The sequence below is a fragment of the Nocardia sp. NPDC003726 genome (genome assembly GCF_053586955.1).
Genome location: NZ_JBSFNF010000005.1, coordinates 1 through 55,946 on the forward strand (window position 1 = coordinate 1; position 55,946 = coordinate 55,946).

General features: G+C 69.2%; 57 protein-coding genes and 1 tRNA gene (1 of these 58 running past the window's edge). 20 read left to right on the top strand and 38 right to left on the bottom strand.

Features of this window, described 5'->3' with window-relative positions; all coding sequences use genetic code 11:
• Positions 1-161 precede the first annotated feature (161 nt).
• The 3 genes from ACWDMM_RS08180 to ACWDMM_RS08190 form a co-directional block, all read right to left on the bottom strand.
• Entirely contained in the window at positions 162-1,076 is a 915-nt protein-coding gene (locus ACWDMM_RS08180; RefSeq protein ID WP_357110426.1) for a D-alanyl-D-alanine carboxypeptidase family protein, read from the bottom strand.
• Positions 1,077-1,419: 343 nt separating this feature from the next.
• Positions 1,420-1,596: a hypothetical protein gene (locus ACWDMM_RS08185; protein ID WP_449936671.1), complete on the bottom strand. Its 177-nt coding sequence runs from the start codon at positions 1,594-1,596 to the stop codon at positions 1,420-1,422.
• Positions 1,597-1,644: 48 nt separating this feature from the next.
• Complete coding sequence (locus ACWDMM_RS08190; protein ID WP_449936673.1) at positions 1,645-2,619, bottom strand: helix-turn-helix transcriptional regulator; 975 nt, start codon at positions 2,617-2,619, stop codon at positions 1,645-1,647.
• A gap of 92 nt (positions 2,620-2,711) precedes the next feature.
• Here ACWDMM_RS08190 and ACWDMM_RS08195 point away from each other — a divergent pair, with 92 nt between their 5' ends.
• The 6 genes from ACWDMM_RS08195 to ACWDMM_RS08220 all read left to right on the top strand — a co-directional run bounded on the left by ACWDMM_RS08195 (position 2,712) and on the right by ACWDMM_RS08220 (position 6,820).
• Entirely contained in the window at positions 2,712-3,134 is a 423-nt protein-coding gene (locus tag ACWDMM_RS08195; RefSeq protein WP_195082378.1) for a VOC family protein, read from the top strand.
• 97 nt (positions 3,135-3,231) lie between these two features.
• The gene (locus ACWDMM_RS08200; RefSeq protein WP_195082377.1) at positions 3,232-3,906 is read left to right on the top strand and encodes a hypothetical protein; all 675 of its coding nucleotides are present in this window, start codon (positions 3,232-3,234) and stop codon (positions 3,904-3,906) included.
• Between the two features lie 203 nt (positions 3,907-4,109).
• Positions 4,110-4,256, top strand: a complete 147-nt coding sequence (locus tag ACWDMM_RS08205; RefSeq protein ID WP_195082376.1) for a hypothetical protein — start codon at positions 4,110-4,112, stop codon at positions 4,254-4,256.
• A 39-nt stretch (positions 4,257-4,295) separates the two neighbouring features.
• Complete coding sequence (locus tag ACWDMM_RS08210; RefSeq protein ID WP_195082375.1) at positions 4,296-5,273, top strand: NAD-dependent epimerase/dehydratase family protein; 978 nt, start codon at positions 4,296-4,298, stop codon at positions 5,271-5,273.
• A 125-nt stretch (positions 5,274-5,398) separates the two neighbouring features.
• Complete coding sequence (locus ACWDMM_RS08215; protein WP_357206672.1) at positions 5,399-5,728, top strand: hypothetical protein; 330 nt, start codon at positions 5,399-5,401, stop codon at positions 5,726-5,728.
• Between the two features lie 225 nt (positions 5,729-5,953).
• Complete coding sequence (locus ACWDMM_RS08220) at positions 5,954-6,820, top strand: TIGR03619 family F420-dependent LLM class oxidoreductase (protein ID WP_435406627.1); 867 nt, start codon at positions 5,954-5,956, stop codon at positions 6,818-6,820.
• 107 nt (positions 6,821-6,927) lie between these two features.
• Here the strand turns inward: ACWDMM_RS08220 and ACWDMM_RS08225 are convergent, their stop codons facing one another.
• Positions 6,928-7,401, bottom strand: coding sequence for an RICIN domain-containing protein (locus ACWDMM_RS08225; protein WP_195082372.1), 474 nt, complete (start codon positions 7,399-7,401; stop codon positions 6,928-6,930).
• Between the two features lie 215 nt (positions 7,402-7,616).
• Between ACWDMM_RS08225 and ACWDMM_RS08230 the strand changes: the two genes are divergently transcribed.
• From ACWDMM_RS08230 to ACWDMM_RS08240, 3 genes are all read left to right on the top strand, one after another.
• A complete protein-coding gene (locus tag ACWDMM_RS08230) occupies positions 7,617-7,973 on the top strand; it encodes a hypothetical protein (RefSeq protein WP_195082371.1) in 357 nt (118 codons plus the stop codon).
• 161 nt (positions 7,974-8,134) lie between these two features.
• Complete coding sequence (locus ACWDMM_RS08235) at positions 8,135-9,592, top strand: flavin-containing monooxygenase (protein ID WP_195082370.1); 1,458 nt, start codon at positions 8,135-8,137, stop codon at positions 9,590-9,592.
• Positions 9,593-9,639: 47 nt separating this feature from the next.
• On the top strand, positions 9,640-11,382 hold the full coding sequence (locus ACWDMM_RS08240) for an FAD-dependent oxidoreductase (protein ID WP_449936678.1): 1,743 nt from the start codon (positions 9,640-9,642) through the stop codon (positions 11,380-11,382).
• A 121-nt stretch (positions 11,383-11,503) separates the two neighbouring features.
• On the opposite strand, the gene ACWDMM_RS08245 is transcribed toward ACWDMM_RS08240, so the two are convergent.
• On the bottom strand, positions 11,504-12,442 hold the full coding sequence (locus ACWDMM_RS08245) for a DUF1206 domain-containing protein (RefSeq protein WP_449936681.1): 939 nt from the start codon (positions 12,440-12,442) through the stop codon (positions 11,504-11,506).
• Positions 12,443-12,496: 54 nt separating this feature from the next.
• The gene (gene hpnE / locus ACWDMM_RS08250) at positions 12,497-13,918 is read right to left on the bottom strand and encodes a hydroxysqualene dehydroxylase HpnE (protein ID WP_449936683.1); all 1,422 of its coding nucleotides are present in this window, start codon (positions 13,916-13,918) and stop codon (positions 12,497-12,499) included.
• A gap of 210 nt (positions 13,919-14,128) precedes the next feature.
• On the opposite strand from hpnE, the gene ACWDMM_RS08255 reads away from it, so the two are divergent.
• Entirely contained in the window at positions 14,129-15,661 is a 1,533-nt protein-coding gene (locus ACWDMM_RS08255) for an acyl-CoA synthetase (protein WP_449936685.1), read from the top strand.
• Between the two features lie 12 nt (positions 15,662-15,673).
• On the opposite strand, the gene ACWDMM_RS08260 is transcribed toward ACWDMM_RS08255, so the two are convergent.
• Both ACWDMM_RS08260 and ACWDMM_RS08265 read right to left on the bottom strand, forming a co-directional pair.
• Positions 15,674-16,615: an alpha/beta fold hydrolase gene (locus ACWDMM_RS08260; RefSeq protein ID WP_357110399.1), complete on the bottom strand. Its 942-nt coding sequence runs from the start codon at positions 16,613-16,615 to the stop codon at positions 15,674-15,676.
• Positions 16,616-16,799: 184 nt separating this feature from the next.
• Complete coding sequence (locus tag ACWDMM_RS08265; protein ID WP_449936687.1) at positions 16,800-17,660, bottom strand: TetR family transcriptional regulator; 861 nt, start codon at positions 17,658-17,660, stop codon at positions 16,800-16,802.
• Between the two features lie 160 nt (positions 17,661-17,820).
• Between ACWDMM_RS08265 and ACWDMM_RS08270 the strand changes: the two genes are divergently transcribed.
• Positions 17,821-19,035: an acyl-CoA dehydrogenase family protein gene (locus tag ACWDMM_RS08270; RefSeq protein WP_195082365.1), complete on the top strand. Its 1,215-nt coding sequence runs from the start codon at positions 17,821-17,823 to the stop codon at positions 19,033-19,035.
• 132 nt (positions 19,036-19,167) lie between these two features.
• Here ACWDMM_RS08270 and mbp1 read toward each other — a convergent pair whose 3' ends face one another.
• From mbp1 to ACWDMM_RS08285, 3 genes are all read right to left on the bottom strand, one after another.
• Positions 19,168-19,413 (bottom strand): microaggregate-binding protein 1, encoded by a 246-nt coding sequence (mbp1, locus tag ACWDMM_RS08275; protein WP_067802064.1) that lies wholly within the window; start codon positions 19,411-19,413, stop codon positions 19,168-19,170.
• 122 nt (positions 19,414-19,535) lie between these two features.
• The gene (locus tag ACWDMM_RS08280; RefSeq protein ID WP_195082364.1) at positions 19,536-20,459 is read right to left on the bottom strand and encodes a hypothetical protein; all 924 of its coding nucleotides are present in this window, start codon (positions 20,457-20,459) and stop codon (positions 19,536-19,538) included.
• Entirely contained in the window at positions 20,456-20,674 is a 219-nt protein-coding gene (locus ACWDMM_RS08285) for a hypothetical protein (protein ID WP_449936689.1), read from the bottom strand. The genes ACWDMM_RS08280 and ACWDMM_RS08285 overlap by 4 nt, the downstream gene beginning before the upstream one ends.
• 211 nt (positions 20,675-20,885) lie before the next feature.
• Between ACWDMM_RS08285 and ACWDMM_RS08290 the strand changes: the two genes are divergently transcribed.
• The gene (locus ACWDMM_RS08290) at positions 20,886-22,304 is read left to right on the top strand and encodes a linalool dehydratase/isomerase domain-containing protein (protein WP_357110389.1); all 1,419 of its coding nucleotides are present in this window, start codon (positions 20,886-20,888) and stop codon (positions 22,302-22,304) included.
• Positions 22,305-22,952, top strand: a complete 648-nt coding sequence (locus ACWDMM_RS08295; RefSeq protein WP_449936691.1) for a DUF5134 domain-containing protein — start codon at positions 22,305-22,307, stop codon at positions 22,950-22,952.
• Between the two features lie 12 nt (positions 22,953-22,964).
• Here the strand turns inward: ACWDMM_RS08295 and ACWDMM_RS08300 are convergent, their stop codons facing one another.
• The 6 genes from ACWDMM_RS08300 to ACWDMM_RS08325 form a co-directional block, all read right to left on the bottom strand.
• Positions 22,965-24,182, bottom strand: a complete 1,218-nt coding sequence (locus ACWDMM_RS08300) for an NADH:flavin oxidoreductase (RefSeq protein ID WP_357110383.1) — start codon at positions 24,180-24,182, stop codon at positions 22,965-22,967.
• Positions 24,179-24,760: a TetR/AcrR family transcriptional regulator gene (locus ACWDMM_RS08305; protein ID WP_195082360.1), complete on the bottom strand. Its 582-nt coding sequence runs from the start codon at positions 24,758-24,760 to the stop codon at positions 24,179-24,181. Before ACWDMM_RS08305 ends, ACWDMM_RS08300 begins: the two co-directional genes overlap by 4 nt.
• Positions 24,761-24,985: 225 nt before the next feature.
• Positions 24,986-25,059, bottom strand: a tRNA-Ile gene (locus ACWDMM_RS08310).
• A 192-nt stretch (positions 25,060-25,251) separates the two neighbouring features.
• Positions 25,252-26,259: an esterase/lipase family protein gene (locus tag ACWDMM_RS08315; protein ID WP_195082359.1), complete on the bottom strand. Its 1,008-nt coding sequence runs from the start codon at positions 26,257-26,259 to the stop codon at positions 25,252-25,254.
• 60 nt (positions 26,260-26,319) lie between these two features.
• Positions 26,320-26,973, bottom strand: coding sequence for a PadR family transcriptional regulator (locus ACWDMM_RS08320; protein ID WP_195082358.1), 654 nt, complete (start codon positions 26,971-26,973; stop codon positions 26,320-26,322).
• 102 nt (positions 26,974-27,075) lie between these two features.
• Positions 27,076-27,654: a TetR/AcrR family transcriptional regulator gene (locus tag ACWDMM_RS08325; protein WP_195082357.1), complete on the bottom strand. Its 579-nt coding sequence runs from the start codon at positions 27,652-27,654 to the stop codon at positions 27,076-27,078.
• Positions 27,655-27,728: 74 nt separating this feature from the next.
• Between ACWDMM_RS08325 and ACWDMM_RS08330 the strand changes: the two genes are divergently transcribed.
• Positions 27,729-28,571 (top strand): SDR family oxidoreductase, encoded by an 843-nt coding sequence (locus ACWDMM_RS08330; RefSeq protein WP_357110378.1) that lies wholly within the window; start codon positions 27,729-27,731, stop codon positions 28,569-28,571.
• A 205-nt stretch (positions 28,572-28,776) separates the two neighbouring features.
• Here ACWDMM_RS08330 and ACWDMM_RS08335 read toward each other — a convergent pair whose 3' ends face one another.
• The 14 genes from ACWDMM_RS08335 to ACWDMM_RS08400 form a co-directional block, all read right to left on the bottom strand.
• Positions 28,777-31,170, bottom strand: coding sequence for a primosomal protein N' family DNA-binding protein (locus ACWDMM_RS08335; RefSeq protein WP_449936925.1), 2,394 nt, complete (start codon positions 31,168-31,170; stop codon positions 28,777-28,779).
• A gap of 88 nt (positions 31,171-31,258) precedes the next feature.
• A complete protein-coding gene (gene metK, locus ACWDMM_RS08340) occupies positions 31,259-32,470 on the bottom strand; it encodes a methionine adenosyltransferase (RefSeq protein WP_084486213.1) in 1,212 nt (403 codons plus the stop codon).
• Between the two features lie 229 nt (positions 32,471-32,699).
• On the bottom strand, positions 32,700-33,923 hold the full coding sequence (gene coaBC / locus ACWDMM_RS08345) for a bifunctional phosphopantothenoylcysteine decarboxylase/phosphopantothenate--cysteine ligase CoaBC (RefSeq protein ID WP_195082355.1): 1,224 nt from the start codon (positions 33,921-33,923) through the stop codon (positions 32,700-32,702).
• Positions 33,924-33,967: 44 nt separating this feature from the next.
• Positions 33,968-34,249, bottom strand: coding sequence for a DNA-directed RNA polymerase subunit omega (rpoZ, locus tag ACWDMM_RS08350; RefSeq protein WP_040780043.1), 282 nt, complete (start codon positions 34,247-34,249; stop codon positions 33,968-33,970).
• Between the two features lie 176 nt (positions 34,250-34,425).
• Positions 34,426-35,010: a guanylate kinase gene (gene gmk, locus ACWDMM_RS08355; RefSeq protein ID WP_067802087.1), complete on the bottom strand. Its 585-nt coding sequence runs from the start codon at positions 35,008-35,010 to the stop codon at positions 34,426-34,428.
• A gap of 8 nt (positions 35,011-35,018) precedes the next feature.
• On the bottom strand, positions 35,019-35,339 hold the full coding sequence (mihF, locus tag ACWDMM_RS08360) for an integration host factor, actinobacterial type (RefSeq protein WP_028476708.1): 321 nt from the start codon (positions 35,337-35,339) through the stop codon (positions 35,019-35,021).
• A gap of 569 nt (positions 35,340-35,908) precedes the next feature.
• Positions 35,909-36,733, bottom strand: a complete 825-nt coding sequence (gene pyrF / locus ACWDMM_RS08365; protein ID WP_195082354.1) for an orotidine-5'-phosphate decarboxylase — start codon at positions 36,731-36,733, stop codon at positions 35,909-35,911.
• 25 nt (positions 36,734-36,758) lie between these two features.
• A complete protein-coding gene (gene carB / locus ACWDMM_RS08370) occupies positions 36,759-40,067 on the bottom strand; it encodes a carbamoyl-phosphate synthase large subunit (protein WP_195082353.1) in 3,309 nt (1,102 codons plus the stop codon).
• The gene (carA, locus tag ACWDMM_RS08375) at positions 40,067-41,206 is read right to left on the bottom strand and encodes a glutamine-hydrolyzing carbamoyl-phosphate synthase small subunit (RefSeq protein WP_195082352.1); all 1,140 of its coding nucleotides are present in this window, start codon (positions 41,204-41,206) and stop codon (positions 40,067-40,069) included. Before carA ends, carB begins: the two co-directional genes overlap by 1 nt.
• Complete coding sequence (locus tag ACWDMM_RS08380; RefSeq protein ID WP_357110369.1) at positions 41,203-41,724, bottom strand: PH-like domain-containing protein; 522 nt, start codon at positions 41,722-41,724, stop codon at positions 41,203-41,205. The genes carA and ACWDMM_RS08380 overlap by 4 nt, the downstream gene beginning before the upstream one ends.
• 38 nt (positions 41,725-41,762) lie before the next feature.
• Positions 41,763-43,067: a dihydroorotase gene (locus ACWDMM_RS08385; protein WP_195082350.1), complete on the bottom strand. Its 1,305-nt coding sequence runs from the start codon at positions 43,065-43,067 to the stop codon at positions 41,763-41,765.
• On the bottom strand, positions 43,064-44,029 hold the full coding sequence (locus ACWDMM_RS08390; protein ID WP_449936699.1) for an aspartate carbamoyltransferase catalytic subunit: 966 nt from the start codon (positions 44,027-44,029) through the stop codon (positions 43,064-43,066). The genes ACWDMM_RS08385 and ACWDMM_RS08390 overlap by 4 nt, the downstream gene beginning before the upstream one ends.
• A gap of 40 nt (positions 44,030-44,069) precedes the next feature.
• Positions 44,070-44,702, bottom strand: coding sequence for a bifunctional pyr operon transcriptional regulator/uracil phosphoribosyltransferase PyrR (gene pyrR, locus ACWDMM_RS08395; protein WP_323124412.1), 633 nt, complete (start codon positions 44,700-44,702; stop codon positions 44,070-44,072).
• 135 nt (positions 44,703-44,837) lie between these two features.
• Complete coding sequence (locus ACWDMM_RS08400) at positions 44,838-45,695, bottom strand: SAM-dependent methyltransferase (protein WP_357110364.1); 858 nt, start codon at positions 45,693-45,695, stop codon at positions 44,838-44,840.
• Between the two features lie 133 nt (positions 45,696-45,828).
• On the opposite strand from ACWDMM_RS08400, the gene ACWDMM_RS08405 reads away from it, so the two are divergent.
• Genes ACWDMM_RS08405 through ACWDMM_RS08415 form a run of 3 tightly spaced genes read left to right on the top strand, consistent with a single transcriptional unit; the run spans position 45,829 to position 47,718 of the window.
• Positions 45,829-46,455 (top strand): alpha-ketoglutarate-dependent dioxygenase AlkB, encoded by a 627-nt coding sequence (locus tag ACWDMM_RS08405; RefSeq protein ID WP_449936702.1) that lies wholly within the window; start codon positions 45,829-45,831, stop codon positions 46,453-46,455.
• 56 nt (positions 46,456-46,511) lie between these two features.
• Positions 46,512-46,961, top strand: coding sequence for an SgcJ/EcaC family oxidoreductase (locus tag ACWDMM_RS08410; RefSeq protein WP_195082347.1), 450 nt, complete (start codon positions 46,512-46,514; stop codon positions 46,959-46,961).
• A 43-nt stretch (positions 46,962-47,004) separates the two neighbouring features.
• On the top strand, positions 47,005-47,718 hold the full coding sequence (locus tag ACWDMM_RS08415) for an HD domain-containing protein (protein WP_195082346.1): 714 nt from the start codon (positions 47,005-47,007) through the stop codon (positions 47,716-47,718).
• Between the two features lie 64 nt (positions 47,719-47,782).
• Here ACWDMM_RS08415 and ACWDMM_RS08420 read toward each other — a convergent pair whose 3' ends face one another.
• Entirely contained in the window at positions 47,783-48,358 is a 576-nt protein-coding gene (locus ACWDMM_RS08420; protein ID WP_195082345.1) for a TetR/AcrR family transcriptional regulator, read from the bottom strand.
• Between the two features lie 85 nt (positions 48,359-48,443).
• On the opposite strand from ACWDMM_RS08420, the gene ACWDMM_RS08425 reads away from it, so the two are divergent.
• Together ACWDMM_RS08425 and ACWDMM_RS08430 are read left to right on the top strand one after the other, a co-directional pair.
• Positions 48,444-49,430 (top strand): quinone oxidoreductase family protein, encoded by a 987-nt coding sequence (locus tag ACWDMM_RS08425; RefSeq protein WP_357110355.1) that lies wholly within the window; start codon positions 48,444-48,446, stop codon positions 49,428-49,430.
• A gap of 36 nt (positions 49,431-49,466) precedes the next feature.
• Positions 49,467-50,633 carry a serpin family protein gene (locus ACWDMM_RS08430; protein WP_195082344.1) on the top strand — a complete coding sequence of 389 codons (1,167 nt, stop codon included), beginning with the start codon at positions 49,467-49,469 and terminating at the stop codon, positions 50,631-50,633.
• Between the two features lie 3 nt (positions 50,634-50,636).
• Here the strand turns inward: ACWDMM_RS08430 and ACWDMM_RS08435 are convergent, their stop codons facing one another.
• The 4 genes from ACWDMM_RS08435 to ACWDMM_RS08450 form a co-directional block, all read right to left on the bottom strand.
• Positions 50,637-51,863 carry an FAD-dependent oxidoreductase gene (locus tag ACWDMM_RS08435; protein ID WP_195082343.1) on the bottom strand — a complete coding sequence of 409 codons (1,227 nt, stop codon included), beginning with the start codon at positions 51,861-51,863 and terminating at the stop codon, positions 50,637-50,639.
• 104 nt (positions 51,864-51,967) lie between these two features.
• Positions 51,968-52,495: a DUF4334 domain-containing protein gene (locus tag ACWDMM_RS08440; RefSeq protein ID WP_195082342.1), complete on the bottom strand. Its 528-nt coding sequence runs from the start codon at positions 52,493-52,495 to the stop codon at positions 51,968-51,970.
• A 99-nt stretch (positions 52,496-52,594) separates the two neighbouring features.
• The gene (locus tag ACWDMM_RS08445; protein WP_195082341.1) at positions 52,595-53,101 is read right to left on the bottom strand and encodes a DMT family transporter; all 507 of its coding nucleotides are present in this window, start codon (positions 53,099-53,101) and stop codon (positions 52,595-52,597) included.
• A gap of 62 nt (positions 53,102-53,163) precedes the next feature.
• A complete protein-coding gene (locus ACWDMM_RS08450; protein WP_357110350.1) occupies positions 53,164-53,652 on the bottom strand; it encodes a DMT family transporter in 489 nt (162 codons plus the stop codon).
• 215 nt (positions 53,653-53,867) lie between these two features.
• Between ACWDMM_RS08450 and ACWDMM_RS08455 the strand changes: the two genes are divergently transcribed.
• Positions 53,868-55,118: an ArsB/NhaD family transporter gene (locus ACWDMM_RS08455; protein WP_357110435.1), complete on the top strand. Its 1,251-nt coding sequence runs from the start codon at positions 53,868-53,870 to the stop codon at positions 55,116-55,118.
• A gap of 245 nt (positions 55,119-55,363) precedes the next feature.
• On the opposite strand, the gene ACWDMM_RS08460 is transcribed toward ACWDMM_RS08455, so the two are convergent.
• Together ACWDMM_RS08460 and nusB are read right to left on the bottom strand one after the other, a co-directional pair.
• The gene (locus ACWDMM_RS08460) at positions 55,364-55,627 is read right to left on the bottom strand and encodes a YciI family protein (protein WP_323124415.1); all 264 of its coding nucleotides are present in this window, start codon (positions 55,625-55,627) and stop codon (positions 55,364-55,366) included.
• A protein-coding gene (gene nusB / locus ACWDMM_RS08465) for a transcription antitermination factor NusB (RefSeq protein WP_449936707.1) crosses the window boundary here: on the bottom strand, positions 55,624-55,946 show its 3' portion. The gene runs 187 nt beyond the window's last position; 323 of the gene's 510 nt are visible here — the last part of the coding sequence; its start codon lies off the right edge, out of view; it ends in the stop codon at positions 55,624-55,626. Before nusB ends, ACWDMM_RS08460 begins: the two co-directional genes overlap by 4 nt.

Here is a 55,946-nt window from a genome sequence, read left to right on the forward strand (position 1 = left end):
AAGCGGCGTGCCGGATCGTCGTCCTGGAAAACCAACTCACCCAAGCCCGCGAACTCAACGCCGAACTCACCCGACGAAACCCGCCCGAGCCCGACAACGACAGCTGAACTCCGATCAGCCGCCGCAGCGGGCACCCAGTTCGGCCCACACCGTCTTGCCGCTCAACTGATCGGCAGTGCGCTCAGGATCGGGTTGTAGGCCCAGTTCAACATGCGTTCGGCGTCGTCCTTCGCGGCGCGGTCGCTGTCGGGTGAGCTGTGCAGGACCACACCGATCAGCGGGATCCCTGCCCTGACCGTCTCGAACAGCAGGCACGTTCCGGCGGCGTCGGTGTACCCGGTCTTGATGCCGATGGTGCCGGGATAGTCGCGTAGCAGCGAGTTCGTGGTCTGCCAGAGGTGCGCGCGGTTGTCCGGGCCCGCGGGCACGTGATAGCTCTGCGCGCTGACGACCTCTCGGAACACCGGCAGGCTCATCGCGCGCAGCCCGAGGGTCACCAGGTCCGCCGGGGTGGAGTAGGTGGAGTGGTCGGTGGGGGCGGGCAGGCCGCTGGGGTCGGTGAAATGTGTTCCCGCCAAGCCCATCTGACGCGCGGTGTCGTTCATTTTGGCGATGAAGCCTTCTTGGCCGGGCCCATAGGCCTCGGCAAGGGCATAGGCGGCGTCGCAGCCCGACGGCAGCATCATCGCGTACAGCAGCTGTCGCGCCGTGAGCACCTCGCCGGGGACCAGGCCCGCGTTGCTTCCGTCATACTCGGCGTCGTAGGCGATGACTTCCTGCGGCACGGTAATGGCCCGATCGAGGTCGCCGGCGTTGATCACGACCAGTGCCGTCATCACCTTCGTGATGCTGGCTATCGGAACCGGGGCATTCGGCTGTCGCGACCACAGCACCGTGCCGGTGATTCCGTCCGCCAGCGCTGCTCCCGACGCCTGCACCGCCTCCGGCCCGGACGTCAGCCAAGGCAACTGGATATGGGTGTCGCTCGCCGCGGGGGCAGCCGCGACGCTATGACCGGCTATCACGACCAGCGCACCGGCAACAGCGATTCGCAACAGTTCAGCAAATTTCCACATCGCCATATTGTGCCGGGAAGATGTGATGATCAATGGGATTTCACCGACGAGTTACCGCGCCCTTCGCTGCACAGCATCCCCGTGGCTACTACAAATACCGAGCTGAACGTTTCCCGCATGCTGCCGCTCGAGCAGCGGCGCGGCCGTGCCGTTCTGGCCGAGATCCGGCATCGGCGGTCAGACTCCCCGCTCGAACCCCAGCTGCTCGGTCATCCCCTAGCGCGACGCCGTCTCCAGCCAGGCACGAACCTCGCTTCTATGGACGAGCGCCACGACGGCCCGGCCGATCCGTACCCACCACCGACGAACCCGTCTCGAGCATTCGGCGCAATCAGGCCGGCGGTCACCACGGCTGTTCGCCGACCGGGATCAAGGTCGCGGTCAGCACACCGAACGGTTCGCCGCCGCCGTCGTCGGGTTCGGCGGCGACGAGCGCGAACGCACCGACGACTTCCAGCACGCGGAACACCCACCGACTGCCGGGAACCAGTCGCACTCGATCACCGATATGCACGCCCACACAGAGCAGACTATTCTCCTCACCAGCCCGGGGAATAGCCATACACGGTCATCTCCGCGTGTGCGTCCCGTTCGCCGCGTCGGTGTAGCGGCGCGCCAGGCGCGCGAAAGCGGCCGTGAGTTCGGGCGGCCCGATGACTTCGATGTCCGCGTCGAACCGACCGAGACTGCCGGCGAGCGCGAGCCATGACCACGAGCCGAGGACGACCCGGCAACGGTCGGGACCGAGCGACTCGACCACCCCGTCATGGAGGAAGGGCGCGATGTCGGCGGCGGGGCGGTGCAGGATCACCGCCCCACGGCACGGCCAGTCGCCGGTCCCCTCCGCGCCGCGGAACGTGCCGGTCACGAAGGTCGCCACATCACCGGCCGGGAGTGCGCGCGCAGTGAAGCGGGGGCCGGTGGGGGTGCGCGGGGCGATCCGGTCGGCTCGGAACGTCCGCCAGTCGTCCCGGTCCAGGTCCCAGGCCACGAGATACCAACGTCCCGCCCAGGTGACGAGGTGATGCGGCTGCACTCGGCGCGGCGGGCGCGCGGCGGCGTCCGGTGGGGCGGCGTAGTCGAAACGCAAGACTTCGCGGGCGGCGACGGCGGCGGCGATCACCGTGAGGACCTCTGTGCCGACCTCGGCGGCGGCCGGTGCGACGGCGGTGATGCGCAGCGTGTCCATGCGGTGACGCAGCCGCGCGGGCATGACCTGACCGACGGTGTGCAAGGCGCGCGCCGCGGCCTCTTCGAGACCGGCCCCTGCGGTGGTGGCGATCTGTAGTGCGACGGCGAGGGCGACGGCCTGCTCGTCGTCGAACAGCAGCGGAGGCAGACGCGTCCCCGTGCCGAGCCGGTATCCCCCGTCCGGGCCCTTGGTGGTGACGATGGCATAGCCGAGTTCCCGCAGCCGGCCGACATCCCGGCGCACGGTACGCGGGCTGACCTGCAGTCGTTCGGCCAACAGCGTTCCCGGCCAGTCCCGGCGCGCTTGCAGCAGCGACAGCAGCGCCAGTAGTCGAGCGGAAGTTTTCGGCATCCTCGCATCCTGCCCGAAGTAGCGGACACATCCTGGCCACTACTCCTGCGAGGGTTGCTCCCGTCAACCGATGAGCCGAATCAGGAGCAACTGTGTCCCTTGCAACCACCACCCACCTGAACTTCCGCGGCGACGCTCGCGCGGCGCTGGAGTTCTATCGGTCCGTTTTCGGCGGTCACCTCGCCGCCGTCACTTACGAAGACGCCGGGAATGTCCAGGTCGCGTCCGAGGCGGACCGGATCATGTGGGGACAAGTCGAGGCCGACAACGGTTTCCGCGTCATGGCCTACGACGTGCCCGCGCGGATGGGCTACGACCGAGGCGAGAACTCGTTCTTCGTCTCGGTGCGCGGCGCGACCGTCGAAGAGGTGTCGGGCTATTGGGACAAACTGACCGAGGGGGCGACGATCGTGGTCCCGATGGGCCCGGCGGGCTGGTCGCCCGCCTACGGGATGCTGCGTGACCGTTTCGGTGTCGTGTGGGTCCTCGACGTCGTCAGCGAATACAACGGGTAGCGCGGTGCGTCACCGGGGCGGCGGGCGCTGCCGCCCCCGTGGCACGCATCCGCGCGGAGTTGCCGTGGTGTCGGATGTCGTGGCTAATCTGCCGGGCATGGTCAACCCCGATACGGCACTGCGCCGCCTGCTGCGCGAAACCGGAAAATTGCTACAGCCGTACGGGTTCCACGGCACCGAGCCCACCTGGACACGAGTCGAAGCGCGCGGTGTCGCCTCCGTCGGGCGCACCCGTGTCACCCGCACGTGGATCGACGGGCAACAGGTCCTCGGCTTCGGGTTGACCTTGCGGGCCACCCCCATCGCGTGGTGGGAGTACTGCACCTGGCGCGACGCCCGGCTGGGCCTGCCCCCCATACCGCTGGAGTCGGCCACCGGCCCCGGCCTGATCGACAGCCGGTCATTGGCCGACGAGCTGACCACGCCATGGACCCTGCGGGTCGACCCGGACCTGCCCGGCAGCCACGCGCTGCGATCCGATATCGACACCATCCGCAGCGAACTTCCCCGCCGCGTGCACGCCTACGCCCGCCGGGCGCTACGACTGCTGGAAACCGATCGCTACCTGGACGAACTGTCCGACCAACCCGATCAGGGAATCCGGACTCGCGAAGCGATCGTCGTCCTGCTCGCCGACCGAGGGCCGGGGCCGCGCCTCGACGAGGCCGTCCACCGCTTCCGGCAGTGCGCCGCGGAATCGGCCTACCCGGAAGACGCCATCGCTTACGCACGAACCCGGACAGCGGTCGGCGAAATCGTCTGCGAGAGCTGACGTTCTGGTGACTGGGGATCCCGCGATCCCGATGAGCCGTGCGGAATTCCGGCGCGGGCCTGAGTCTGGGCTGGCGCCGTCGGTGTAACCGGTCAGCGGCGTGCCGATCGGTTGTCCGGCCGCCCCGACGGAACCAGCGGAGGCGCGGGGAACACGCGGCGCACACCGCGCGTGAAAACGACGACGGTGGGTAGGCCGGGAACGTGACCGAACCCGGAAACAAGAACGCACCCGAACTGGGCGACCCGATCGATACCTCCCACCCTGACGACCTCGATCTCGAAGCCGGTGAAACTACGGAGAACGAGGACGTCGACGAGGCGGCGGGCGCCGTCGAACCGCCCGACTGAGCACCGTTTCGCCCACGGCGGCCGGGGAATTCCGGCCGCATGGGTATCACTGTCGCCGTCACCGGGCCGACCGGCGAGATCGGCATCTCCGCCGTCACCGCACTGGAGAACGATCCGGCCGTGGACCGGATCGTCGGCATGGCTCGCCGCCCCTTCGAACCCGCCGCACACGGCTGGACCAAGACCGAGTACCGGCGCGGCGACATCCTCGACCGAGCCGCCGTCGACGCCCTGGTCGCCGACGCCGACGTGGTGGTCCACCTGGCATTCGTGATCATGGGCTCGCGGCAGGACAGCGCGCGGGTGAATCTCACCGGCACCCGCAACGTCTTCGCGGCGACGGTGGCCGCCGGCCGACCCCGCAGGCTCGTGTACACCTCCTCGGTCGCCGCCTACGGCTACCATCCCGGCAATCCCTCGCCCCTGACCGAGGACGTGCCGCCCGAGGGCTCGACAGAGCACTACTACTCCCAGCAGAAGGCCGTCTGCGAGGCCGCGCTCGCCGAGATCACCGCGGGCTCCGACCTCGAGGTGTTCGTGCTGCGGCCCTGCATAGTGGCCGGCCCGAAGGCTCCGGCCCTGCACGATCTGCCGTGGGCGAAGATCCCCGGCCCGCTGCGCGCGCTGGCCCGAGCCAATCCGCTGTTCAAGCCGCTGGTTCCCGACCCGGGCCACCCGCTGCAACTCGTCCACCACGACGACGTGGCCGCGGCCATCGCGCTGGCCGCCACCGCGGACGCGCCGCCCGGTGCCTACAACATCGCCGGTGACGGCACGCTCAGCCTGTCCGAGGTGGTGACCGCGCTGGGCGGCAGGCCGGTACGCGTCCCCGCCTCCGCCGCGACGGTCGCCTCGGCGGCCCTCACCTATCTCCCTTTCGTGCCCGCGACCCTCGAGTGGCTGCACATCGTCCGCACTCCCGTCGTCATGGACACCACCCGCGCGAAACAGCTTCTCGGCTGGAAACCGGCGCACACTTCCGCCGAAACCCTCGCGGCACTCGCCGCCAGCCGCTGAGCCCCGCGTACCATCCGCTCGGTGCGGAGCGCGACATGTGGTTACGGGCCCCGGACGCGCTCCCGCCCGCACGGATTCGGTCACCGGGTCGTGCGTGAATCCTTCCGCGCCGGTCCGCGACTCGTGTGGGCGCGCACGGCATCGAGATAGTCGGCGATGGCCTCCCGATTGCGCGTCAGGCAGTCGATGCGCCGGGACATGCGGGTCAGTTCGTCCTCCAGCAGGGCAAGCATCTCCGGCGTGGCCTCGTCGAACATGATGGAGCACGGCCGGTCGAGACAAGGCGGGACCTACCCGTCACGGTCGCGTTCGCCGCGCCGGATCCCGGCCTGATCGACGGCTACGCCGAGGCCGGAGCGCGGCGATTGCTCTTCGGCCTGCCGACCCTGCCGGAGTCGGAGACACTGCGTGCGCTCGACGAGCTCGCGAAGGCCGCCGACCAATACCTGAGCTGAGTCGGGAAGGCGCGACGGATGCTTCGGGTCCGATCGCCACACCGCCACGGGCGCAGCGGGATCGCCCACCGCTTCGGACTTGCCTTGACGTCGGCGACAAGGTTTACCGTTGCGATGCCGGTGTGCTGGTGAAGGTCGCGAGTACGGCGACAGCGATCACGCACCGGCTCCGCTCGGCATCCGAGATTCTCCCCGCTGGGTCCGCACCGACGCGCATACGAAGGAATGTCCGTGAAATTCGCGATCAGCTACAGCACGCCGTTCAACGGGACCGATCCCGATCGGCTCACAAGGTTCGCCCAGCATGCCGAAGAGTGCGGTTTCGAGGCACTGTACGTGCAGGACCATATCGCCCTGTACCCGGGCGCGTCCTACGGCGCCGGACAACTGCCCGCGACGCTGCCCTACTTCGACCCGCTCGACTGCCTGAGTTTCGTCGCCGCGGCCACGCGACGACTGCTGCTGGGCACCGGTGTCCTGTTGCTGCCGTACCGCCACCCCGTGGTACTCGCCAAACGCCTGGCCACCATCGATGTCTTGTCCAAGGGACGCATGCGGCTGCTCACCGTCGGAATCGGCGCCCTGCCGGGAGAGGCGCGGGCGGTGGGGGTGGACTTCCGCACCCGCGGCCGCCGCGCCGACGAGGCGATCGACGTGCTGCGACTGCTGTGGTCGGGCGGCCCCGACGGCGTCGGCTATCACGGCGAATTCTACGACTTCGACGATCTGTGCAGTTACCCGAAACCGTCGAACGTGAAGGAACTTCCGATCCATGTGGGCGGATCCAGCCGGGCTGCCGCCCGCCGCGCCGGACTGCGCGGCAACGGCTATTTCGCGGGCGGAATGCTGGCGGAGGCCGAGCGTGACCTGCAGATGGAGGCGGCACGCAGGGCGGCCGCCGAAGCGGGGCGCGATCCGGCCGCCTTGGAGTACACGCGCTGGGGCTCGGCCGATCTGTCGGTCGAGGAGGTCGGCCGACTCGAAGAACACGGTGTGACCCGGATCGTGGTCAACCCGACCGCGGCGAGCGCCGCGGAGCAGCACGACACGATGTCGGCATTCGCCGAGCGATTCGGTCTCGCGACGACGTAGTCGTCATGGGGCGACCGTCGCGGCCGCCCGGGGCATGACCGCCTCGGCGCGACGCTCCCGCCGGTCGATTCGCCCTGTCGAGTCACAGCGCCCGAACCTGGGGCGGATCACACCTTACGGAAGATCCACTTCTCCCGATCGCTTTCCTGGTTGATCATCAACTGGGGTCGATTGTTCAGAACCACCCCGATAACGAATTCGTCGTCACTGGTCGCGATCGGTGTTATCTCCGGAAAATCCGGCATGTCCCAGCCGTAATGCTCGTCGCCGCATACCAGGTGCCCATTCGTACGGATCGCCGCGAGGTGGCCACCGGTTTTCGTGTTGACGATGTCGAAATCACCCTCTTCGGGATTGGCCGGGCAGGTCCACAGCTGGGCGTTGTCGTCGGCGGCACGCTGGCGCATGGTCACGCTGTCCGCGTCGCCGTCGACCGCCAATGCCTGGCCGGTCTCGTAGTTGATGATTTGGTATGTGGTGGCAGTCTTTTCGGCCATGGTGTCGTCCTCACTGTGTGAGCGCACCGCTACCGGGCTCGACGCCGCCCGTGACGCTGCGCTGATCTCGTAGTCGTCGTCCAAGGCGAATCGCAGACAGCCAGTACAGCAGAATCGGCGCCACATCGGAGCGGATTCCCTCAGCTGTATCCCGATTGCCGTTCGCACTCCTCGGTGCGGAAGTAATTCATCCGAAAGGGGTGAGGGAAGGCCCGGCCGCGAATTCATATGCTGCACCGTGCGAACGAGATGCACGCGATCGATTCCTGCCGAGCGCACGACCTGAAGGGAGACGACCGATGACCGATACCGGCATGGGTGCCAAGCAAAAGATCGTGCCGTTGTCCTCGCTGACCGAGCAACCGCCCGCCCAGAAGAGCTCGCCCGGCTGGTACAAGCTGTACAACGACACGGACGTCTACGTTTCGGTGTACCGGCAGGAATGGAACAAGCCCAAATCGCTGTTCGTTCTCGCCCCCGGGCAGACCAGCTCGGAGTACGAGGCAGGACACGAGATCTACATTTTGTGGATCACGAATGTCGGCACCGAGTCGACGCCGATCACTTGGGATGATTCCGGCGGTTTCAGCTGTGAATACGTGTGGAGCGGGTACACGCAGGCGAACCAGGTGAACAACGTGAGTTCTTTCGGGTAGGACGAGACGCCGCCGGCCTACCGGCCGCTGCGGCCGGAGCGCGGTGCCCCTGCCCGACGGAGGAGTCGCGCCGCTGGTGAACGAAGATTTGGCCGAAAGTATGGATTTTCTGACCTCAGGTGTTTGGCATCGGTCTTTGTCCGGGTCATAGCGTTGTCACCATGAGCACACCTTCGATCGTCATCATCGGCACCGGTTTCGGGGGGCTCGGCATGGCGATGGAACTCCAGCGGGCGGGCCTGCACGATGTCACGATCCTGGAGCGGGCCGAGGACGTCGGCGGCGTCTGGCGGGAGAACACCTACCCCGGCGCGGGCTGCGACATCCCCTCGCCGCTGTACTCCTACTCCTACGCGCCGCGCACCGACTGGCCCAAGCGGTTCTCCCGGCAGCCCGACATCCTCGCCTACCTGCGCGGCATCGCCCGCGATCACGACCTGCTGTCCAAGATCCGCTTCCGCACCGAGGTCACCGAGGCGGAGTTCGACGACGCCACCGGACGGTGGACCGTGCGCACCGCCGACGGCGGCGAGCTGACCTGCGATGTGCTGATCTCCGCGGTCGGTCAGCTGTCGCGGCCCGCGCTGCCGAACATCCCCGGTGTGGAGAGCTTCCGCGGGACGGCCTTCCACTCCGCCGAGTGGGATCACGACGCCGACCTGACCGGCAAACGGGTGGCGGTCATCGGCACCGGAGCCAGCGCGGTGCAGTTCGTGCCCGCGATCGCGCCTTCGGTGGCGCATCTGACGCTGTTCCAGCGTTCGGCCGCGTGGATCATGCCGAAGCCGGACGTCGAGTACAAAGCCTGGCATCATCGCGCCTTCCGGCTGTTGCCGGTCACCCGCCTCACCGAGCGCTTCGCGTTCTGGCTGTTCTGCGAGTTCCTGGCGCTGGGGATCGTCGACGTGCCGGTCATCCGCAAACTGGTGACGCGGATCGGCCTGCGGCATCTCGAGCGCCAGGTCCCCGACCCGCGGCTGCGCGCCAAGCTCACCCCGGACTATCCGGCCGGCTGCAAGCGGGCGCTGTTCTCCAACGACTACCTGCCCGCGCTCACCCGGCCCAACGTGACGGTGGAGACCACCGCGATCACCGAGATCACCCCCGATGGCGTGCGCACCGCCGACGGCGTGCTGCACGAGGTGGACGCGATCGTCTACGGCACGGGCTTCAAGGGCACCGAATTCCTCTGGCCGATGCGGATCTCCGGCCGCGGCGGGCGCAAGCTCGCCGACGAATGGTCGCAGGGCGCCCGCGCGTACCAGGGCATCACGGTGCCCGGTTACCCGAACCTGTTCCTCGTCTACGGCCCGAACACCAACCTCGGCGTCGGTTCGATCGTCTACATGATCGAATCGCAGGCCCGCTACATCCGGCAGGCCGTCGCGCGCATCGCCGAGCGGCCCGGCCACGTGCTGGAAGTGCGACCCGAGGTCGAGGCCCGGTTCGATCGCAGGTTGCAGCAGCGCCTCGACCGCACACCGTGGAACTTCTGCTCGAGCTGGTACCGCAACGCGGCCGGGCGGATCACCAACAACTGGCCCGGCACCGTCACCAGCTACCGGTGGCACACGCGCAAGGTGGACTTCGCGGACTACGACTCGAGGCGTGTCTGTTGACGCTCGCCTCCCCTGCGGCAACAACTTCGACAAGTGGTGGAGATCAGATGACGTTCGACTACGACGTGGTGGTCGTCGGTTCCGGCTTCGGCGGCAGTGTGACCGCGCTGCGGCTGACCGAGAAGGGTTACCGGGTCGGCGTGCTGGAGGCGGGAAGACGTTTCGCCGACGACGAATTCGCCGAGACCTCGTGGGACGCGCGCAAGTACCTGTGGGCGCCGGCCCTGGGTTGCTTCGGCATCCAGCGGCTGACGCTGCTGAAGGACACCTTCATCATGGCGGGCGCCGGCGTCGGCGGCGGCTCGCTGGTCTACGCGAACACCCTCTACGAACCGCCGGACAAGTTCTACCGGGACCGCCAGTGGGCCCACATCACCGACTGGAAGGACGAGCTCGCCCCGCACTACGACCAGGCCAAGCGGATGCTCGGCGTGACGGCCAATCCCGCGACCACGCCGTCGGACCGCGTGCTGGCCGAGGTCGCGCACGAGATGGGCGTCGGAGCCAGCTACCGCAGCACCCCTGTCGGCGTCCTGTTCGGCGGCAACGGCGCGCGGCCCGGTCAGGATGTGCCCGACCCGTTCTTCGGGGGTGTCGGCCCCGCCCGCAACACCTGCACGCACTGCGGCGAATGCATGACCGGCTGCCGCCACAACGCCAAGAACACCCTGGTCAAGAACTATCTCTACCTCGCGGAGCTGGCCGGAGCCACGGTTCATCCGCTCACCACGGTGACCGACGTGCGCCCGCTGCCCGGCGGGGGCTACGAGATCTCCACCGTCCGCACCGGACGCTGGGTCCGTAAGGCGCGCAAGAAGTTCACCGCCGAGCAGGTCGTCTTCGCCGCGGCCGCGCTCGGCACCCAGAGACTGTTGCACCGGCTGCGCGACCGCGGTTCCCTGCCCGACATCTCCCCGCGTCTGGGCGAACTCTCGCGCACCAACTCCGAGGAACTGCTCTCGATACGAAGCCGCCGCAAGGACTCCGACTTCACCAAAGGGGTGGCGATCACCTCCTCCATCCACCCGGACGACGACACCCATATCGAGCCCGTGCGCTACGGCAAGGGCAGCAACGCCATCGGCCTCATCGGCACCGCCATGATCGACCCCGACGGGCGCACATCGAAGCTGCGGCTGTGGGCGCGAACCATGCGCAAGCTCGGACGCGACGCCTTCCACCTGCAGAATCCGCGCGGCTGGTCGGAGCAGATGATCGGCTTGCTGGTGATGCAGTCGGTCGACAACTCCATCACCACCTACACCAAACGCGGTCTGTTCGGTCGCAAGATGACCACCAGACAGGGTGTGGGCGAACCGAATCCGACCTGGCTCCCGGCCGGGCACGAGGTGGCCCACCGGGTTGCCGAGAAGATCGACGGCATCCCGGGCGCGGGCTGGAGCGCCCTGTTCGACATCCCCATGACCGGGCATTTCATCGGCGGCTGCGTCATCGGCGACTCCCCGGAGACCGGAGTCGTCGATCCCTACCATCGGATGCACGGCTACCAGGGACTGCACGTCATCGACGGCTCGACCATCTCGGCCAATCTCGGGGTGAACCCTTCGCTCACGATCACGGCGCAGGCCGAGCGGGCCACCGCGCTCTGGCCGAACAAGGGTGAGCCGGATCCGCGACCGGAACCCGGCGCGCCCTACCGGCGCATCGCCCCCGTGCCGCCGCGCAACCCGGTGGTCCCGGCCGACGCCCCTGCCGCGCTCCGCTTGCCGATCGTCGAGATAAAAGGCCCCGCCGATCGAGCGGAGCCGACCGCGGACCCACGCGGCTGACTCGCTGGAACGGCGGGCCATGCCCATGGCCCGCCGTTCCAGCGCTCAGATGCCGACGTGCGCCGGGATGGACAGCGCGAACGGCGCACACCAACGACCATCGCGAGGACGAGTACAGCGATCAGACCGGGACGCCGCCATAGGTGCGCCGGTAGCGCGCTTGGAGGAATGACAGGATCCCGAACGCCATCAGTCCGAGGGCTACCGCGATGAGCAGCCACGGCCCCAACACACTGCCGGCGAAATCGTGCAGCACGGCGTCGACCCCTTTGGCGCTGGCGGGCTCGTAGTTCGCGGCTGCCACCACCGCGGCGAGTCCGATGCCGACGACGATCGCGCCGCGCGCCAGATAACCGATCCGGCCCAGCCAGATCACACTCTCCCGCGAAGCGTGCGTCATCCAACCCATGCGCAGGTCGTCGACGAAGGCGAGACGAATCCCGCGCAGGGTGATCAGGACGCCCGCGGCCACAACAGCCAAGCCGAGCAGCAGTACGACCACCTGTCCGCCGTCCCAGCCGAGGATCCGGGCGGTCACATCGCGTGCGAGAGCGTCGCTCGGCTGCGGCGTCCGGCCGTCGACGACGAACCGGAAGACGACGAAAGACGCGATGGCATAGAGGATTCCGAGCGCCAGAGCGCGCAACCGCGGCCCGTTCGACCGTGCTGCGGACGCGGCGGCGGCCTGCGTCAGCCGCCAGGCGGCGAGGGCGGCGAACCCGAAGGCCAGAATCCACAGCAGGAGATACCCCAACGGCTTGCCCGCGAGGGTGGCGAGCGCCCCACCCGCGGTCGGCTCGTGTTGGGCGGCGCCGACGGCCAGCATGAACGCGAGAATGCCGATGACGATGTACGCGATCCCGCGTGCGATGAAGCCGAAGCGCGCGGCCCCCGACAGTCCGCCGGATCTCGCGTACCCGCCGCTCCTGCGGTCGTGCCGTCGCCACCGGCCGCCATACCTGCTGCGCCAACCGCTTCCGTAACCGGTCCGCCACCGACTGCGCCGCACTCCGCCGTTGCGGCGCCATCGATATCTGTCAGCACTTCCGAACAAGCTCATGGTCTCACCTCTCCATGGACCGTATTGCCCACTGCGGGTGGAATAACCACGAACTCACCGGGAGAGCGAGAGATAATCCCGGACGGCCTCGACGGCTCGCTTAGCGCTCTCCGCCGCGGATTCCATCGTGGACGGAAGCTCGGAGCGGGTCCAATCGCCCGCGAGGAAAAGCCCGTCGATGGGCGTTTTCTGACTCAGCCGCAGCGACTCGAAGCCGGGGTGAGCGGAGAACGTGGCCTGCGGCTGGTGGATCACCTTGGTGCGCAGAACTTGCGCAGCGCGCGCCTCCGGATAGTGCTGGTGCAGCGATTCCGTTGCCCTGCGAACGAACTCGTCGTTGCGCAGATGCACGACGTCCCAGGACGCGCTGACCGCGAGCGAGTAGCAGTACCCGTCCCGATGGTCGCCGTCGTGCATACCGGTGGTGTCGAACACCCACTCGATGGTGGTGTCCCTGAGGTTCTCTGCCAGCCGCACCATGCGCAGCGGGCGGTCGAGCCAGACGTACACGCTGGAGATCGGCGCCGGCTCGATCTTGCGGACGGGATCGAAGAATTCGTGTCCGGCGAGCACGCCGCGGTCCAGCAGTGTGGTCAACGACCACGGTGGAAGTGTCAGGATCGCCGCGTCGCAATCGATCCGCCGCCCATCCGCCAACCGGAGGGCGGTCAACCGGTCATCGTCCAGCTCGACGTCGACGACCTGCGCACCGGTCGATATCTCCGCACCGCGTGCGCGCAGGAAGCGTTCGGCCGGCGCGACGAACAGTTCGTGCAGGCTCACCCGCGGCCATACCGCGTCGCCCGCGCGGAGATTTCCGGCCAGCGCGCGGCGGGCGATGAAGTGCAGGGCCTGGGCGAACGTGAAAGCCGATACGCGGTCCGGCTTCTCGTTCAGCAGGCCGATCACGAGTTGGTCCAGCGTCAGCTTTCGCAACGACTCCGGCATGCCGATTTCGCGGAACCACCGGTCGGCGGTCATGGTGTCCAGATCCGGCGACGGTTTCCACGCCGCGGTACCGATCCGCAGCCAGGTCCGCACGGCGGCGGGGCGTTCTCGCCACGGAATCGGCGGCCACACAAGCCAGGACAGGCCGGCGGTGTTCCGCAGCACGGCGGGCAACCAGCGTGGCCCACGTGCGGTGAGCAGCCGATCCGGCCCGGTCCTGATCGCGAACGGCGGTGCGTCCCAGTGCAGGTGCTCCTCGGTGCCGATGGTGCCGACGTACTCGAGCAGCGCGTCGTAACAGCCCGCGAACAGATACTGACCGTTGTCGACCATGCCCTCGGCACCGGGCACGTCGAAGGAGAACGTACGGCCACCCAGCCGCCCCCGCTTCTCCAGCAAGCTGACCTGGTGGCCCTGCTCCGCCAACCAGACCGCGGCGGCCAGCCCGGCCAACCCTGCTCCCACCACCGCGATACGGCGCGTACGCGAACCATCACCATGGAGAGACTGATACGTTACTTCAGTCATTTTCTCATAGTACGCGGCACCCCCGCCGCCCGGCCGCGATATCACCGATCGAATCGCCGGTGACGATGTTCGCGAATGAACCAGAATCGCCGTTTACTTTCAGCTATCGTCGGTGCCAGAGCAACCGCTCTGCGGGACGCCGTGGATCCGCGCGGCCCGCGCAGGCCCTTGCGGTCGGATATCGACCGCTCCGTTCCACCGAGGAGCCGCATGTACCCCGGCGCACACGTCGACCGATTCCCGGACAAACCTGCTGTTGTCGTCGCCGAGAGCGGCGAAGCGCTGACCTATCGGGAACTCGAGGAGAACTCGGTTCGACTGGCCCGGCACCTGCGCGACGCGGGGCTGCGCAAAGGCGATCACGTCGCGCTACTGTCGGGAAACGACCCGAAGATCTACGAGGTCTATTGGGCGGCGTTGCGAACCGGGCTTTACATCACCGCGGTCAACCGGCATCTGTCGCCGAGCGAGATCAGCTATATCGTCGACGACTGTGGAGCCAGGGCGCTGATCGTATCGGCCGGTCTGGCCGACGCCGCCGAGCAGATCGTCCCGGAGACACCCGGGGTGGAGATCCGCCTCGCCTTCGGCGGCCACGTGCCGGGGTACAAGTCCTACGAGGAGGCCATCGCGGCGTCGTCGCCGGAGCCGCTGCCAGATCAGCCGCGCGGCGCGGACATGCTCTATTCCTCCGGCACCACCGGACGGCCCAAGGGCATCAAACAGCCGCTGCCGGACCGGCAGGTCGGCGATGCGCCCGGTGACACCTACACCGCGATCTTCGGCCCGCTCTACGGGTTCGACACCGAGACCGTCTACCTCTCCCCCGCACCGCTCTATCACGCCGCGCCGCTGCGCTTCGGAGGTGTGGTCCACGCGCTCGGCGGAACGCTCGTGATCATGGAGAAGTTCGACGCCGAACAGGCGTTGGCGGCGATCGAGCGCTACCGCGTGACCCATAGCCAATGGGTGCCGACCATGTTCGTCCGGATGCTGAAACTCGACGAGGCCGTCCGCGCCCGCTACGACGTGTCCAGCCTGCGGGTGGCCGTGCACGCGGCCGCCCCGTGCCCGGTGGACGTGAAGCGGGCGATGATCGACTGGTGGGGCCCGATCCTGTACGAGTACTACGCCTCGACGGAGGCCAACGGCGCCACTTTCATCGACAGCGAGCAATGGTTGCGCAAGCCCGGCTCGGTCGGCACGGCCGGCCTCGGCACCATCCGGGTGTGCGGCGACGACGGCGCACAACTGCCCGCAGGAGAAATCGGCACCGTCTACTTCGAACGCGACGAGGCCCCCTTCGCCTATCACAACGACCCCGCGAAGACGGCCGAGGCGGTCCACCCGGAACACCCGACCTGGACCACCACCGGGGACATCGGATACGTCGACGATGAGGGCTACCTGTTCCTCACCGACCGCAAAGCCTTCATGATCATCTCCGGCGGTGTGAACATCTACCCGCAGGAGGTCGAGGACGCGCTCGCGCTGCATCCCAAGGTGTTCGACGTCGCGGTGATCGGCGTGCCCGACGAGGAGATGGGCGAATCGGTCAAGGCCGTCGTCCAGCCCGCTCCCGGCGCGGAGCCCGGTCCGGAGCTGGCCGCGGAGCTGCGCGATTATCTGCGCGACCGCATCGCCCACTACAAGGTGCCGCGGAGCTTCGACTTCGCCGACGATCTGCCCCGCACCCCCACGGGAAAGCTGGTCAAGGGCAAACTCCGCCAGCGGTATGTGTGAGAGGTCCCGGCACTACGCGGCGTAGGCGAGCTCCGCGGTCTCGCCTACGCGCGTCATCAGGCGCGCGACAGCCTCCGCCACCAGGCCGGGCCGTTCCAGGATCACGGAGTGACCGGCGCTGTCGACGATCACGAGATCCGAGTACTCGACGGCGGCGGCCATCGCGACCGAATGCGACGGAGGTGTCATCAGGTCAGCGGCGCCGCACAGCACCAACGTGGGAATCCCCGACAGCAGCGTGAGCGCGTCGGTCCGGTCGTAGACCATGAATTCGCTCAGGTAGCTCGCCATCGTGACGATCGGCGTCTCGTTGCGCATCGCGTTGGCGAGGGCGAGTACCCGCGGACTCACCTTGCGATCACCGAATTCGGCGGTGCGGATGAGCGGGGCGAACAGGCGGCATGCCAGCAGCTTCGCGTGGTGCATCGCCCCGGGAGCCCGGCGGACGGCCGCCTGGAACGCCGACACCACCGGGTTGCGCAGCAGACGGCCGAAGCCGGCGTCGGCGAGTCCGCCCGCGGCGGTCGCCAGCAGAGCCACGCCGACGATGCGGGTGCCGATCTCGTGCGGATTCTGTTCCGCATAGGTCAGCACGGTCATGCCACCCATCGAGTGGCCCGCGAGGACGACCGGCCCGGTGGGGGCGACGGCGTCGAGCACCGCGCGCAGGTCACGGCCGAGCTGGTCGAGGCGGTAGGTCCGCCGGGACGCCGTGGCGGACTCGCCGTGGCCGCGATGGTCGTAGCAGACGATCCTGGCGCCCGCGTACCGGCGCAGCAGCTCGTCGCGGACGTAGGTCCAGGACTCGCTGCGCAGGCAATGCCCGTGCAGCAGGACGACGGTGAGGTCCGCGTCCGGCGGGCCGTATTCGCGAACCGCCAGCGCCACCCCGTCTTCGGTCCAGACCGTGGCACACCGTTCCGCCGTCGCGGGGATCGAGTTGAGAATCGACATGGGATGCTCCGGTTCACTGGCGTTGACCCGTCCTACTTTCCGCCGTCCGCGCCGCCGCAGGCAGGCCCCCGAGTGCTGGGCTGCGGTCCCCAAGGGGTATGCCGATCACCACCAAGGTGGAGGTGGCCGCCGTGGCGTGCTCGCGCCGCGGGCGGTGACCGCACGCGAAACCGCGAACGTACTGCTAGCGGGCCGGATCGACCCCCAGCACGCCCAACGCGAAATCGCCGTACTGCGCGGCCACTTCCTCCGGCGTCGCCGGGCCGGACTCGCGGAACCACTGCGGGATGGCGGTGCACATGGTGGCTATGGCGCGCCCCGCCGACCGGGCTTGGGGAACGGCGATGCGGCCCTCGGCGTCGGCCGCGGCGATCGCGTCGTCCAGGATGGCTTGGATGTCGCGGCGGGAACGCGCGATGCGCGCGCGTTCGCTCGGGGAAAGGCTGCGCATCTCGCTGGCGCCGATGAAACCGAGGTCGCGGCGGTGCGTGTGGAACAGGGCCAGTGCTTCCACGATCAGGCGCACCCGGTGGACGCTGTCGCGGCCTTCGGCGCGGGCGGCGCGCACTCGCCAGTGCAGTTCGTCCATGGTCAGATCGAGGATGCGGACCAGCAGGTCGTGTTTGTCGCGATAGTGGTGGTAAAGGCCGGGAACGCTGGTGCCGGCCCGCCGGGCGATGGCGCGAACGGTCGTGCCGTGATAACCGATCTCGACGAACGACGCGAGGGCGGCGGCCAACACCGGGTCGACGTCCAGCGGGGCGAATTCGCGCCAGCCACCCCGCGCGCCCGGCTCGGGATCGACCCGGTCGTAGCTGGGCCGCGGCGCGAGCGTGGCGTCCCCGAGCAGCTGAGCGACCGGCACGCCGAGCACCTCCGACAAGCGCGTGAGCCGGGCGATCGAGATCCCGGTCTTGCCCGTCTCCACGGCGCTGAGCGTCGCCGGACTCACCTCCAGCCTGCGGGCCGCTTCGCGCAGCGACAGGCCGGCCGCGCGGCGCGCGCGGCGGATCGCCTCGTGCGGCGCCGTGGCCTCGTTTCGCATTTGTTCAGCATAGCTGAACAGTAGGATTGCACGGACATGCGCCTGATATCGGGCCTGAACTGCACGCTTTGACACCGCACCGCAGCCGGTGGGACAGTGTCCGGACAGAGCGATCGTTCGGTCGAGGGACGAGGCTCTGGATGTCGAGGAGGAATGCGCGATGCCGATCGATCTGACCTATTCCGACGAAGTTCGGGCGCTGACCGACCGCACCCGGGAATTCGTGCGGGAGACGGTGCTGCCGATCGAGGACGAACACCACGGCGACATCACCGCGGCCGGCGGCGACGGACTGCGCGTCACGCTGAACAAGCTGGCGCGCGAGGCCGGGGTCTTCGCGCCGCACGCCCCCGTCGAGTACGGCGGTCACGGGCTGTCGATGTCGGAGCGCGCGCCGGTGTTCGAGGAGGCGGGCTACTCGCTGTTCGGCCCGACGGCGCTCAATATCGCCGCACCGGACGAGGGCAACGTGCACATGCTCGCCCACATCGCCGATCCCGAGCAGAAGCAGCGCTACCTGGAACCGCTCGCCCGCGGCGAGGTGCGCTCGGCCTTCGCGATGACCGAGCCCGCACCCGGCGCGGGTTCCGACCCGGCGGCGCTGGCCACCCGGGCGGTTCGCGCCGACGGCGGCTGGCGGATCAACGGCCACAAGCACTTCATCACCGGCGCCGATGGAGCCGGCTTCTTCATCGTGATGGCCCGCACCTCCGGTGAACCGGGACAGCGCGGCGGGGCGACGATGTTCCTGACGCCTGCCGACACCCCTGGCCTGCGCGTCGGCAGGCATATCACCACGCTGGACCGCGCCATGATCGGCGGCCACTGCGAGGTCTTCTTCGAGGACATGTTCGTACCCGACGAAGCGGTGCTCGGCGCCGTCGACCGCGGCTTCGAATACGCCCAGGTGCGGCTGGGTCCGGCCCGCATGACGCACGTCATGCGGTGGCTGGGGGCGGCGCGCCGAGGCCACGACATCGCCGTCGAGCGAGTCGCCCAGCGCGAAGGCTTCGGCGCGCGCATCGGCGATCTGGGGATGGCGCAGAAGATGATCGCCGACAACGAGATCGACATCGCCGCCACCCGCGCGCTGCTGGTCCGTGCCTGCTGGGAGCTGGACAACGGCGAGCACGCGGGCAACGCCACCTCGATCGCGAAGACCTTCGCCGCCGAGGCGATCTTCCGCATCGTCGACCGCAGCATTCAGTTGTGCGGCGGCCTCGGCGTCTCCGACGACCTGCCGCTGGCGCGGCTGTCGCGCGAAGTACGGCCCTTCCGCATCTACGACGGACCCTCGGAGGTGCACCGTTGGGCCATCGCCAAGCGTGCGGTCAGCGCCGCACGCCGGGCAGCGGCCGACGGGTCTTCGCGCTGATCCGCACGGGCTCGCGTACGTGCGCATTGTCGAGGGGTACGCCTTGCGCGCCGCTCCCGAGGTATTACGCGGACCGCCGCCGCCAGCTCTGCTGACGGCGGCGGGTGTCTGCGGTGGGTCGAACCGGTGTGGTTACCGCCCGTGCTGATGCGCCGACTGGCGGGCCTCGTCGACGTCCGCTTCGGCCCGCGCCTTCTCGGCCGCGGCTTCCTTGCCCGCCGCCTCGCGCTGGGAATCCGCCTTGTCCTGCTGCGCGCGACCTTCGTCCTTCAGGTCTTCGTGCCCGGTGACGGTACCGGCGGCTTCCTTCACCTTGCCCTTGACGTCTTCGACGACGCCCTCGACGCCCTCACGAGCACCGCTTCCATGTTCAGCCACAACAACCTCCCGGATATCGGAACAAGCTGACATCTGGCGCATACCCGAGACAGCGGCCTCGAATCCGCCCGCGACGAAGTTCGGTGCGCACGCGAATCACGACCCACGGCGGGGGCGCCGGGTCAACGCAGCGGAGTGGTCTCGCTCGGCCCTTGGCGATACCGCGTCATGGTGAGCCGCTGCTCCCGGTCGTTGTACTCCGGAATCGGCAGCGGGAACCAGTAGCTGCCGTCGAGCCAGGCCTGCCCGAGCAGCGGCACCGGCTTCTGCAGGATGTTGACGCCCTTGCCGTGCGGCGGGCTGGCGAATGTCCCGACCGGCGCGCCGTCGATGAAGAATTCCACGTGCTGTTCGGTGAGCCGGACCGCGTAGGCGTGATCGTCCGACAGCAGTGCCGGGTCGAGGGGCGTGATCTGTGGCACCAGCTCACCGCCCCGCTTGACCATCAGGAAGAACCCGCGGGGCAGATCCTGCCCGAGGACGTTGAAGACCGGCCGGGTGAGTTCGCTGGCGTCGCCGAGGAATCCGTGCGAGCCGTTGTACATGAACCACGCGATCTCGAGCCCGAGCGGATCGATGGAACGGTTGGAGACGCCCCACCCCGCGGTGCCGTTGTGACCGGTCAGATCCGGAGCGCCCTTGATGTCGATGGTCATCGTCTGGCCGGGTTCGAACACCGGCTTCGACAAGACCTCGGAGTTGTTGTAGGGGAACAGGCCGTCCCGCGTAGGCGGATTGACGAAGGTGACTCCCTCGGGACCGTAACTGGTGGACGAGTAGCCGACGTTGGTGTTGCACCAGTCCCCGACCGGGGCGGTCGCGAAATTCTCGTCCATCGCCTTGGTCGGACGTGGTTCTCCGGTGCCGATGTATCCGGCGAACGCGTTGATGTTCAGCACCGCGCAGTTGGGTAGTCCGTCATCGGCACCCGGAATCTGGATGTTCGGATCGGCGACGGCCCCCGCCGTCCCCATCACCGTGCAGAGCGCCACGCTGGCTGCTCCCACCGCCGTCTTCAGCGCCTTCCGGCCGTGTCCATTGCTCACTGATCTTCTCCCGTAGCCGAGTAGATGAGAAGTTGCAATGGAAACATTATCAACCTTTCATCATTTCGTTTTGTCATCATGCTCACGCCGCCGCACCCGTTTGAGTTCGGAAACTGCTGTCTCGCAGGATATTCCACGACACTCGCCGCTTCATCGATGATTGGAAGCCGCGCGCCTTCCCCCGCGGCGGCGAGGTTGATAAGATAAATGTCCAAACATCTCATTGCCACAGCGTTCGTGGCTTGCGGAAGCGAGTAGTCCGATGCCGTGCTGTCTCCTTGCCGGTTACCTCGCCGCCGGTGCGCATCGCCTCTGGCGTCGGCTGCGCGGGCGATCCGAGCAGCCCATCGAATTCCCGCCCACCGCGTACCGCGCGGGTCCCGCGGACGTCCCCGCTTCCGGCGCCGCCGGGTACGAGGCGGCGGCATGACCAGCGCACCGGCAGCGGGCACCGCGCCTCCCGTCGTCGAGTCCGATCAGGACGATCTGGCGTTCCAGCGCTTCGTGCTCGACCTCGCCCTGCAACCGCTCGACCGATTCGACGGCTTCGACCGCATCGAGCAGATCGGCGGCAGCGCACTGCGATACCAGCTGAACTTCATCGGCTACGCGCTCGCGATGGCGCAATACACGAGGACGCCCGCGTTCACCGGGTACCTCGCCGAGGCGCAACGCAACGCAATCCTCAAGATGTGCGACAAGCGCGTCTGGGGATATTGGGCGACCGAGAGCCTCATCGGCTACGGCCGCAGGGAGACCGACCCCATCCGGCACGCCAATGTCATGTACTCCGGGTACTTCGGCGTCATGATCGGGCTCTACGAGACCCTCAACGCCGACCCCGGCTTCGACCGGCCCGGCGGGCTGACGCTGCGATGGAGCCCGAAGCTGGTGCACGAGTACGACTTCGCGCGCCTCAGCGCGGCGATTCGCCGTAATATGCTCGCGCGCGAGAACTGTCCGCAATACGCCTGCGAACCGCACCTGATCTATCCGATCTGCAATGTCTTCGCCTTCAACACGCTGGTGATGCACGATCGCCTGCACGGCACCGCGCTCACCGGCGACCTGGTCGACCGGATCCGGCACAGCTACCTGCACGACGGATGGCGCCTGCGCAACGGGCGGTTCATCCCGGGCCGGCTCGGCCCATCGATCACCATCAGCAGGCCCGTGCTCGGCTACGACGCCGGCATGGTGGCCTGGCTCAACGCGATGATGCCCGACCTCGCCCGCGACACCTGGACCACGCTGCGCGATCGTTTCATCGACTTCGACGGGCAGCGGGTGCGCCTGCGCGGCAGCTCGCGCACCCGTGTCGACCTCGGCAACTACAACGTGATCAACGGTGACGGGATGACGCGGATCTTCGTCGCCACGGCCGCCGCCGAAATGGGCGAATCCGACCTCGCCGCCGCCCTGGTGCGCTCCATGCACGAGCGGTATCGGGTCGACGAGCGCAACGGCGCCCGGCGCTTCGCGGGAGTCTCGACGGTGACCAACGCCCACCACGCACTCACCCGGTTCAACCGGCCCGACGGACTGCGCGACCTGGTGCTCGGAGCGGTGCCGCCCGAGTGGCGGACCGGACCGATCCTCGGCACAGCGCCCTATCCGGATGTCCTGGTCGCCAAGGCGGTGACCGACGGCAGCGCCCTGGAACTGGTGCTACGGCCCGGTCGCGGAGCCGGACGGGTGCGGCTGGGGCTGCGACGGCTGATCCCCCACCGCACCTACCGCGTCACCGGCGCGACCGCGCCCAGCGTGGTCGCCGACGAGGCGGGCGAGGGCATCATCGAGGTCGACCTGGGCGGGCGGCACGACGTGCGCGTCACGCCGGCGTAGGTGCACCACACCGGGCTGCCGCCCGCGGCGACCTGGGGGATCATCGTCCTGTGCTGCTGCGGCGCGGCCGTCGCCGCCGTCGGTCTGCTCCGTCCGCGCCGGGCGCCGGGACGACTCGCCCGTTACGGTGAGCGCGGCTCGGAGCTGTTCCACGCGGTCATGCTCGCCACCATGGCGGCGATGTGGAGCGCCGTCGGCGCGAATCTCTCCGTGCTCGAGTGGCGGCTGCTCTTCGGCGCTCTCGCGATCGCCTCGCCGTTGTGGCTGGTCGCCGCCGCGGCGCGCGAGCGGTCCGCCGAGCGCGCCGACCGGATCGGCGCCGCCGTCTACCACGGTGTCGCCGCGCTCGCGATGGTCTACGCGACGCTCGGCACGCACGCTTCCCCGCCGGAGCACGTCCATCACGCGACCGCGCACGCGCCGGGTCTGCCCTACCCGGTGATCGGCTGGATCCTCGCCGCCATGTTCTTGCTCGACGCGCTGGTCGTCGTCGCCGTCGTGGTACGCCCGCCTGGCGAAGCCCCGCCGACGCGGCACGAGATCGCCGTCACGGTGTTCCCGCATCTGGTTATGGACATCGCGACGGCGGTGATGCTCGTCGCCGCGCTCGATCCCGCGGAACTCGCCGCAGCCTACGCCGGACGCTGAGCCTGCGGCCGCCTATGGCTGCGTGTCGGAGCCACTCGACAGGGTCAGCTCGACGGGTTCGCGCGGTTGGCCGGGGCGGAACACGCAGCGAGTGCAGGTGTAGATCGTGGGCATGCATTCGTTGCAGTGCACGCACGCAGACCGCGTCGACGCATCCGATCGGATGCGGCGCAACAGGTTCGGTTCCCGCAGCAGCGCACGACCCATGGCGACGAATTCGAAGCCTTCCGCCCTCGCCAGCCGCATGGTGTCCAGGTTGGTGATGCCGCCCAGCAGAATGAGCGGCATCGACAATTCCCGCCGGAAGTGCCGCGCACGCTCGAGCAGATACGCCTCCCGGTACGGATACTCCTTCAGGAAGGCCTTACCGACCATACGGAAGCCCCACCGGGCCGGCACGGGGAGAACGTCGGCGAAGGATTTGCGCGGGGCGTCACCGTGGAACAGCAACATCGGGTTGAGCAGTGAGCTGCCCGCCGTCAGTTCCAACGCGTCCAGCGTGCCGTCGGCTTCCAGCCATGCGGCGACCTGCAGCGATTCGGGCACGGTGAGCCCGCCCCGCACTCCGTCCTCCATGTTCAGTTTCGCGGTCACCGCGAGCCTGCCGCCAACGGCTTTCCGAACAGCTGCGGCGATCTCACGGGCCAGCCGCGCGCGGTTGACCAAGCTGCCGCCGTACCGGTCCGTGCGGCGGTTCAGCTTGGGACTCAGGAACGAGCTGACCAGGTAGTTGTGCCCGAAATGGATTTCCACCGCATCGAAACCGGCCTCCTCGGCCAGCTTCGCCGCGTCGGCATGCGCGGCCACGAGTGCACGGATCCCGTCCTCGTCCGGGCTTCGCATCATGCGCATCGACAGCGGGCTGAGCATCCGGCTCGGCGCCAGGGCCGGAGCCCGGTTGGACGCCGCGTTGGCCACCGGACCGGCGTGCCCGATCTGCGCGCTCGCCGCCGCGCCCTCGCCATGAACGGCGTCGGTGAGCCTTCGCAGCCCCGGCACCGCTTCCGGACGCAGCCAGATCTGGTGCCGGTCGGTCCGGCCCCCAGGAGCGACCGCGCAATACGCCACGGTCGTCATCCCGACCCCACCGGCGGCGACCTCGCGATGGAACTCGATCAAGTCGTCGGTCACCAGGGCGTCCGGCGTGCGGCCCTCGAATGTCGCGGCCTTGATCACCCTGTTGCGCAAAGTGATCGGCCCGAGCCGGGCCGGTGTGAATACGTCGTTCATCGTTTCTCTCCTGTCGGCGCGGTCAATCCGGCCACCACGAATTCCCGGAGGGTGGCCACCGCCTCCTGCGACATCTCTCGGTGCTCCGCACTGCCGAATCGCATGATGAGCAGGTCGAACGCCAACATCCACCGGCGCATGCTCTCGCGCTCGCTCAGCCCCGGCAGCAGGCGCACCCAGGCATCGATGCGGAACCACGGCTGCCGCCACTCGGTCACCTGCCTGCCGAGGACGAACTGCGCCAGCAGTCTCAGATGCATCCGGCCCACCGGATCGGCGGCCAGCTCGACGAACGGCTCGATCACCGCGTCGACCACCTCGCCGATGGAGCCGTGCCCGTCGGCGACAGCGGCCAGCCGGTCTTCCCATACCGGGCCCAGCCGCTCCTCGAGCAGCGCCGCGACCAAGGCGTCCTTCGATCCGAAGTGGTAGTGCACCGCCGCGGGATTCGCTCCGGCCTGCGCGCAGATGCCCCGCACGGACACCTCGTCGTAGCGGCCTTCGAGCAGTAGACGCTCGGCGGCGGTCAGCAGACGATCACGGGTGGTGGCTGCGGCTTCGGAAACCGGCTTCGGCATGCGGCCAGTCAAGCACGTTTCCATCGTTGATTCAATCAATGATTGAAAATCCCGAGCCCAGGGATCAGCAGCGCCAAGGATCGATCATCGTTGGGCTATTTCAACGATCACTTCTACCGGTTGTCAACGGCCCGATGCGAAGGCGCATTATCTATCGTGGACGAGCGCTGTTCAAGATCGAAACCGCTCGTGAAAAAACAAAACCCCCTGATCAGGGCCTATTTGTGGGGCGGGCGGGGCTCGAACCCGCGACCAATGGATTATGAGTCCACGGCTCTAACCGACTGAGCTACCGCCCCATCCCGCGGGAACCGCGAGCGTTGGGGATGCTACCGGGTGGGCTCGACACCCCGAGATCGGCGACGAAGCCGATGGACGAGACGGGATCGGACGGTGGCCGCCTCAGCGGATCGCGTTTCACTACCGGACGCGCCGGCCGATCACCGACCCGACCGACCAGGCGAGCAGCCGGTGCACCGGGTTCAGCGACTTCAGGAATGCCCCGCGATGATCACCTCGGGGATACCGGTGCCGAGCGGAACCGGCCGGCACACCGGCGCCGGGCTGCCCGGATCCAGCACCGTGAGCAGCAACTGCTGCACGAACGGGTCGTAGACCATGTGGAAGTGCCCGGTGAGATCGGCCGGGCAAAGGTCTTGCAGCGCGATGTTGCGGGCGCCCGGCCCGCGCAGCGCGATGTTCTCGAACGGCTGGATCATCTCGTCGACGCGACTGCCGACGGTCACGTACCGCACGCCGGGCACCGTGTCGCCGCCCGCGTTGAGATCGAGCATGATCGGCGACCCTTCGGCCTGCTGCACGGCGGCGAGCGAGGTCACCTGGGCGAACGCCTGCAGTGCGCCGGGGATCGCCTCGGCGACCGGCACCAGCCCGTACATCACACCGCCGTAGCTGGGCGACGCGAGGCCGACCCATTGCTCGACCTTGGGCGCGCCGCCCAGCTTGTTGACGTAGTAGCGAGTCACGTTGGCGCCCTGCGAGAACCCGACCAGATCGACCTTGCCCGCGTGGGTGGCCGCCAGGACCTGATCGACGAACGCGCCGACCTGGTAGGCGCTGAGCACCAAATCCTCGGTGCCATAGCTGTGCGCGCCCGGTTTGCCCCCGTAGTTCAGCGCGAACACGCAGAATCCGGCCGCTGTCAGCTGCGGCGCGATCCCCGACCAATCGGAATACGCCGAGGAGTCGGTCCCGTGCGCGAGCACCACGGGACGGGGATGGCCGGCACTGGGCACGCAGTCGAAATCGTTGGTGCCGCTCGGGACCGCATCCGGATGACTCTTCTGATACCACGCGGCGGCCAGATGATCCGATTGCGGCGGAGCGGCGTCGGTCGGCACCTCGGGCGGGCGGAAGCCGAGCGGCTCGGCCGACGCCACGCCCGGACCGAGCGCGGCCGCACCGGCCAGCACGAAGGCCAGCACGGCGGCACGCAAGTGTGAAACGCCCCAAGTTCCCGCTCGGCTCCACTGTCGCATCTCACAATGATCCCCCTGATCGACTCGAAATGCGCGCGGTATCGGGGTGTTTCGCCTCCCCTACTTCTCGGGGGTCTCGTCCTCGGCGAGGATGCGGTAGAGGGACTTGCGGGTCTCGGTGAGCAACTCGGCCGCCCGCGCCGCCTGCTGCGGGGTACCGGCCGCGGCGACCTGGGCCACCGCCCCCATCAGCTGGCCGACGAGCGCGCGCAGGTCCATTGCCTGAGCGCCGACATCCTGCTGCACGTCCGCCCACGGATCGCCCAGCTCGTCGCGGTGCGCGGCGACGTACTCGGCGCCGGACTCGGTGAGCTTCGCGGTCTTCCGCCCGGCGACCTTCTCGATGAGGACCAAGCCCTCGTCCTCCAGTTGCGCCAGCGCGGGGTAGATCGATCCGGGGCTCGGCCGCCAGATGTCGTTGCTGCGCTCGCGGATCTGCTGAATGAGTTCGTAGCCGTGCATGGGCTGCTCGGTGAGTAGCAACAACACGGCGGCACGGACGTCTCCACGCCTGCCCCGGCCGCCGCGGCCGCGGCCGCGGCCGAAATGCGGCCCGAAGCCGGGCCCGAAACCGGGACCGAACCCCGGCCCGAACTCGGGTCCGAAACCGTGGCGCCCGCCGCGACGGAAGCGCCGCCCGTGTTCGAAGCCCTCGTGACCGGGCAGTGGGCCCCGGCCGCGACGGCCGAATTCTCGATGTTCTCGGTGTTGCATGTCAGCCTCCCAAGGCTCTCGTGGTCGTATCATGCTATCGACGATATATCGGCAATGCATCGAGCGCAAGGCCCGGTTTCGATTTCCGGGCCCCGTCCGAGGTCAGCTCACCAGCGAGTCGATCCAGCGCGACAACCGCGCCCCTTCGACAACCATCAGTTCGGGATCACGAAAAGTATTGGTGAGCAGCGAGATTCCTTGATACGCGGCGACATAGGCGACGGCGAGTTCCTCAGCGTCCGCCCGTCCCATCGCGGCGAACTGCCGCTCGGCCCAGTCCACGAGCACCCGCATCACCTCGGCGGCCGCGGTGTCCAACCCATCTCCCCGCTTGTCCAATTCCGAGGACAAAGTGCCGAACGGACATCCGTATCGCACGGTCTGGTCACGCTCGGCGACCCACCCCGCGATCAGGGCCTTCAATCGCTCCGCGGGCGTCTCGTGCTGATCGCTCGCGGCGATCACGGCATCGAGGATGCGGGCGTGCGAGCCGATGGCCGCCTCGATGAGCTGGTCTTTCGTCTTGAAGTAGTAGTAGACGTTGCCGACCGGGACCTCCGCGGCGCGCGCGATGTCGGCGATCGTCGTCTTCTCCACGCCTTGCTGATAGAACACCCGGGCCGCGGCATCGACCAGCCGCTCCCGCTTACCCGATCCGGCCTTCGCCTGTGAGTCAGTCACACAACTAACTGTAGACAGCGCGGCGACGATCGGCTACGGTGCATTTAGTCAGGCAACTAACTAAGGAGTTGACGATGATCGTGGTCACCGGAGCCACCGGAAATATCGGCGCGCCGCTCGTGCGCCTGCTGGCGGACGCCGGCGAAGAGGTGACGGCCGTCGCCCGGCATGCGGACCTCTCGCTGCCCGCCGGCGTCCGGTCGGTTCAAGCCGATCTGGGCGAACCGGAAAGCCTCTCCCCCGCCGTCACGGGAGCCGACACCCTGTTTCTCCTGATCACCGGCGAGCAGCTGGTGACGGGTCCGGCCCCCGAGCAGGTGCTGAAAGTCGCCGCGGCGGCAGGCGTGCGGCGCGTCGTCTTCGTGTCCTCGCAGGGCGTCGCCACTCGTCCGGACGCCGCGGGCTACGCCAGGCTCGTCGCCTACGAAGCGGCGATCAGGGAATCCGGGCTGGCCTGGACCTTTCTCCGGCCGTCCGGATTCTTCTCCAACACCTATGCGTGGGCGGACGCGGTGCGCACGCAGCGCATGGTCGCCGCGCCGTTCGGCGACATCGGTCTTCCCTCGATCGATCCGGCCGACATCGCCGCGGTCGCGGCAGCGGCGTTACGCGACGACCGGCACGACGGGCACGTCTACACCCTCACCGGGCCCGAACTCGCCACACCGCGGGCTCAGGCCGAGGCACTCGGCGCGGCAATCGGCGCGCCGCTGCGCTTCGTCGAATTGACTCGTACGCAAGCTCGTTCGACGATGCTCGAGTTCATGCCCGAGCCGGTGGCCGAGCACACACTGACCATCCTCGGCGAGCCGACGCCCGCCGAACAGCGGATCAGCCCCGATGTGCCGCGGGTGCTCGGGCGTCCGGCCACGAAGTACGCCGACTGGGCCGCCCGCAATCGAGCGGCCTTCGTCTGAGGCTCGGGCAGCACGCTGCGCGAACGAGAAATGAGCACCGCCCGACGTTCCTCGGCTGGCGGAGTTCCGGCGTCTCGCATCGTCCGGGTGGCGGTGACGTGAACGGGTCACCGCCGTTGGCGCCTAGGCGGCGAAGACCTGGCGACCTGGGTGCGCACGGCGATTGCGGAGAAATCGCCGGGTCGGCTCGCGGGTCCGGCGACCGTCAGCCGATGTCGACCGGATCGATCTGCACGCGAAGGGGGGCGTCGGAGCGGTGCGTGCTGCGAACCGCCTGAGCCGCGCGCAGAGCACGCGCCAGCGCGGCTCCGGATCGGCGATCGACCCGCAACAGCAAGCGCTCCACTTCGGCGGGCGCATCGCCGGAGGAGAACGGTTTGCGGGCGCCGTCCGGCAGCGGCACCGGTCCGAGGCGGTCGACCGTGTCGGGCAGGTCCGCCGCCGAGAGCAGTTCGGCGATGGTGTCGGCGGTGCCATCGATCGCGGCGAGACGGACGGCGGGCGGGAAGCCCACCTCGGCCCGCGCCGCCACCTCCGCCCGCGCCGCGCCTACCGGATCCCACCGGACCAGCGCCTGCACGGTCGGGATCGAGGGCTCGGCCACGACGACGACCTGACCGTGCGCGCGGACCAGCGCCGCGGCGGCCATCCAGCGGCGCAACGCGTCCTCGGCGGCCCGCAGGTCGGCACGGCCGAGCAGCGCCCAGCCGTCGAGCAACAGCGCGACGCCGTACCCGCCGGGGACCACGGGTTCGGCGCCGACCGTGGCGACCACGACCTGCGGGCCCGGCTCGACGGTGTCGAGCACGGCGCCGCCGCCGGAGCCGCGGATCGGCACGCCGGGAAAGGCGCGGCCGAGTTCCTCCGCCGTGCGCGCCGCCCCGATCACCACGGCGCGCAGGGCGCGCGAACCGCAGGTGGCACAACGGAACGCGGCCTCGGTGATCCCGCACCAGCGGCACGCGGGACTCTGCGCGGCCGCGCCGTCCACTTCCGCCCGGCGGGTCTCCGGCAGCGCGAGCGGCCCGTTGCAGTGCCTGCACCGGGCCGGAGTACGGCATTTCCGGCAGGACAGCGCGGGGATGTACCCGCGGCGCGGCACCTGCACCAGCACGGGTGCGCCTTCCTTCAGCGCGGCGCGGGCAGCCGCGAAGGCGACGCCGGGAATCCGGACGGCCTTCGCGACCGGGTCGCGTTCCAGGGCGATATCACTGTCGCCGGGGGCGCTGATCCGCGGAGCGGTTTTGCGGAGCACGGCACGGTGGGCGATCAGGTCATGCGCCCAGCCGGAGTCGACCACCGCCTGGATCTCCGCGGTCCGCGCGAAACCGGCGGCGACGAACGCCGCACCGGTGTCGTGCGCCCGCAACATCGCCACCTCCCGCGCGTGCGGATACGGTGCGCGGGGTTCGGCGTAGGTGCTGTCGCCGTCGTCCCACAACGCGATCAGCCCGAGGTCCGCCGCCGGGGCGAACACCGCGCTGCGCGTGCCGACCACCACCCGCGCCGAACCGCGCAGCACCGCGAGCCACCGCCGGTACCGCGCGGCGGGACCGAGTCCAGCGGACAGCCCGACCGCCGAGTCCCCCACCAGCCGAACGCATTCCGCCAGTACCCGGTCGAGGTCGCGTTGATCGGGAACCATGAGGATCGCGCCGCGGCCCTGCCGTGCCACCACGGCGGCGAGTTCCGCCAGCCGCCGGGGCCAGTGCTCCCCGGGCAGCGCCTGCCAGGCCGCACGCGCCCCTTTGCCTTGTGCGAGGGCACCGACGAAAGCCGAACCGTGCACGTAGCGCTCCCAGGCAGCGAGATCAACGGCCTCGAGCAGCGCGACCTCGCGGGCCTCATCCGCGCCGTCGCTGCTGGCCGGCGCACGGTGTATCTCGCCGTCCGAAGACGACTCGCTCTCGGGCTCAGCAGTATTCGCCGAAGACGAGTGAGCTTGCCGCGCGGCGTCCTCGTTTGCGAGGGCCTCGCGGTCCTCATCGGCCACACCGCCGGTTTCGGTATCCTCCGACGCGGATCCATGCCCGCCGACCGCCGGATCGGTCTGCGACACAGAGGAGTTCACCAGCCGTGCGAAGCGATGCGCTGCGGCTGGCATGGCATTGGTGTCACCGTCTCGACCGTATGACGTTGAGGCACAGGTTGTCCCGGATTCCCCCGCGCACCCGGATGCCGCCGCGTCCACCGGCGAGGCAGAAGGCGCGACCGTGGAGTCGACGGACTCTGCCGGTGCCGCAGCGGACTTCTTCTTGCCCCCGGTTTCCGTGCGGGCGTGGCGTGGTGGGATGGCCAGCCGCAGGACGTCGGCGCGCGTACCCGCGTACCGGGACGCGACCTTCTCCGCCAGGTCGAGGATTTCCGGAGTCAGCACGCGTTCACCGGACACGACGCGTTCCAGCGCGACCAGCTTGCCGCCATGGTCGCTGTGCGGCATTCGAGCGAGCAGGTAGCCGTCCACCAGCCGTCCGGCGAATCGCACCCGCACCCTGACCCCCGGCTGGGCGAGCTCGTCCAGCTCGGGGGGCACCACGTAGTCGAAGTCGCGATCGAGGTGAGCGGGCGAGAGCAGCGGGAGCACCCGGGCGATCGGCAGCTCGACGCCCGCGGGACCCGCGGCCGAACGGTCCGCCTCGGAGGCGGGGATGTCCGCCGCGGGTTCGTTCACTCGGACCTGGTCGAGATCAGAGTCCGACGGCGGCGCGCAACTTGTCCGCGCGGTCGGTGTGTTCCCACGGCAGGTCGACGTCGGTGCGGCCGAAGTGGCCGTACGCGGCGGTCGGCGCGTAGATCGGGCGCAGCAGGTCCAGGTCGCGGATGATGGCGCCGGGACGCAGGTCGAAGACCTCGGTGATCGCGGTGCTGATGCGCGCCGGGTCCACCTTCTCGGTGCCGAAGGTCTCGACGAACAAGCCGACCGGAGCCGCCTTGCCGATCGCGTAGGCCACCTGGACCTCGACGCGATCGGCCAGATCGGCCGCGACGACGTTCTTCGCGACCCAGCGCATGGCGTAGGCGGCCGAGCGGTCCACCTTCGACGGATCCTTGCCGGAGAAGGCGCCGCCGCCGTGGCGGGCCATGCCGCCGTAGGTGTCGACGATGATCTTGCGGCCGGTCAGGCCCGCGTCGCCCATCGGGCCGCCGAGCACGAACTTGCCGGTGGGGTTGACCAGCAGGCGGATGTCCGAGATGTCCAGGCTCGGCACGTCCAAGTCGGCCAGCACCGCCTCGAGCACCTTCTCCCTGATGTCGGGGGCGAGCAGGTTGTCCAGGTCGATGTCGGCGGCGTGCTGGGTGGAGACGACCACGGTGTCCAAGCGGACCGGGCGGTCGCCGTCGTACTCGATGGTGACCTGCGTCTTCCCGTCCGGGCGCAGGTAGGGCAGCACACCGGTCTTGCGGACCTCGGTCAGCCGCCGCGACAACCGGTGCGCGAGCGCGATCGGCAGCGGCATCAACTCGGGCGTGTCCTTGGTGGCGTAACCGAACATCAAGCCCTGATCGCCCGCGCCCTGCCGCTCGATCTCGTCGTCGGAGCCGCCGACACGGGCCTCGTGCGAGGTGTCCACACCCTGCGCGATATCCGGTGACTGCGCGCCGATCGCGATATTCACACCGCAGGAATTTCCGTCGAATCCCTTTGCCGACGAGTCATATCCGATTTCCAACACCTTTTCCCGGACAATTCGGGGAATATCGGCGTACGCCGACGTGGTGACCTCACCGGCGACATGGACCTGGCCGGTCGTCACGAGGGTTTCCACCGCGACCCGGCTGCGCGGATCCTCCGCGAGCAACGCGTCGAGAATGGAATCGCTGATGGCATCACAGATTTTGTCCGGATGACCTTCGGTCACGGACTCACTGGTGAAAAGCCGGCTCCCGGACGTGCGCACAGTTCTTCCCTCTCCCTCAACGGGTTACTCGTATCGGGTTGCGACAGTAACGCGATGTCGTGACTGCGCAACCCTTATATCTCAGCCTATTCCAAATCACCGACAGGGCGGACCGCAACGACGCGGCCGTACCGGACAGCTGAACTCCCGGTGGCCATGCGGCGCCGCATCGATGACGGCGTCGCCAACGACCGACCGGAGGGCAATTCCGGCCGGGACGCGGCCCGGTTCAGCGCAGCAATCCACTCAGCGCGTCGAGCACACGGCTGGCCAGCAACGCCTTGGAGCCGTGATCGAGCGCCTGTTCGGTGCCGTCCGCGCCGAGCAGCCAGCCGTCGTTGGTGTCCACCTCGAACGCTTTACCCTCGCCGACCGCGTTGACCACGAGCAGGTCGCAGCCCTTGCGGGCGAGCTTGGCCCGCGCGTGGGTCAGGACGTCGCCGTGCTCGTCACCGGTCTCGGCGGCGAAGCCGACGATCGCGGTGCCTGGCAACTGGCCGTCGCGGCGCGCCTGCACCAACCCGGCGAGGATGTCGTCGGTCTTGGTCAGCGGAATGACGTCCGGCTCGCCCGCGCCCTTCTTGATCTTGGCGGCGGCGACGTTGGTCGGCCGGAAATCGGCGACCGCGGCGGCCATGATCACCGCGTCGGCGCCGACGGCGTGCTTGTCGACGGCGGTCTTCAGCTGTTCGGCGGTGGTGATGTGCACCAAGTCGACGGCGGCGGGCGCCGCCATCTCGATCGTGTTGCCCGCGATCAACGTCACATGGGCGCCCCGCTGGGCCGCGACCCGCGCCAGAGCGTAGCCCTGCTTGCCGGAGCTGCGGTTGCCCAGGAAGCGCACCGGATCCAGCGGCTCCCTGGTGCCGCCCGCCGTGATGACGACCCGGCGGCCCTCCAGATCCCGCGGGATCGCGTCGGCACGCTCCATGAGCAGCGACGCGAGGCCGAAGATCTCCTCGGGCTCGGGCAGGCGCCCGGGGCCGGTGTCGGCGCCGGTGAGCCGGCCCGCCGCGGGCTCCATGACGATGGCGCCGCGGGCGCGCAGGGTCGCGACGTTGGCGACGGTCGCCGGATGCTCCCACATCTCGGTGTGCATCGCGGGCGCGAACAAGATCGGACATCGGGCCGTCAGCAACGTCGCGGTGAGCAGGTCGTCGGCGCGGCCGGACGCGGCGCGGGCCATGAGGTCGGCGGTCGCCGGGGCGATGACCACGAGGTCCGCCTCCTGGCCCAGCCGAACATGCGGGACCTCGGGCACGTCGGAGAACACGCCGGTGTGCACCGGGTTCCCGGACAGTGCCTCGAAGGTCGCCTTGCCGACGAACTCCAGCGCCGAGGTGGTGGGGATCACCCGGACGTCATGTCCGGTTTCGGTGAATCGCCGGACCAGAGAGCACGCCTTGTAGGCGGCGATGCCTCCGGCCACACCGACGACGATCCTTGTGGTCACTACGCCTCCGGCCTAGTCGTGGTCACTGGCGAACCGGGTTCGCCTCACTCGCCTTCGGAGTGCTCGAGCAGGTCGGCGTGGATCTCGCGCAGCGCGACCGACAGCGGCTTCTCCTGCAGACCCGGCTCGACCAGCGGGCCGACGTATTCGAGGATGCCGTCGCCGAGCTGGTTGTAGTAGTCGTTGATCTGCCTGGCCCGCTTGGCCGCGTAGATGACCAGGGCGTACTTGGACGACGTGCGCTCCAGCAACTCGTCGATCGGCGGGTTGGTGAGGCCGACCGGCGTGTCGTATGCGGGCGCGGTCTTGGTGTCCGTACTGCTCACTAGGGAGACTCCTGCTGTGTGGTCTGGCGCATGAACGAGGGGCCCTGCGAGTGCGGCGGCGCGCCGACTCCGGGCCCTGGTCACTCATGCCGGAGTGGATTGCGCATGCGCGAAGGGCCCTACGTGGTTACGCAGGCTACCTCCTCCGGGCCTGATCGCTCATGCGCAGGTGGGGGTCACGAACTCGAATTTGTGCTAACGAACAACGATACCAACTGCTCACAGGCGCTGGTCACCTCGTCGTTCACGATAACCATGTCGAACTCGTCACAGGCCGCCAGCTCGATCCTGGCCGTCTCCAAGCGGCGCTCGATCACCTCGGGCGACTCGGTGCCGCGCGAGGTCAGGCGCGCCACCAACTCCTCCCAGCTCGGCGGGGCCAGGAAGACCAGGATCGCGTCCGGGATCGCCCGGCGCACCGATCGCGCGCCTTCCAGATCCACTTCCACCAATACCGGAAGGCCTTCGGCCAGCGCGGCGCGCACCGGCCCTGCGGGGGTGCCCGAACGCTGCAGCCCGCCGTGGATGTCCGCCCACTCGAGCAGCTCACCCGCCTCGATCATCGCGTCGAACTCCGCACGGGAGACGAAGTGGTAGTCGAGGCCGTCGACCTCCCCGGGCCGCGGGGCCCGGGTCGTTGCCGACACGCTGAAGACCAGGTCGGGCAGTCGTTCGCGGACACAGCGGACCACGGTGGACTTGCCCACGGCCGAGGGGCCGACCAGTACGACCAGTCGACCCTTCCGCGTGTGTTCGATCACCCTCGTCGTCAGGCGTCGAAGTCGAACCGGGCCAGCAGCGCCTTGCGCTGCCGGTCGCCGAGTCCGCGCAGCCGCCGGGTGGGGGCGATCTCCAGCTCGCTCATGATCTCCGCCGCCTTGACCTTGCCCACCTTCGGCAGGGCCTCCAGCAGCGCCGACACCTTCATCTTGCCGAGGATCTCGTCGGTCTCGGCATCGGTGAGGACCTGCTTCAGGTTGGTGCCGCCACGCTTCAAGCGCTCCTTGAGCTCCGCCCGAGCGCGGCGAGCGGCAGCCGCCTTCTCCAAAGCAGCGGCGCGCTGCTCGTCAGTCAGCTGGGGAAGGGCCACGGTTCCTCCGTCTCATCGTTCATTGCATCAACTCCTGCCGGTAACCCGGCAGTCTCAGCGACCGTACCCACGACGTCCGCCGATTGCGAACCCACCCCCCAGGTCAGCGCATGATTCCGGGTACGGACCGCACCGGGGCGGCCCGGCGCCGGTCCCGCCCGCGCCATCGAGCGCATCCCGCTGCTCGATCAGCGAAATATGCCGTCAGCAGGGTGTTTTCGACAAACCGAATGGTTTGCGGAAGGGTTGCGACACGGCAGCGCATCTCTCCAGCAACCCCTCACGCGCCCTACCAGGAACTTTCTGGAAATCCTCCGCGTGTCGCGAGTTTTTTGCGCGTGTCGGGCGTCACATTCGGCCTGTTGCGGCCGCCACGCCCCGGCATCCGGTGCCGATCCTGGCCCTGTACGCCGGTCCAGGGGCGATGCGCCCACCCGGTGGCACCGATGGCCCCGAAATCAGCGCAGCAGCGCACACAGGCCCCGCTAAGGGGCACGTGTGTGCGAACAGCTGCACGCACAAGAGGCGGAAACGCGAAAGGCCGGCGCGGATGCGCCGGCCTTTCGCGGTCATTTCTGGAGGAACGCGAACGCGTCTTGGAACTCGCGCACTTTGGCACGCAGTGCCGGAACGGTCGGTCCGTCCTTCAGCACCTCGCGCGAGACGTTCGGCACGACCGCCGCGAGCATCGGCTCACCGACCAGTCCCCGAATGGTCTCCGGGCCACCGCCCTGGGCGCCGACCCCCGGCATGAGGATGGGGCCGTTGAGCGCGGACAGATCGGGCGCGGCATTGAGCGTCGCGCCGACCACCACGCCGACCGACCCGAACTCCTCGCCCGCGTTGCGAGCCGCCGCCTCGTCGACCATGGTCTGCGCGACGGTGCGGCCGTCCGCCACGACCGCCCCCTGCACCTGCGCGCCCTCGGGGTTGGAGGTCGCCGCCAGCACGAAGACGCCGCGGTGACCCGCCTCGGCGAGCGTCAGCGCCGGCGCCAGCGAACCGAACCCCAGGTACGGCGACACCGTCACCGCGTCGGACCCGAGCGGGCCGTCGGCCAGCCAGGTCCGCGCGTAGGCGTCCATGGTGGACCCGATGTCGCCGCGTTTGGCGTCGGCGAGCACCAACGTTCCCGAGGCCCGCAACACCTCGATGGTGCGTTCCAGCACCGCGATGCCCCGGGAACCGTAGGCCTCGAAGAACGCCACCTGCGGCTTGACCAGCGCCACCAGGCCGTCGAACGCTTCCACGCAGATCTCGGCGAAGCGTTCGAGTCCCTCGGCGTCCTCGGGGAGACCCCAGGACCGCAGCAGCTCCGGATGCGGGTCGATCCCGACGCACACGGGCCCGAACTCCCGCATCGCGTGCCGTAAGCGGCCACCGAAGGTCTTCATCTCGCCCGTTCCGTCCGATCGCGGCTCACCCACGCAGCACCGCGTGCAGCTCCTGCAGCGACCGCACGCCGATGCCGCCGTTGATGCTCGCCTCGATGCCCTGCACCGCGGCCGCCGCACCCTGCACGGTGGTGATGCACGGGATGTTCACCCCGACGGCCGCGCTGCGGATCTCGTAGCCGTCGACGCGGGGGCCGGAGTTGCCGTAGGGCGTGTTGAACACCATGTCCACCTCGCCGTCGCGGATCTGCTCCACGATCGTCGGCTCGTCGTCCGGCCGCACCTCGGAGTGCTTGCGCACCTGCTCGCACGGAATCCCGTTGCGGCGCAGCATTTCCGCGGTGCCCTCGGTGGCGAGGATGCGGAAGCCGAGGTCGTGCAGGCGCTTCACCGGGAAGACCATCGCGCGCTTGTCCCGGTTGGCGATCGAGACGAACACGGTGCCCTCGGTGGGCAGCGAGCCGTAGGCGGCGGTCTGGCTCTTGGCGAAGGCCGTGCCGAAATCGGCGTCGATGCCCATCACCTCGCCGGTCGACTTCATCTCCGGCGACAGCAGCGAGTCGATACCGCTGCCGTCGGCGCGCCGGAAGCGGTGGAACGGCAGCACGGCCTCCTTGACGGCGACCGGAGCGTCCAGCGCGACGTGCCCGCCGTCGCCCTCGCTCGGCAGCATGCCTTCCTTGCGCAGTTCGGCGATGGTGGCGCCGAGCATGATCCGCGCGGCGGCCTTGGCCAGCGGCACCGCGGTGGCCTTCGACACGAACGGAACGGTCCGGCTCGCGCGCGGATTGGCCTCCAGAACGTAGAGCACGTCGTCCTTGAGCGCATACTGCACGTTGAGCAGGCCGCGCACGCCGATGCCCTTGGCCAGCGCGACGGTCGAGCGGCGCACCGCCTCGATGTCGCTGCGGCCCAGCGTGATCGGGGGCAGCGCGCAGGCGGAGTCGCCGGAGTGGATGCCCGCCTCCTCGATGTGCTCCATCACGCCGCCGAGGTAGACCTCCTCTCCGTCGCACAGCGCGTCGACGTCGATCTCGATCGCGTCCTCCAGGAACCGGTCGACCAGCACCGGGTGCTCCGGGCTGAGCTCGGTCGCGCGGGAGATGTAGCCCTCCAGGGAGCTCTCGTCGTAGACGATCTCCATGCCGCGGCCGCCGAGCACGTAGGACGGGCGCACCAGCACCGGGTAGCCGATGTCGGCGGCGATCTTGCGCGCCTGCGCGAAGGTGGTCGCGGTGCCGTACTTCGGCGCGGGCAGCCCGGCCGCGACCAGCACGTCACCGAACTCGCCGCGGTCCTCGGCCAGGTCGATGGCGGCCGCGCTGGTGCCGACCACCGGCACGCCCGCGGCGGTGAGCCGCTGGGCGAGGCCGAGCGGGGTCTGCCCGCCCAGCTGCACGATGACGCCGGCGACGGTGCCGGACTCGCATTCGGAGTGGTAGACCTCGAGCACGTCTTCGAAGGTCAGCGGCTCGAAGTAGAGGCGATCGGCGGTGTCGTAGTCGGTGGAGACGGTCTCCGGGTTGCAGTTGACCATCACCGTCTCGTATCCGGCCTGCGACAGCGTCTGCGCCGCGTGCACGCACGAGTAGTCGAACTCGATGCCCTGGCCGATGCGGTTGGGCCCGGACCCGAGGATGATCACCTTCTCGCGTTCGCGCTGCGGCGCCACCTCGGACTCGGCCGCGGGATCGAGCTCGTAGGCCGAGTAGTGGTACGGGGTCTTGGCCTCGAACTCGGCGGCGCAGGTGTCGACCGTCTTGAAGACCGGGCGGATGCCGAGCCGGTGGCGCAGGGCGCGCACACCGCTCTCCCCCGCCAGCTCCGGCCGCAGCGCGGCCAGCTGACGATCCGACAGGCCGTAGTGCTTGGCCCGGCGCAGCAGCGGCTCGTCCAGCACGGGCGCGTCGAGGATCTCCCGGCGCAACTCGACCAGACCGGCCACTTCGGCCACGAACCACGGGTCGATGCCGGAGGCCGCGGCGACGTCCTCGATGCTCGCGCCCAGCCGCAGCGCGCGTTCCACCTGGTAGATGCGTCCCTCGGTGGGCGTGCGCAGATCCTCGAGGATCGCTTCGACGTCGGTCCACGCGCCGTCGTCCTCGGTCCAGAAGCCCGCGGCCTTGGTCTCCAGCGAACGCAGCACCTTGCCGAGCGCCTCGGAGAAGTTGCGGCCGAGCGACATGGCCTCGCCGACGGACTTCATGGTGGTGGTCAGCGTGCCGTCGGCGCCCGGGAACTTCTCGAACGCGAACCGCGGCGCCTTCACGACCACGTAGTCGAGGGTCGGCTCGAAGCAGGCCGGGGTTTCCTTGGTGATGTCGTTGACGATCTCGTCGAGCGTGTACCCGATGGCCAGCTTGGCGGCGATCTTCGCGATCGGGAAGCCGGTCGCCTTCGACGCCAGCGCGGACGAACGCGACACCCGCGGGTTCATCTCGATGACGATCAGGCGGCCGTCGAGCGGGTTCACCGCGAACTGGATGTTGCAGCCGCCGGTGTCCACGCCGACCTCGCGCAGGATGGCGATGCCGAGATCGCGCAGCTTCTGGTACTCGCGGTCGGTGAGCGTCATCGCGGGGGCGACGGTCATCGAGTCGCCGGTGTGCACGCCCATCGGGTCGACGTTCTCGATGGAGCAGACCACCACGACGTTGTCGCGGCCGTCGCGCATCAGCTCGAGCTCGTATTCCTTCCAGCCGAGGATGGACTCCTCGATCAGGACGTTCGCGGTGGGCGATGCGGCCAGGCCGCCGCCCGCGATGCGATCGAGGTCCTCTTCGTTGTAGGCCATGCCGGAACCGAGGCCGCCCATGGTGAACGACGGGCGCACCACCACGGGGTAGCCGAGTTCGGCGACCGTGTCGCGGACCTCGTCCATGGTGAAGCAGACCCGCGAGCGGGCGCTCTCGCCGCCCACCTTGGCCACGATGTCCTTGAACTTCTGCCGGTCCTCGCCGCGCTGGATGGCGTCGAAGTCGGCGCCGATCAGCTCGACGCCGTACTTCTCCAGCACCCCGCGCTCGTGCAGCGCGACCGCGGTGTTCAGCGCGGTCTGGCCGCCGAGGGTGGCCAGGATGGCGTCCGGACGCTCCTTCTCGATGACCTTCTCGACGAACTCCGGCGTGATCGGCTCCACGTAGGTGGAATCGGCGAACTCCGGATCGGTCATGATCGTCGCCGGGTTCGAGTTGACCAGCGACACCCGCAGGCCCTCGGCCCGCAGCACCCGGCACGCCTGCGTGCCGGAGTAGTCGAATTCGCACGCCTGGCCGATGACGATCGGGCCAGAGCCGATCACCAGGATGTGCTCGAGATCCTCGCGGCGAGGCATCAGGCTCCTTCCATGAGACCGGCGAAACGGTCGAACAGATACGCGGCGTCGTGGGGTCCGGCGGCGGCTTCGGGGTGGTACTGCACGGAGAAGGCGCGGCCGTCGACCAGCCGGACGCCCTCGACGGTGCCGTCGTTGGCGCAGACGTGACTCACCTCGGCCGTGCCGAAGGGGGTGTCGAACCGCTCGCCCCGCTCGCCCTCCAGCGCGAACCCGTGGTTCTGCGCGGTGATCGAGATCCGGCCGGTCTCGTGCTCCACCACCGGGATGTTGATGCCGCGGTGGCCGAACTTCATCTTGTAGGTGCCCCGGCCGAGCGCGCGGCCGAGGATCTGGTTGCCGAAGCAGATGCCGAACAGCGGCAGGCCCTCGCCCAGTACGCCACGGGTCAGCTCGACCGCCGCGTCGGCGGTGGCCGGGTCGCCGGGACCGTTGGACAGGAAGACCCCGTCGGGCTTCAGTTCGAGGATCTGATCCAGCGTGGTGGCCGAGGACACCACGTGCACCCGTGTGCCGCGCTGCGCGAACATGCGCGGAGTGTTGGTCTTGATCCCCAGATCGACCGCCACGACGGTGTGCCGGTGGTCACCGTCCGGCTCGATCGTGTACAGCGCGTCGGTGCTCACCTCGCCCGCCAGGTCGGCGCCCAGCATGGACGGCTGCCCGTTCACCCTGGCCACCAGTTCGTCGGTGGCGGCGAGCGCGTCGCCGGAGAAGATGCCCGCCTTCATCGAACCGCGCGTGCGCAGGTGACGCACCAACGCGCGGGTGTCGATGCCTGCGATGCCGACGATCCGCTGCCGTTCCAGCTCGTCCGGCAGGGTCCTGCTGGCGCGCCAGTTGGAGGCGCGCCGCGCGGGGTCGCGCACCGCGTACCCGGCGACCCAGATCTTGGTGGATTCGTCGTCCTCGTCGTTCCAGCCGGTGTTGCCGATCTGCGGCGCGGCGGCCACCACGATCTGGCGGTGGTAGGACGGGTCGGTGAGGGTCTCCTGGTACCCGGTCATCGCGGTGCAGAACACCGCCTCACCGAGCGTCTGGCCCACGGCGCCGTAGGCCTGGCCGCGGAATACCCGGCCGTCCTCCAGCACGAGTGCTGCGCCCGTCCCCGCCCTGCTCCCGCCCGTGTCTCCTGTCATCCCTCGTCATCTCCCGTCGTCGTCCCGCTCTGATCCGCCGCGGGAAGCCTGCGCCAGGCCGGATAGACCGACTTGTCGTCGCCGCGGAAACCCGTATCGATCTCGGTTCCGGTCGGCAGCTTCCAGCGAATGACCAGCACACCATCTTCCGTCATCACTTTGCCCGCGTGTCCGCGTTCGGTGCGCACCGCCGTGATGGATTCCTCCGGAATCCAGATCGCCGTCGCGCCGTCGCGTTCGAGCAGAATTCCCTTGTCGAACCGGGTGAGTTCGGCGGTGGCCCGGAAACCCAGGTCGCCCACCGTGATCCGGTCCTGCCAGCTCGGCGCTATGGTGCTGCCCAGGTACAGCCCGGTGGTCGGCTCCAGTACCTGCGCGCCCAGTTCGGCGGGCACGGCGGGCAGGGCGCCGATGCGCTCGGCCTGTCGTGCCGCGCGATTGCGCCAGCCCCGGTACATCAGCCACAGGCAGACCCCGAACAGGACCAGCAGCCCCACCACCCAGAGCGTTCTCTCCACTACGAACCTCCTCGAACGGCTGCGCCCCGGTCACTCATCTATGCCTCCGCCCGGTTGCCCAGCGTCTTGCCGTCCCTGGCGGTGATCCGGCCGCGCAGCAGCGTCGCCGTCACCCGCGCCGGGAAGGTCATCGCCTCGAACGGCGTGTTGTTCGAGATGCTGGCCAGGTCCTTTCCGCGCACCGTCCAGCTCGCCCGCGGGTCGACCAGCGTCAGGTTGGCCGGCTCGCCGACCTCGAGCGGCCTGCCGTGCTCGTCCAGGCCGACGATCGCGGCGGGGCGCTCGCTCATCACGCGGGCGACGCCGCGCCAGTCCAGCAGCCCCGGCTCGACCATCGTTTGCACGATGATCGACAGCGCCGTCTCCAGCCCGAGCATGCCGGGCCGGGCCGCGGCGAACTCGCAGCACTTGTCCTGCTCGGCGTGCGGCGCGTGGTCGGTGGCGACGCAATCGATGATGCCCTCGGCGAGCGCCTGCCGCAGCGCGGCGGCGTCGGAGGCCTCGCGCAGCGGCGGGTTGACCTTGTTGACCGCGTCGTAGGTCTCCAGCCGGGAATCGTCGAGCAGCAGGTGGTGCGGGGTGACTTCGGCGGTGATCGCGATGCCCTGGGATTTGGCCCACTTCACCAGTTCCACGGTGCCCGCGGTGGAGGCGTGGCAGATGTGCACGCGGGCGCCTGCGTCGCGCGCCAGCAGGGCGTCGCGCGCCACGATCGACTCCTCGGCCGCGCGCGGCCAGCCGGCCAATCCCAGCCGGGCCGCGGTCGGACCCTCGTGTGCGACGGCGCCCTCGGTCAGCCTTGGCTCCTCCGCGTGCTGGGCGATCAGCACGCCGAGCGAGTTCGCGTACTCCAGCGCGCGGCGCATGATCAACGGGTCGTAGACGCAGTGGCCGTCGTCGGAGAACATGCGCACCGCGCCGACGCCCGCGGCCATGGTGCCCATCTCGGCGAGTTGCTTGCCCTCCAGGCCCACCGTGACCGCGCCGACCGGATACACGTCCACCAAGCCGACCTCGCGGCCTCGCCGCCACACATGGTCGGTGACGACCACCGAGTCGGCGACCGGGTTGGTGTTGGCCATCGCGAACACCGCGGTGTAGCCGCCGAGCGCCGCGGCGGCGGAGCCGGTCTCGATGGTCTCGGTGTCCTCGCGGCCCGGTTCCCGCAGGTGGGTGTGCAGATCGACGAAACCGGGCAGCAGGATCTGATCGCGCGCGTCGATGACCTCGGCGTCGACCACGCCCAGATCGGTGCCGATCTGCCGGATCTCCCCGTCGGCGACGAGCACGTCGACCGGCTCGCCTTCGCCGTAGAGCAGCGCGCCTTTGATCAGAACGTTCATGCTCGAGCCACCGCCTCCTGTGTTCCGACGAGCAGGCGGAACAGCACCGCCATCCGCATGTGCACCCCGTTGGTGACCTGTTGCAGCACCGCGGCCTTCGGCGAGTCCGCGACCGAGGACGCGATCTCCATGCCGCGCAGCATCGGGCCGGGGTGCAGTACGACGGCGTGGTCCTCGAGCAGGGCCAGCCTGCGCTCGGACAGGCCGTAGGTGATCGAGTACTCGCGGGCCGACGGGAAGAATCCGCCGTTCATCCGCTCGGCCTGCACGCGCAGCATCAGCACCGCGTCGGCGCCGATCAGCTCGGCGTCCAAGTGGTGCGAGACGCGGGCGGGCCAGGACTCCACGCCCACCGGCAGCAGCGTGCGCGGGGCGACCAGCACGACCTCCGCGCCGAGCGTGGCCAGCAGGAAGACGTTCGATCGCGCGACCCGGCTGTGCAGGATGTCACCGACGACGACCACCCGCTTGCCCTCGATGTCACCGAGCCGTTGCCGCAGCGTCAGCGCGTCCAGCAGCGCCTGGGTGGGGTGCTCATGGGTTCCGTCGCCCGCGTTGATCACGGCCGGACCGGAGCCGCGCCCCGCCGAGACCGCCCACTCGTCCATCCAGCGCGCGATCTGATGTGCCGCGCCGGAGGCCGGATGCCGCACGATCAGCGCGTCGGCTCCCGCGGCGTGCAAGGTCAGCGCGGTGTCGCGCAGCGACTCCCCTTTCGAGACGGAGGAACTGCTCGCGCTCACGTTGATCACGTCCGCGCTCATCCACTTGCCCGCCACCTCGAACGACACCCTGGTGCGGGTGGAGTTCTCGTAGAAGACGGTCATCACGGTGCGTCCGCGCAGCGTGGGCAGTTTGTGCACCTCGCGGCCGAGCAGCGCCTGTTCGAACCGCTCGGCCTCGTCGAGCAGCTCGGTCGCGACGGCGCGATCGAGCGCGGCGACCGACAGCAGATGCCTCATGCGCCCGCCTCCCGCCGCGGGCCGGCGTGTGCCGGATCCATCACGCCTCCTCCTGGTGCAGATAGACGCCGTCGCGGCCGTCGTGCTCGGTGAGCAGCACCGAGATGTCCTCGGAGCGGTTGGTCGGCACGTTCTTGCCCACGTAATCGGCGCGAATCGGCAGTTCCCGGTGTCCGCGGTCGATGAGCACCGCCAGCTGCACCGCGCGCGGGCGGCCGAGATCACGCAGGCCGTCGAGCGCGGAGCGGACGGTGCGACCGGAGAACAGGACGTCGTCGACCAGGACCACCAGCGCGTCCTCGATGCCGCCTTCCGGAACCGACGTGCGCTCCAGCGGCCGGTGCGGACGGCTGCGCAGATCGTCCCGGTAGAGGGTGATGTCGAGCGAGCCGAGAGCCGGGCGGACGCCGGAGAATTCCTCGATCTTGCCGGTGAGCCGCGCCGCCAGGGTGGTGCCCCTGGTGGGGATCCCGATCAGCACCACGCGTGGCGCGTCCGGCTGGCCCGCGTCCAGCGCGGTCTTCTCGATGATCTGGTGCGCGATGCGCGCGATCGTCCGTCCGACATCCGAAGCCGACAACAACTCTCGCCCTGCCGCCACCCATTCCGGGGTATGTCGCTGCGATGTCTCGGCAGCGCCGGACTTGGCGGCCCGTTCTTCGGGCACGGCCATGCCGACCTCCTTCCCCGCCTCACCGGACGGTCCGTTAAAGGATGTCTTACGGCAAGCAGCGTAGCAGCGGCTCGAACCCCGCTTTCACCAGGCATATGGCGCTGTGAGCGGGGCCACTGGCAGCGGCGGGCCGCGCTACCGGCGGACCGCGAGAACCAATCCGAGATCCCGGTTGCCCAACGCGGCCGGGCGGTCGAGCGGCGCCACCAGATCGTCCCAGGCACGGAACTCGATCCGCCATCCGTGCCCGGCGAGCCACTGGTCGGCGTCGGGGCCGAGCCCACTGGGTTCCCTCGGTCCGTCCGCCCCGGCTCGCACCAGTCGCCGCAGTTCGGTGTACCGGTCGCTGTGCTGATCGGTGTCGAACTTGCCGAGGCCGAACCGGCTCTCCGGCGCGGACAGCTCCGTCAGCGTGGCCGCCACCCGCATGGCTTCCGCACGCCGCAGATAACCGAGAACCCCTTCGTCGATCCAGTGGGTCGGGACGTCGGTGCGGAAGCCGTGGGCGCGCAGCGCGGCCGCCCAGTCGCCGCGCAGATCGGCCGCCACGACGTGGCGCGCACAGACCGGACGGGCGCCCGCCGCCTCCAGCACCGGTTCTTTGAACCGGAACAACTCGGGCAGGTCGATCTCGAAGACCTCGACCTCGCGCGGTAGCGGCATCCGGTAGGCCCTGGTGTCCAGGCCCGCGCCGAGGATGACGACCTGCCCGCAACCCGCCGCGACGGCCGCTCGGGCGGTGTCGTCCACCAGGCGCACGGAGACGCTGCGGCCCTCGTAGAACTTCTCGGCCAGCGCCTCCAACCGCGCCCAGCGCTCTTCGCCCCCCGGCTCGGCGCCGAAAGCGCGTCGCGCGGCGTCGGCGAACAGCTGCGCCCAGGGATCGTCGTAGAGGCGGTCCGGCCTGCGCGATTCCCATGCGCGGATCACCGCAACTCCGAGCGCTGTCATCGCCACGCCCGCCGTCGGCGCTTGCGGTGTGGTTTCGGTCATCGACGACTCCCCTCGTCCGGGTGACATCCCGCTCGGCAAGGTACTCGGCCTACCGGCGACGCGAGACGACGATCCGAGAAGAGTGACCGAAAACCGCTAGCACATACGTTCGAACGGCGGTAGGCTCGGCCGCATGTCCACACCGCTACAGGGATCGCTGCTCGACGGTTTCGGCGACACCGAACTCGGGCCGCTGCGCGACGCGCGCCGCACGGTGCTCGACCACGGCGCCTGGGTGGATCTGCTGCCCGGCTGGCTTTCCGGCGCCGACGCGCTGTTCGACCGACTGGTCGACCGCGTGCCATGGAAAGCCGAGCGCAGGCCGATGTACGACCGCGTGGTGGACGTGCCCAGGCTGCTGCGGTTCTACGCGGAGCACGAACCACTGCCCGATCCGGCACTGGCCGACGCACGCGCGGCGCTGAGCGAGCACTATCGGCACGAACTCGGCGAGCCGTTCCGCACCGCGGGCCTGTGCTACTACCGGGACGGGCGCGACAGTGTCGCCTGGCACGGCGACGACATCGGGCGCGGCGCCACCCACGACACCATGGTCGCGATCGTGTCGATCGGGGCGCCGAGGGCTTTGCTGCTGCGGCCCCGCGGCGGAGGCGCGAGCATCAGATACCTGGTCGGACACGGCGATCTACTCGTCATGGGCGGCTCTTGCCAACGCACCTGGGAGCACGCGGTGCCCAAGACGCGCAAACCCACCGGTCCGCGGATCAGCATCCAGTACCGGCCGCGCGGCGTCCGCTGACCCGGCCGGACGCGCCGGCTTGACCTGAACCATTGTTGGGGTCGGAAGCTCGTCGCATGAGTACGACAGCTTCCACACCTCCCTCGGTCGAGGACACGACGGTCGACCACTCCGCCGACATCGCCGCGATCCGGCAGATCGTCGCCAACGCGGAGACCGGTTTCAACACCAATGACGCCGACCTGCTGTCGGCGGATTTCACCGCCAACGCGGCCGTCGTCAACGCGACGGGCACGCTGATCACCGGATTCGACGCGCTGCTCGACGCCGGCCGCCGGGGTCTGGCCGGATTCCTCGCCGACCAGTACGCCCGCTATGAGATCGCCGACATCACCTTCCTGCGTCCCGACGTCGCGATCGCGCACAAGCGCGCATGGGCGACCACGCCGGACGGCGAGCCCGTCGAGCACGATCACGCCATGATCGCGCTGTACGTCTTCGTCAAGGAAGGCGAGCGCTGGTACGTCGCCGCGCGGCAGAACACCTTGGTACCCAAGGCCGAGTGATCGTCGTCCGCCACGTGTCCCCCGCTCCGGTTAGCCTGGCATCATGAGCAATCCAGGGGCGGGGGTCTTGGCCGTGATGCCGCTGCACACGATCAGCGAGGTCTACGGCGCGGCCGGGCTGCGCGAACGACTACTGCTTGAAATCGCCGAGTTGCCGGACTCGCAGCGGCTGGCCGCCGCGCTGGAGCTCGCGGCCGACCTGCATCGCGACGATCGCTACGGCCGGGAGCCGTACCTGAGTCATCTGCTGCGCGTGTCGATTCGGATCATCAGCCACTACGAGGTCCGCGATCCCGACGTGGTCGCGGCGGGGCTGCTGCACGACTCGGTCGAGGACCATGCCGCCGAGCTGGCCGCCGATCGCCCCGGCCCCACCGTCGACGCGGCGCTCGACGCGCTCACCGATCGGTTCGGTGCGCGAGTGGCCGATCTCGTCGCCGCGGTGACCAATCCCGAGCCGGATCCGGCGCGCGACCGGCAGGCGCAGTACCGCGAGCATGTCGCGACGAATCTCGACCGCGACCCGTGGGCCCGCGTCATCAAGCTCTCCGACTTCACCGACAACGGCGTCGGCATCCTCTACGCCACCGGCCCCGCGATGGCGAAACTCGCCGCCAAGTACCGCCCGCTCACCGATGTGTACCGCGACTTGGTCACCCGGCCGGACACACCGCTGGCCGAACACGTCCGGCAGCACATCCTCGATCAGCTCGACCGGGCCGACGAACGGTTCGAGGCCATCCTGTCGCGGGATTGATCGGCACGCGACACGAACAGATCGAAACCTCTTCCAGCACACGGGAATAAAGCGTCCCGATTCGTCACGGCGCGCGCAGCACCGACTCGACCAGCTCGCGCACCGCGGCCAGTAGCCGTTCGGTCTCACCCGCACGCACCATGGCCGGTACCCATTCGGCGCTCAGCGCGCCGAGCAGCAACCGCCCGACCACTTCGGCGTCCAGGTCCGGACGCGCTTCGCGCAGCAACGTGGTGATGTGGTTGTCCCAGAACGCGTGGAACTCGGCCGTTCGCGGGTGCGGCGGCTCGGTGCGATAGGCGGCCATCAGCTCCGCATTGTCGATCACCAGCCGCGCCATGGCGTCGAAGTAGGCGATCAGGCGGGCGCCCGCGGGCGCGCCGGGGCCGAGCGGCGGCGGACCGCTGGTGATCGCGTCCATCAGCGCGACCGCGCTCTGCGCGACCATCTCGTGCAAGAGCCCCGCACGGCTGCCGAAGCGATGGAAGATCGTGCCCTTGCCCACTCCGGCGGCGGCCGCGACGCGGTCCATGGTGATCGCTTCGGCGCCGTGCTCGGCCAGCAGGGCGAAGGTGGCGTCCAGTATCGCCCGCCGGTTGCGCGCCGCGTCCGCCCGTTCCCTGGGTCGTCCGTCGCCCATCGCACTCGCTTTCCTAGACAAGTTGACCGGCGGTCCATATCATCGGGAAGTCAATTGGACCGTCAGTCAACTTATGGAGTTCATGATGCAGGCAATCGTAATGACGGCGACCGGAAGCCCTGATGTGCTGGTCGCCGCGGATGTTCCGGCGCCGCGGGCGGCCGCGGACGAGGTGGTGGTCCGCGCCGAGGCGATCCCCGTGCTGTTTCCCGAAACCAAGCTGCGCTCCGGCGAGTTCCCGCTCGGCGCGCCGCTGCCGCTGGTTTTCGGTTTCCAGGCCGCGGGGGTCGTCACCGAGGTCGGCGAGCGAGCCGATGCGGCGCTGATCGGACAGCGGGTCGTCGTGGCGACGCGCGGTTACGGCGCCTACGCCGACTTCGTCGCCGCCCCCGCCGATTCGGTGGTGCCCATTCCGGACGGCCTGTCCTTCGTGGACGCCGCCGCGGTGCTGATGAACGGATCGGTGGCGATTCCTCTGCTGGAAACCGCCGCGCTCACCGGCGTGGAAACCATCTTGATCGAAGCCGCGGCCACGGGCATCGGCAGCGCGCTGACCCAATGGGCCAGAGAGTTCGGGGCGGCGCGCGTCATCGGGACCGCGGGCGGCCCCGGCAAAACCGCCCACGCCCGCAAACTGGGCGCCGACGAGGTGATCGACCACAACGATCCGGAATGGACCACCCGACTGCGCGAAACCCTCGACGGCGCAACGGTGGACGTGGTGTTCGATTCGATCGGCGGTGCGAGCGCTTCCGGCCTGCTCGATCTCATGACGCCCCTGCGCGGCCGGATGCTCGGCTACGGATGGCTGTCCGGAGCACCCGCGCAGGTGTCGGCGAGCGACCTGCTCATGCGCGGACTCACCTTCACCGGCTGCGCGGGGCCGGACTGGCTGAACCGAGTCGCTGCGGCGCGCACCGCCGTTCTGGCCCGCGCGGCGGCGGGTGGGCTCGATCCGCTGGTCGAGGCGGTGCTGCCGCTGGACCAGGCGAGCCGCGCGCATCGGCTGCTGGAGGAAAGGGCGGTGCTGGGCAAGATCGTGCTGCGTCCGGGCTCGGCCTTGTCCGGATAGCGACGCGCGGCCGCGTGCCGTGACTAGGGTGGACCCGTGCGGACTTCGCTGCAATCCCATGTCGGCGCCGCCAACGCGCTCACCGCGCGGTGGTGCGTGGCGGCGGGCGAACGAGACTTCGTGGTCTCCGGCGCCGGGGTGTGGCCGCTGCTCGCCCTGCTCGCCTCCGCGGCGGACGGTCCTGCGCGGGACGAACTGACGACCGCGACCGGCGTGCCCACGGCGGACGCGCGAGCCGGGGCGCTGCGGCTGCTGCGCGACCTCGAGGGCGCGGAAGCGGTGTCGGCCGCACTCGGCGTGTGGGTGCGCCGCGATCTTCCCGTGCACGAGGCCTGGTCGCAAGCGCTCCCCGATGGCGTGCTCGCCCGGTTGGCCGGGCAGTCGGAACTCGACAGCTGGGCGGCCCGGCACACCGATGGGCTCATCGACCGCTTCCCTCTGACGGTCGATCCCGAGACGCTGCTGGTGCTGGCCACCGCTCTCGTCGCGAAAACCCGGTGGCGGGTGCCTTTCGACGTCGGGACGCTGGCACCCGAGAACGGTCCGTGGCACGGGCACCGCGGACCCGGGCTGTCCCGCGCGAGCCGCGACCTGACCGACGCCGCGATCCTCGACGCGGCCGAACCGGTCACGCGCGTTGTCGTCGAAGGCGTCGCCGACCTCGACGTCCACCTTCTGCTCGGCGCCGGGGCACCTGGCGCCGTGCTCGGTACGGGCTTGGCCGCGCTGTCCGGCAATGTGCCGATCCGCTCCGAACTGCCGGTCGGCACAACGGGACCGGGGCTGACCGTGCGTACCGAACCGGTGGTGCCCAATACCGGTCGACTGCGCATCCAATTGCCGCCGTTCGAGGTTCGCTCCACCCACGATCTGCTCGCTGCCCCGGGCCTGTTCGGCATGAACGCCGCCACCGACTGCACCCGCGGTCACTTCCCGGCGATCTCCCCGCAGCCGTTGTGCGTCGGCCGCGGAGCACAGGAAGTGCTCGCGCGGTTCAGCCACGAAGGATTCGAGGCAGCCGCCGTGACGGCCTTCGCGTTACGCGCCGCGGCGGCGGTGCTGCGGCACGACTACGCGCCCGTCGTCTCGGTGGTCTTCGACCGCCCCTTCGGTTTCCTCGCCGTGCACCGCCCGACGGGACTCGCGGTCGTCGCGGGATGGATCGCCACCGCGCCGACGTCGTCCCCCGACGCTCCGGCCTGAGCGCTACCGCCGGGCGAAGTACGGGGCGTGCTCGGGCAGGACACCGCGAGCGAGCAAGAAGGTCGGCACGCTGCGAACAACCGGAACGCGCCGCAGGACGCGGATCGGCAGCGGTGCGCGTGCGGAGTTCGCGATGTCCATGCGTCCGTCGAGGGCGGGGGCGATCGCGAAGGCGTGCAGGAGTCGCTGTATTCCCTGCGTCACCACGGTCGGGACGCGGCGCCGCCGCTGCACCTTCGCCAGGTGCCTGGTGCCGAGTGTGCCCGAGAGCAGGGGCGGGGCGAGGATTGCGGCCGCGGCCACGGCGTCTTGGACGGCCAGATTGATGCCGACGCCACCGGCCGGGGACATCGCGTGCGCGGCGTCACCGAGGCAGAGCAAGCCGTTGGTGTACCACTTGGTCAGCCGATCGAGTCTCACCTCCAGCAACTGGACCTGGTCCCAGCTGGTCAAGGCGTCTATCCGGTCGGAGAGCCAGGGCGCGGCCGCGGCCAGACTGCGCATGATCTCCTGCACCGGCCCCCGGCGGGCGGATTCGTCGGCACCTTTGGCGATCAGGGTGGCGCACTGCCAGTAGTCGCCGCGATCGAGCAGCACCGCCACCCGCCGGGCGCTGGCGATCGGCAACGCGCCGACGGGATCGATATCCGTGCGCGGCAGGCGGAACCACCAGACGTCCATGGGAGTCGACCACCTGCGGACCGGCAAGCCGGCCGCCGACCGCAGCAGCGAGCCGCGGCCGTCGCAGGCCACCGTGAGGTCGGCCTCGATCGAACCGGCCGCGCCGTCGGCGGTCCGGTAGGCGACGCCACCGACCCTGCCGTCGACCCAGACCAGATCGGTGGCCTCGGTGTTCATCCGCAGCCGGAAGGTGGGCTCGGCGGCCGCGGCCCGCGCGAGCAGATCCAGCAGATCCCACTGCGGCACCATGGCGATGTACTTGTGCTTGCCCGGCAGATGCGTCAGGGTGGCCAATGTCTGCAGACCGCCCGCGATCGGCAGTTGCACCTGATCCACCTTGCGCGCGGGCAGTTTCGCGAACTCCGCGCCGAGACCCAGTTCGTCGAGCAGGTCGAGGGTGGTGGGATGCACGGTGTCGCCACGGAAGTCGCGTAAGAAGTCTTTGTGCTTCTCCAGCACCGTCACCTCGACACCGGCTCTGGCCAGCAACAGCCCGAGGATCATTCCGGCTGGCCCCCCACCGACCACCAGGCATGTCGTGCGTTCCATCGACTGTGCCTCCTCGGTCACCACATCGCCGCAAGATCCCGCCTGTTTGCGCAAATCCTAGTGTGGCGGGGGCGGTACCGGACCCGATCGGCGACGGCCGACCGTCAGCCGACGTCCCTGTGCAGCAGGAAGAAGTACGGTTCGGCCATACCGCGCAAATCCATCACGCCGAGCAGGGTGTGGTCGTCGGCGCGGCGGAAGTGATCGATGATCGGCAGATGGTCGTAGACCATCGCGGCACTTGTCACGCCGCGGTATTCGACCTCGCGCAGCCGCGCGGTGTATTTGCGGGTGCGCAGCGTTGGCCGCAGGATCGGCAGCAACTTGCGCACGGCGCGCACGCCCGGCAGCGGTACCCGTCCGGCCAAGGCGACCGGGACGCGGCGCGGATCGACGGCGAATATCGTTCCGCCCGAGGCGAACAGCAACGGATGCACGCTGTCGGGTCCGTCGAACTGCTTGCCGTACCAGCCCGAGGCGACCAGCACGCCGTCCATCGGATGGCCCGTGTCCAGTTCCTCGCCGCGCCAGCGCCCCGTCGTGATGTCCTCGACCCGCGCCGCGGGGAGGCGGTCGAACAGCGCCCACGCCTCCTGCGCAGAACGGATGGCGGTCAGCTCGTTCGCAGCCATGTCTCCTACTCCTCACCGAGGCAACGTTGCAATAGTCACCCTATCTGTCTCTCAGCACCTGGCTGTCGACCAGGTCCGGACGCGCCTCGGCGCAATGGTTCAGTAGGACGCCATGAGATAGATCCCGGCGATGATCATGACGCAGGCCACGACGCGCTTGGAGCTGACCGTACGGCGCGGGAACCCCATCAGCCCGAAGTGGTCGATGGCGAGCGCGCCGAACATCTGCCCGGCGATGATCAGGGCGTTGAAGGTGCCGGCGCCCACATCGGAGGCCACGGAGATCATCGCCAGGATCGCGGCCCCACCGAGCAGACCGCCGAACGGCGCCCACCGTGGCATGGTCCGGATATCGGCCTTCGTCGGCCACGGCCGATTCCGGGACACCAGCAACGCCACGGTCAGGAAGATCGCGAAGCCGGTGAAGGCCACGGTGTAGGAGATCACGCCGCACAGCCAGACGTTCTTCAACGCGAGCTTCAGCGAGTTCTGGCATCCGGCTTCTACGGAGCGCAGCGCGCCGCCGACCAGGATGAACGCGAAGATGAGTGCCATCGTGGCGCGGGGCAGCGCGGCACGGGTCTTCTCGGCGGTCTGAACCGTCATGGAAAGTCCTCAGGAGAGTGCGAAGAGTGGATGGCGCGGCCGGCAGCGGGGCTGTCTTGCCGTCAGGTGACGCTGACCCTGGGTTCGTTTCCCGCGGGTTCGTCGGCCATCAGGTAGATCGCGAGCGTGATCAGCCCGCAGGCCACCAGACGCGGAAGGCTGGCGGAGCGCTCCTCGAATCCCATGAGGCCGAAGTGATCCATGATCACGGCGACCACCATCTCGCCCACGATCACCAGCGCACTGAACGTGGCCACGCCGACATGCCGGGCGACGGCGATCATCCCCATCACCGCCGCGCCGCCGAGCAGACCGCCGAACGGCGCCCACCACGGCATGTCGCGCACGTCGTCCAGCGTGGGCCACGGCGTCTTCGACGACAGGGCCAGGAAGATCGAAAAGCCGGTCAGCGCAACGGCATACGAGATCACGGCGCACAGCCACATGTTCTTCATGTGGTTCATCAACGTGTTCTGACAGCCGGCTTCGGCCGACCGTAGGCTGCCTCCGACCAGGATGAACAGAAATACCAGTCCGATGACGATGCTCATGGGCAATACATCCTTGGCTTCGGTGGCGGACGAACACCGAGAATGCGTCGGGCGCAACGTCCCACCCGAACGATGGGATCGGTTTGCGCCGGAGCCGACGTCCGACCTGTGTGACGCGAATAACGTACCATTGCATAACGGCACGTTCAATGGGTAATCGAGAACCGCTCCGGCTCGCCCCGGCCGGGAAGTGCCCGCGCAGCAGGGCTGCCATGATGGCACCCGTGCCCGAACTGGTCGATTCCTCCGCACGCAACCCTCCCGCGACCAGGTCCGAGCGGCGGCTGAGCCTTCTGGATCGAATCCGGCTCGCCCTGCTCGCGGTCGGTCTGCTGTGTGTGCTCACGGGCCTGCTGCCCCGCGCCGAGGCCGCCGCGAACATGCGCCGCATCGGCCCGCTGCTGCTGTTTCTCGCCGCCGTGATCGTGCTGGCCGAACTCACCAGGCAGGCCAAGGTCTTCGACGCCATCGCCCATCGCCTGGCGATTCTGGGTCGCGGCCACTACCCGGCGCTGTTCGGCCTGTGCGTGCTGTTCGCCTCCGCCACCACGATCCTGTTGAACCTCGACACCACGGCCGTGCTCATCGCCCCGGTCATGCTGGCACTCGCCGCACCCGCTCGGATTCCGCCATTGCCGCTGGCCATGACCACCCTGTGGCTGGCGAACACCGCGAGCCTGCTGTTACCGGTCTCCAATCTCACCAATCTGCTCGCCGCCGACCGAGTGGCGCTGACCGCGACCGGCTTCGCGGGGAGAATGTGGGCGCCGCAGTTGGTTTCGATCGCCGTGACGACGGCGTGCCTATGGGTGTGGTACTGGCGGCGCGGCCGCAGGGAAACCGACCGCTACGTGCCGCCCGAGCCGATCCGGCCCGCGAACTTCCGGGAGCGCTCGCTGTTCTTCGCCACGGCGGGGGCCTGCCTGCTGTTCATCGGCGCGATCCCCGTCGTCGGCGACCGGATCGGTGTCGCGGCGGCGGTCGCGGCGCTCATCGCGTTGGCGGCGTTCGCCGTGTTCGATCGCGGCGCGTTGCGACTGTCGCTCATCCCGTGGCAGCTGCTCGTCTTCGTGGTCGGGTTGTTCCTGGTGGTGCCCACCTCGAGCCGGTTCGGCCTCGGTGACTTGATGCATGCCTTGATCGGCGCCGACTCCGGTGCGTCGGGCGCGTTCCGTGCCGCCGCGGCGGGCGCGGGTCTGTCCAATGTCGCGAACAACTTGCCCGCCTACACCGCGGGCGAGGCGGTGATCCCCGCGCAGAACGGCGATCAGCTCCTCGCGTTGCTGATCGGCACCAATGTCGGTCCGATCGTCACGCCGTGGGGCTCGCTCGCCACGCTGCTGTGCTTGGAGTTCTGCCGCACGCACGGCGTCCGGGTGCCCATGCGGCGTTTCGTCCTGACCGGCCTCGCGCTCGCCACCGTCGCCACCGCGGGCGCGGTCGCGGCACTGCTGGTGACCGGTTAGCGGTCGAGAAGCCCGGCTCTCTTGACCTCGAGTGCGGTCGAGGTACGAGGATGCCGTTTCGAGGCCGGATCGAACGCACGTCGGGTTCGGTCTCCGCGCGGAACCATCGGTTCCGGTGCTCCCGCTGGTCATCCGTACACCCACCAGCGGGAGCCATGCGCGCGGTCTCGCGGAGAAGTCCTCCGGGCGCAGCGATCAGCGCCCTACTGGAGCGCCGATCCGTCAGGAACCACGCCCGAGGGAAGTCAGTTCGGAGCCGTGACTTCCCATTCGTAGATCGTGAGTTCCGAGGAGCCGGTGGTGTGCACCGGATCGGTGAACGCGATCTCCCGCGCGGCGGCGAGGCTTTCGGCGTAGATGACATACGCGCCCCCGGTGCCGTCGGTGAAGCGGCCGCTCTCCTGTAACTGCCCGCGATCCTGCAGCGATCGCAGGAACTGCCGATGCGGCTCGATCACGGCGGTGTCGAAGCGCGGGGTGCGCATCGCCAGGACGAGGTACTTGTTCACGCCTCGGGCTCCGGTCGCGGGGCCCTGGTCGCGGCCGCGGCGGCGCGCACCTGCGGCGCCACCAGGACCACCTGCCCGAGCACGCCGTTGAGGAAGGACGGGGAGTCGTCGGTGGACAGTTCTTTGGCCAGCTCCACCGCCTCGTCCACGGCGACGACCGGGGGGACGTCGCTCGCGTGGAACAGCTCCCACACCGCGATGCGCAGAATCGCGCGATCCACGGCCGGAAGCCGGGGCAGGGTCCAGTCCTGCAAGTAGGACTCGATGGTCCCGTCCACCCGGTCGAGATCGTCGGCGACGCCCTCGACCAAGGTGCGGG

Excerpts from the sequence above, each read along its gene's own strand:
- ACWDMM_RS08180 (WP_357110426.1), bottom strand. The coding sequence starts at position 1,076 with ATGTGGAAATTTGCTGAACTGTTGCGAATCGCTGTTGCCGGTGCGCTG.
- ACWDMM_RS08190 (WP_449936673.1), bottom strand. The coding sequence starts at position 2,619 with ATGCCGAAAACTTCCGCTCGACTACTGGCGCTGCTGTCGCTGCTGCAA.
- ACWDMM_RS08200 (WP_195082377.1), top strand. The coding sequence starts at position 3,232 with ATGGTCAACCCCGATACGGCACTGCGCCGCCTGCTGCGCGAAACCGGA.
- ACWDMM_RS08210 (WP_195082375.1), top strand. The coding sequence starts at position 4,296 with ATGGGTATCACTGTCGCCGTCACCGGGCCGACCGGCGAGATCGGCATC.
- ACWDMM_RS08220 (WP_435406627.1), top strand. The coding sequence starts at position 5,954 with ATGTCCGTGAAATTCGCGATCAGCTACAGCACGCCGTTCAACGGGACC.
- ACWDMM_RS08230 (WP_195082371.1), top strand. The coding sequence starts at position 7,617 with ATGACCGATACCGGCATGGGTGCCAAGCAAAAGATCGTGCCGTTGTCC.
- ACWDMM_RS08235 (WP_195082370.1), top strand. The coding sequence starts at position 8,135 with ATGAGCACACCTTCGATCGTCATCATCGGCACCGGTTTCGGGGGGCTC.
- ACWDMM_RS08240 (WP_449936678.1), top strand. The coding sequence starts at position 9,640 with ATGACGTTCGACTACGACGTGGTGGTCGTCGGTTCCGGCTTCGGCGGC.
- ACWDMM_RS08245 (WP_449936681.1), bottom strand. The coding sequence starts at position 12,442 with ATGAGCTTGTTCGGAAGTGCTGACAGATATCGATGGCGCCGCAACGGC.
- hpnE (WP_449936683.1), bottom strand. The coding sequence starts at position 13,918 with ATGACTGAAGTAACGTATCAGTCTCTCCATGGTGATGGTTCGCGTACG.
- ACWDMM_RS08255 (WP_449936685.1), top strand. The coding sequence starts at position 14,129 with ATGTACCCCGGCGCACACGTCGACCGATTCCCGGACAAACCTGCTGTT.
- ACWDMM_RS08260 (WP_357110399.1), bottom strand. The coding sequence starts at position 16,615 with ATGTCGATTCTCAACTCGATCCCCGCGACGGCGGAACGGTGTGCCACG.
- ACWDMM_RS08265 (WP_449936687.1), bottom strand. The coding sequence starts at position 17,660 with ATGCGAAACGAGGCCACGGCGCCGCACGAGGCGATCCGCCGCGCGCGC.
- ACWDMM_RS08270 (WP_195082365.1), top strand. The coding sequence starts at position 17,821 with ATGCCGATCGATCTGACCTATTCCGACGAAGTTCGGGCGCTGACCGAC.
- ACWDMM_RS08290 (WP_357110389.1), top strand. The coding sequence starts at position 20,886 with ATGACCAGCGCACCGGCAGCGGGCACCGCGCCTCCCGTCGTCGAGTCC.
- ACWDMM_RS08300 (WP_357110383.1), bottom strand. The coding sequence starts at position 24,182 with ATGAACGACGTATTCACACCGGCCCGGCTCGGGCCGATCACTTTGCGC.
- ACWDMM_RS08305 (WP_195082360.1), bottom strand. The coding sequence starts at position 24,760 with ATGCCGAAGCCGGTTTCCGAAGCCGCAGCCACCACCCGTGATCGTCTG.
- ACWDMM_RS08315 (WP_195082359.1), bottom strand. The coding sequence starts at position 26,259 with ATGCGACAGTGGAGCCGAGCGGGAACTTGGGGCGTTTCACACTTGCGT.
- ACWDMM_RS08320 (WP_195082358.1), bottom strand. The coding sequence starts at position 26,973 with ATGCAACACCGAGAACATCGAGAATTCGGCCGTCGCGGCCGGGGCCCA.
- ACWDMM_RS08330 (WP_357110378.1), top strand. The coding sequence starts at position 27,729 with ATGATCGTGGTCACCGGAGCCACCGGAAATATCGGCGCGCCGCTCGTG.
- pyrF (WP_195082354.1), bottom strand. The coding sequence starts at position 36,733 with ATGAAGACCTTCGGTGGCCGCTTACGGCACGCGATGCGGGAGTTCGGG.
- carB (WP_195082353.1), bottom strand. The coding sequence starts at position 40,067 with ATGCCTCGCCGCGAGGATCTCGAGCACATCCTGGTGATCGGCTCTGGC.
- carA (WP_195082352.1), bottom strand. The coding sequence starts at position 41,206 with ATGACAGGAGACACGGGCGGGAGCAGGGCGGGGACGGGCGCAGCACTC.
- ACWDMM_RS08385 (WP_195082350.1), bottom strand. The coding sequence starts at position 43,067 with ATGAACGTTCTGATCAAAGGCGCGCTGCTCTACGGCGAAGGCGAGCCG.
- ACWDMM_RS08390 (WP_449936699.1), bottom strand. The coding sequence starts at position 44,029 with ATGAGGCATCTGCTGTCGGTCGCCGCGCTCGATCGCGCCGTCGCGACC.
- pyrR (WP_323124412.1), bottom strand. The coding sequence starts at position 44,702 with ATGGCCGTGCCCGAAGAACGGGCCGCCAAGTCCGGCGCTGCCGAGACA.
- ACWDMM_RS08400 (WP_357110364.1), bottom strand. The coding sequence starts at position 45,695 with ATGACCGAAACCACACCGCAAGCGCCGACGGCGGGCGTGGCGATGACA.
- ACWDMM_RS08405 (WP_449936702.1), top strand. The coding sequence starts at position 45,829 with ATGTCCACACCGCTACAGGGATCGCTGCTCGACGGTTTCGGCGACACC.
- ACWDMM_RS08410 (WP_195082347.1), top strand. The coding sequence starts at position 46,512 with ATGAGTACGACAGCTTCCACACCTCCCTCGGTCGAGGACACGACGGTC.
- ACWDMM_RS08415 (WP_195082346.1), top strand. The coding sequence starts at position 47,005 with ATGAGCAATCCAGGGGCGGGGGTCTTGGCCGTGATGCCGCTGCACACG.
- ACWDMM_RS08420 (WP_195082345.1), bottom strand. The coding sequence starts at position 48,358 with ATGGGCGACGGACGACCCAGGGAACGGGCGGACGCGGCGCGCAACCGG.
- ACWDMM_RS08425 (WP_357110355.1), top strand. The coding sequence starts at position 48,444 with ATGCAGGCAATCGTAATGACGGCGACCGGAAGCCCTGATGTGCTGGTC.
- ACWDMM_RS08435 (WP_195082343.1), bottom strand. The coding sequence starts at position 51,863 with ATGGAACGCACGACATGCCTGGTGGTCGGTGGGGGGCCAGCCGGAATG.
- ACWDMM_RS08440 (WP_195082342.1), bottom strand. The coding sequence starts at position 52,495 with ATGGCTGCGAACGAGCTGACCGCCATCCGTTCTGCGCAGGAGGCGTGG.
- ACWDMM_RS08445 (WP_195082341.1), bottom strand. The coding sequence starts at position 53,101 with ATGACGGTTCAGACCGCCGAGAAGACCCGTGCCGCGCTGCCCCGCGCC.
- ACWDMM_RS08450 (WP_357110350.1), bottom strand. The coding sequence starts at position 53,652 with ATGAGCATCGTCATCGGACTGGTATTTCTGTTCATCCTGGTCGGAGGC.
- ACWDMM_RS08455 (WP_357110435.1), top strand. The coding sequence starts at position 53,868 with ATGGCACCCGTGCCCGAACTGGTCGATTCCTCCGCACGCAACCCTCCC.